49 protein-coding genes and 1 pseudogene (2 of these 50 only partly in view) are annotated in these 57,671 nt (G+C 41.4%); 10 read left to right on the top strand and 40 right to left on the bottom strand.

The window, feature by feature from the left end:
• Nucleotides 1-711: the 5' portion of an aldo/keto reductase gene (locus ACDZ28_RS23760; protein WP_375102914.1), read on the bottom strand. The gene continues 270 nt to the left of window position 1, outside the view; 711 of the gene's 981 nt are visible here — the first part of the coding sequence; it begins with the start codon at nt 709-711; its stop codon lies off the left edge, out of view.
• Nucleotides 712-931: 220 nt separating this feature from the next.
• On the opposite strand from ACDZ28_RS23760, the gene ACDZ28_RS23755 reads away from it, so the two are divergent.
• From ACDZ28_RS23755 to ACDZ28_RS23745, 3 genes are all read left to right on the top strand, one after another.
• On the top strand, nt 932-2,068 hold the full coding sequence (locus ACDZ28_RS23755) for a DUF563 domain-containing protein (protein ID WP_375102913.1): 1,137 nt from the start codon (nt 932-934) through the stop codon (nt 2,066-2,068).
• Between the two features lie 340 nt (nt 2,069-2,408).
• A complete protein-coding gene (locus ACDZ28_RS23750) occupies nt 2,409-2,954 on the top strand; it encodes a hypothetical protein (protein ID WP_375102912.1) in 546 nt (181 codons plus the stop codon).
• A 597-nt stretch (nt 2,955-3,551) separates the two neighbouring features.
• Complete coding sequence (locus ACDZ28_RS23745) at nt 3,552-4,097, top strand: TetR/AcrR family transcriptional regulator (protein ID WP_076118610.1); 546 nt, start codon at nt 3,552-3,554, stop codon at nt 4,095-4,097.
• A 79-nt stretch (nt 4,098-4,176) separates the two neighbouring features.
• On the opposite strand, the gene ACDZ28_RS23740 is transcribed toward ACDZ28_RS23745, so the two are convergent.
• From ACDZ28_RS23740 to ACDZ28_RS23720, 5 genes are all read right to left on the bottom strand, one after another.
• Nucleotides 4,177-6,030, bottom strand: a complete 1,854-nt coding sequence (locus ACDZ28_RS23740; RefSeq protein ID WP_375102911.1) for an ABC transporter ATP-binding protein — start codon at nt 6,028-6,030, stop codon at nt 4,177-4,179.
• Nucleotides 6,017-7,756 carry an ABC transporter ATP-binding protein gene (locus ACDZ28_RS23735; RefSeq protein WP_076118608.1) on the bottom strand — a complete coding sequence of 580 codons (1,740 nt, stop codon included), beginning with the start codon at nt 7,754-7,756 and terminating at the stop codon, nt 6,017-6,019. The genes ACDZ28_RS23740 and ACDZ28_RS23735 overlap by 14 nt, the downstream gene beginning before the upstream one ends.
• 11 nt (nt 7,757-7,767) lie before the next feature.
• A complete protein-coding gene (locus ACDZ28_RS23730) occupies nt 7,768-8,253 on the bottom strand; it encodes a nitroreductase family protein (RefSeq protein WP_375102910.1) in 486 nt (161 codons plus the stop codon).
• On the bottom strand, nt 8,240-8,623 hold the full coding sequence (locus tag ACDZ28_RS23725; protein WP_052414601.1) for a hypothetical protein: 384 nt from the start codon (nt 8,621-8,623) through the stop codon (nt 8,240-8,242). Before ACDZ28_RS23725 ends, ACDZ28_RS23730 begins: the two co-directional genes overlap by 14 nt.
• Nucleotides 8,624-9,258: 635 nt before the next feature.
• The gene (locus tag ACDZ28_RS23720; RefSeq protein ID WP_375105401.1) at nt 9,259-9,903 is read right to left on the bottom strand and encodes a formylglycine-generating enzyme family protein; all 645 of its coding nucleotides are present in this window, start codon (nt 9,901-9,903) and stop codon (nt 9,259-9,261) included.
• A gap of 224 nt (nt 9,904-10,127) precedes the next feature.
• Between ACDZ28_RS23720 and ACDZ28_RS23715 the strand changes: the two genes are divergently transcribed.
• A complete protein-coding gene (locus ACDZ28_RS23715; RefSeq protein ID WP_076118600.1) occupies nt 10,128-10,574 on the top strand; it encodes an OsmC family protein in 447 nt (148 codons plus the stop codon).
• 126 nt (nt 10,575-10,700) lie between these two features.
• On the top strand, nt 10,701-12,617 hold the full coding sequence (gene shc / locus ACDZ28_RS23710) for a squalene--hopene cyclase (RefSeq protein WP_375102909.1): 1,917 nt from the start codon (nt 10,701-10,703) through the stop codon (nt 12,615-12,617).
• Here shc and ACDZ28_RS23705 read toward each other — a convergent pair.
• From ACDZ28_RS23705 to ACDZ28_RS23655, 11 genes are all read right to left on the bottom strand, one after another.
• Nucleotides 12,604-12,819, bottom strand: a complete 216-nt coding sequence (locus ACDZ28_RS23705; RefSeq protein WP_375105400.1) for an aldo/keto reductase — start codon at nt 12,817-12,819, stop codon at nt 12,604-12,606. The two genes, shc and ACDZ28_RS23705, sit on opposite strands and share 14 nt — an antisense overlap.
• A 238-nt stretch (nt 12,820-13,057) precedes the next feature.
• Entirely contained in the window at nt 13,058-14,239 is a 1,182-nt protein-coding gene (locus ACDZ28_RS23700; protein WP_375102427.1) for an IS256 family transposase, read from the bottom strand.
• Nucleotides 14,240-14,622: 383 nt separating this feature from the next.
• Nucleotides 14,623-16,179, bottom strand: coding sequence for a stage V sporulation protein B (gene spoVB / locus ACDZ28_RS23695; protein ID WP_042127646.1), 1,557 nt, complete (start codon nt 16,177-16,179; stop codon nt 14,623-14,625).
• A gap of 284 nt (nt 16,180-16,463) precedes the next feature.
• Nucleotides 16,464-19,253, bottom strand: coding sequence for a glycoside hydrolase family 3 C-terminal domain-containing protein (locus ACDZ28_RS23690; RefSeq protein WP_375102908.1), 2,790 nt, complete (start codon nt 19,251-19,253; stop codon nt 16,464-16,466).
• A 337-nt stretch (nt 19,254-19,590) separates the two neighbouring features.
• Complete coding sequence (locus tag ACDZ28_RS23685) at nt 19,591-19,944, bottom strand: hypothetical protein (RefSeq protein WP_375102907.1); 354 nt, start codon at nt 19,942-19,944, stop codon at nt 19,591-19,593.
• Between the two features lie 211 nt (nt 19,945-20,155).
• Nucleotides 20,156-21,634: an Lsa family ABC-F type ribosomal protection protein gene (locus tag ACDZ28_RS23680; RefSeq protein WP_375102906.1), complete on the bottom strand. Its 1,479-nt coding sequence runs from the start codon at nt 21,632-21,634 to the stop codon at nt 20,156-20,158.
• Nucleotides 21,635-21,984: 350 nt separating this feature from the next.
• Nucleotides 21,985-22,485 carry a DinB family protein gene (locus ACDZ28_RS23675; protein ID WP_076118592.1) on the bottom strand — a complete coding sequence of 167 codons (501 nt, stop codon included), beginning with the start codon at nt 22,483-22,485 and terminating at the stop codon, nt 21,985-21,987.
• A gap of 299 nt (nt 22,486-22,784) precedes the next feature.
• Nucleotides 22,785-23,333, bottom strand: coding sequence for a CueP family metal-binding protein (locus ACDZ28_RS23670; protein ID WP_375102905.1), 549 nt, complete (start codon nt 23,331-23,333; stop codon nt 22,785-22,787).
• Nucleotides 23,334-23,588: 255 nt separating this feature from the next.
• Nucleotides 23,589-24,455, bottom strand: coding sequence for an SDR family oxidoreductase (locus ACDZ28_RS23665; protein WP_375102904.1), 867 nt, complete (start codon nt 24,453-24,455; stop codon nt 23,589-23,591).
• A 185-nt stretch (nt 24,456-24,640) separates the two neighbouring features.
• Nucleotides 24,641-26,392, bottom strand: a complete 1,752-nt coding sequence (locus ACDZ28_RS23660; protein WP_042127631.1) for a sensor histidine kinase KdpD — start codon at nt 26,390-26,392, stop codon at nt 24,641-24,643.
• Nucleotides 26,389-27,144: a response regulator transcription factor gene (locus ACDZ28_RS23655; protein ID WP_375105399.1), complete on the bottom strand. Its 756-nt coding sequence runs from the start codon at nt 27,142-27,144 to the stop codon at nt 26,389-26,391. Before ACDZ28_RS23655 ends, ACDZ28_RS23660 begins: the two co-directional genes overlap by 4 nt.
• A 194-nt stretch (nt 27,145-27,338) precedes the next feature.
• Between ACDZ28_RS23655 and ACDZ28_RS23650 the strand changes: the two genes are divergently transcribed.
• Nucleotides 27,339-28,337 (top strand): M23 family metallopeptidase, encoded by a 999-nt coding sequence (locus ACDZ28_RS23650; RefSeq protein WP_375102903.1) that lies wholly within the window; start codon nt 27,339-27,341, stop codon nt 28,335-28,337.
• Nucleotides 28,338-28,500: 163 nt separating this feature from the next.
• Nucleotides 28,501-29,375: pseudogene (locus tag ACDZ28_RS23645) on the top strand (deoxyribonuclease IV).
• 39 nt (nt 29,376-29,414) lie between these two features.
• Here the strand turns inward: ACDZ28_RS23645 and ACDZ28_RS23640 are convergent.
• The 13 genes from ACDZ28_RS23640 to ACDZ28_RS23580 all read right to left on the bottom strand — a co-directional run bounded on the left by ACDZ28_RS23640 (nt 29,415) and on the right by ACDZ28_RS23580 (nt 43,291).
• A complete protein-coding gene (locus ACDZ28_RS23640; RefSeq protein WP_076118584.1) occupies nt 29,415-29,738 on the bottom strand; it encodes a hypothetical protein in 324 nt (107 codons plus the stop codon).
• A 100-nt stretch (nt 29,739-29,838) separates the two neighbouring features.
• The gene (eis, locus tag ACDZ28_RS23635; RefSeq protein ID WP_042127623.1) at nt 29,839-31,059 is read right to left on the bottom strand and encodes an enhanced intracellular survival protein Eis; all 1,221 of its coding nucleotides are present in this window, start codon (nt 31,057-31,059) and stop codon (nt 29,839-29,841) included.
• 113 nt (nt 31,060-31,172) lie between these two features.
• Nucleotides 31,173-32,561, bottom strand: a complete 1,389-nt coding sequence (gene nhaC, locus ACDZ28_RS23630; RefSeq protein ID WP_375102902.1) for a Na+/H+ antiporter NhaC — start codon at nt 32,559-32,561, stop codon at nt 31,173-31,175.
• Between the two features lie 255 nt (nt 32,562-32,816).
• On the bottom strand, nt 32,817-34,943 hold the full coding sequence (locus tag ACDZ28_RS23625) for a hypothetical protein (protein ID WP_375102901.1): 2,127 nt from the start codon (nt 34,941-34,943) through the stop codon (nt 32,817-32,819).
• A gap of 19 nt (nt 34,944-34,962) precedes the next feature.
• Nucleotides 34,963-35,322, bottom strand: coding sequence for a hypothetical protein (locus tag ACDZ28_RS23620; RefSeq protein WP_375102900.1), 360 nt, complete (start codon nt 35,320-35,322; stop codon nt 34,963-34,965).
• A gap of 37 nt (nt 35,323-35,359) precedes the next feature.
• Nucleotides 35,360-35,767: a hypothetical protein gene (locus ACDZ28_RS23615; protein ID WP_375102899.1), complete on the bottom strand. Its 408-nt coding sequence runs from the start codon at nt 35,765-35,767 to the stop codon at nt 35,360-35,362.
• On the bottom strand, nt 35,764-36,699 hold the full coding sequence (locus tag ACDZ28_RS23610) for an ABC transporter substrate-binding protein (RefSeq protein WP_375102898.1): 936 nt from the start codon (nt 36,697-36,699) through the stop codon (nt 35,764-35,766). The genes ACDZ28_RS23615 and ACDZ28_RS23610 overlap by 4 nt, the downstream gene beginning before the upstream one ends.
• 35 nt (nt 36,700-36,734) lie before the next feature.
• Nucleotides 36,735-37,895, bottom strand: coding sequence for an efflux RND transporter periplasmic adaptor subunit (locus ACDZ28_RS23605; RefSeq protein WP_375102897.1), 1,161 nt, complete (start codon nt 37,893-37,895; stop codon nt 36,735-36,737).
• 20 nt (nt 37,896-37,915) lie between these two features.
• A complete protein-coding gene (locus ACDZ28_RS23600; RefSeq protein WP_375105398.1) occupies nt 37,916-38,749 on the bottom strand; it encodes a carbohydrate ABC transporter permease in 834 nt (277 codons plus the stop codon).
• Nucleotides 38,750-38,807: 58 nt separating this feature from the next.
• A complete protein-coding gene (locus ACDZ28_RS23595; RefSeq protein WP_341055650.1) occupies nt 38,808-39,674 on the bottom strand; it encodes a sugar ABC transporter permease in 867 nt (288 codons plus the stop codon).
• Nucleotides 39,675-39,878: 204 nt separating this feature from the next.
• Entirely contained in the window at nt 39,879-41,354 is a 1,476-nt protein-coding gene (locus tag ACDZ28_RS23590; RefSeq protein WP_375102896.1) for a DUF4179 domain-containing protein, read from the bottom strand.
• 20 nt (nt 41,355-41,374) lie between these two features.
• Nucleotides 41,375-41,869, bottom strand: a complete 495-nt coding sequence (locus ACDZ28_RS23585; RefSeq protein WP_042132176.1) for an RNA polymerase sigma factor — start codon at nt 41,867-41,869, stop codon at nt 41,375-41,377.
• 240 nt (nt 41,870-42,109) lie between these two features.
• Nucleotides 42,110-43,291 (bottom strand): IS256 family transposase, encoded by a 1,182-nt coding sequence (locus ACDZ28_RS23580; protein ID WP_375102427.1) that lies wholly within the window; start codon nt 43,289-43,291, stop codon nt 42,110-42,112.
• A gap of 183 nt (nt 43,292-43,474) precedes the next feature.
• On the opposite strand from ACDZ28_RS23580, the gene ACDZ28_RS23575 reads away from it, so the two are divergent.
• A complete protein-coding gene (locus ACDZ28_RS23575) occupies nt 43,475-44,230 on the top strand; it encodes a DeoR/GlpR family DNA-binding transcription regulator (protein WP_375102895.1) in 756 nt (251 codons plus the stop codon).
• 50 nt (nt 44,231-44,280) lie between these two features.
• Here ACDZ28_RS23575 and ACDZ28_RS23570 read toward each other — a convergent pair whose 3' ends face one another.
• The 5 genes from ACDZ28_RS23570 to ACDZ28_RS23550 all read right to left on the bottom strand — a co-directional run bounded on the left by ACDZ28_RS23570 (nt 44,281) and on the right by ACDZ28_RS23550 (nt 50,800).
• Nucleotides 44,281-45,087, bottom strand: coding sequence for an alpha/beta fold hydrolase (locus ACDZ28_RS23570; protein WP_375102894.1), 807 nt, complete (start codon nt 45,085-45,087; stop codon nt 44,281-44,283).
• 13 nt (nt 45,088-45,100) lie between these two features.
• Nucleotides 45,101-46,174: a Gfo/Idh/MocA family protein gene (locus tag ACDZ28_RS23565; protein WP_375102893.1), complete on the bottom strand. Its 1,074-nt coding sequence runs from the start codon at nt 46,172-46,174 to the stop codon at nt 45,101-45,103.
• A 17-nt stretch (nt 46,175-46,191) separates the two neighbouring features.
• On the bottom strand, nt 46,192-47,007 hold the full coding sequence (locus tag ACDZ28_RS23560; protein ID WP_375102892.1) for a sugar phosphate isomerase/epimerase family protein: 816 nt from the start codon (nt 47,005-47,007) through the stop codon (nt 46,192-46,194).
• 139 nt (nt 47,008-47,146) lie between these two features.
• Nucleotides 47,147-49,531: a polyprenyl synthetase family protein gene (locus tag ACDZ28_RS23555; protein WP_375102891.1), complete on the bottom strand. Its 2,385-nt coding sequence runs from the start codon at nt 49,529-49,531 to the stop codon at nt 47,147-47,149.
• Nucleotides 49,532-49,696: 165 nt separating this feature from the next.
• Nucleotides 49,697-50,800 carry a saccharopine dehydrogenase family protein gene (locus ACDZ28_RS23550; RefSeq protein WP_375102890.1) on the bottom strand — a complete coding sequence of 368 codons (1,104 nt, stop codon included), beginning with the start codon at nt 50,798-50,800 and terminating at the stop codon, nt 49,697-49,699.
• 129 nt (nt 50,801-50,929) lie between these two features.
• Between ACDZ28_RS23550 and ACDZ28_RS23545 the strand changes: the two genes are divergently transcribed.
• A complete protein-coding gene (locus ACDZ28_RS23545; RefSeq protein ID WP_375102889.1) occupies nt 50,930-52,015 on the top strand; it encodes a helix-turn-helix transcriptional regulator in 1,086 nt (361 codons plus the stop codon).
• 86 nt (nt 52,016-52,101) lie between these two features.
• Here ACDZ28_RS23545 and ACDZ28_RS23540 read toward each other — a convergent pair whose 3' ends face one another.
• Complete coding sequence (locus ACDZ28_RS23540) at nt 52,102-53,637, bottom strand: MDR family MFS transporter (protein WP_375102888.1); 1,536 nt, start codon at nt 53,635-53,637, stop codon at nt 52,102-52,104.
• 274 nt (nt 53,638-53,911) lie between these two features.
• On the opposite strand from ACDZ28_RS23540, the gene ACDZ28_RS23535 reads away from it, so the two are divergent.
• Nucleotides 53,912-54,346 carry a MarR family winged helix-turn-helix transcriptional regulator gene (locus ACDZ28_RS23535; RefSeq protein WP_139328499.1) on the top strand — a complete coding sequence of 145 codons (435 nt, stop codon included), beginning with the start codon at nt 53,912-53,914 and terminating at the stop codon, nt 54,344-54,346.
• Between the two features lie 85 nt (nt 54,347-54,431).
• Here the strand turns inward: ACDZ28_RS23535 and ACDZ28_RS23530 are convergent, their stop codons facing one another.
• From ACDZ28_RS23530 to ACDZ28_RS23515, 4 genes are all read right to left on the bottom strand, one after another.
• Nucleotides 54,432-54,968, bottom strand: a complete 537-nt coding sequence (locus ACDZ28_RS23530; protein ID WP_375102887.1) for a hypothetical protein — start codon at nt 54,966-54,968, stop codon at nt 54,432-54,434.
• Nucleotides 54,969-55,121: 153 nt separating this feature from the next.
• A complete protein-coding gene (locus ACDZ28_RS23525) occupies nt 55,122-55,463 on the bottom strand; it encodes a DUF1801 domain-containing protein (RefSeq protein WP_042127593.1) in 342 nt (113 codons plus the stop codon).
• A 94-nt stretch (nt 55,464-55,557) separates the two neighbouring features.
• Complete coding sequence (locus tag ACDZ28_RS23520) at nt 55,558-55,953, bottom strand: hypothetical protein (RefSeq protein WP_375102886.1); 396 nt, start codon at nt 55,951-55,953, stop codon at nt 55,558-55,560.
• 171 nt (nt 55,954-56,124) lie between these two features.
• Nucleotides 56,125-57,671, bottom strand: partial view of a discoidin domain-containing protein gene (locus tag ACDZ28_RS23515; protein ID WP_375102885.1) — the 3' portion only. Its footprint extends 2,371 nt past the window's final position; 1,547 of the gene's 3,918 nt are visible here — the last part of the coding sequence; its start codon lies beyond the right edge, outside the window; the stop codon is at nt 56,125-56,127.

Raw genomic sequence — 57,671 nt, 5'->3', positions numbered from 1 at the left:
TATTTGATCGGTCTCTGAACGATGTGTCGTTACTGCCCAGTCGCGAGTTAATCTTCCGGAAGCCAGCGGACTGTAAGGAATAACACCGATTTTTTCTTCCTTACAAAGTGGCAACATCTCGCGCTCTTCTTCACGGTAGATAAGGTTGAGGTGATTCTGCATCGATACAAACCGAGTCCAACCATTCTTTTCCGCTACATATAAAGCTTTCTGAAATTGCCAAGCATACATAGCTGAAGCACCAATGTATCTCGCTTTACCCGCCTTAACAATATCATGAAGAGCCTCCATCGTTTCCTCGATAGGTGTGTGATAATCCCAGCGATGAATCTGGTACAAATCCACATAATCAGTTCCTAATCTTTTAAGACTCTTGTCAATCTCACTCATGATTGCTTTTCTGGAGAGACCCGCACCATTCGGTCCTTCGTGCATACGATTGTAGACCTTAGTCGCTAGGACAATTTCATCTCGGTTAGCATAATCCCTAATAGCTCGTCCGAGAATCTCTTCACTTGTTCCGTCCGAATACACATTAGCCGTATCAAAAAAATTAATTCCGAGCTCAAGGGCTTTTTTTATGATCAGCCGGCTCTGCTCCTCATCAAGCACCCATTTATGAATCCAACGTTCGGCTACCCCGAAGCTCATACAGCCTAGACATAGCCTTGATACATCTAGGCCGGTATTACCAAGTTTCACATAGTCCATTTAATGATTCCTCTCTTTCGCTAGATAATAAAGTTCATTTGCTGATATCTGCTATTATTTCACTTGGAGTTCACTCCAAGTCAAGCCCTTTATGAAACTAACTGCCTTAAGCCCCGTTCACTCGCCCTTTTCAGAAAGAATGGTGTCCTAAAGTTTTTTTGTGCCATAGAATAGCTTAATGATGTTTTTGGAGTTCTACTTGGTCAAAAGAGGTGAGCCGATGAGTTTTTCTATGAACGGGGAAACGCCCCATGGATATTACCGAAATATCTTGGAACTTACAACAGAATGGGAACAAAGAGGAATGGTCCATGAAGCTGGACATGTTATTCCGTTTGATTTCGGTCAGGCGACCGATTTCACTGCTCCTAAAAGTATTGAAACAAACATCCATCCTGTTCTAACGCCCTATTCCTTACAGCCTTTTGGCGGCTATGTAGCTGCCATCTCTAGTGGGAGGGTGTGGGGTGAATCTGGTGCTGTTCTATCTTCGGAAGGAAAGCTAATCTTTGATCTGTCACAGGAATATGATGCTGTGCAAAATAGAATGCTAGAAGCAGAGGAACACCCTGTGTTCCACCAGTGGAATAATCCGAAGCTTCAACATATAAAAGGGACCTCGGCCGTGTTGACGTTTTGTGGAAGCCATAACTATTTCCACTGGATGTATGATGTGCTCCCTCGGCTGGCGATGCTCAAAACAATTGGAATTCCTTATACCTCTATCATCATGAATCCAAACCCTTACGGGCCATTTGTAGGTCAAACTTGGGCAATGTTAGGCATATCAGAGTCGTTAGTAATCCGGACAAATCCAGAAGCCTATTATGAAGCTGATCAGCTGCTTGTCCCTTCTTTAATGATGAATTCCCACTACCCCACATGGGCTACGGATACACTACGTAAATTTTTCCTGCCACATAGGGATATAACGCTCGCCACTCCTGAGCGTATTTATATTTCACGAAACAAAGCCAGCACTAGGCGCTTGATCAATGAAATGGAAGTTACTCGTTGCCTTGAGGAATACAGTATTCAAACCATTTATCTAGAGGATTGGACGGTTGCACAGCAAATCCAGTTATTCGCTTCGGCAAAAGTAATCTTGGGTGCACATGGGGCTGGACTGGCAAATTTGGCTTTTTGTCAAAGCGGAACTCAAGTAATTGAAATTTTTCATGATCGGCATGTCGTTCCAACGTATTGGATGATCAGCAACCATAACACTCTCGATTATTACATGATGTATGGTCAAGGCTGGCCAGATCCTGCTATTCGTTTTCCGGGATTTGAAGATATTTATGTGGATATAGATCGTCTGAAACAGACTTTACATTTAGCAGGGTTGAAGGCTTAAGACTATGTAATTTCTTATTTACTAGCTATGTTTAATCAAATTAACGACCAAATATGTGTATTAGTTATCCGAGACCGTCAGAAGACGATTTACTCTGGCGTTCTTAGACATGGGCGAATTCTAACATCTCTATGACGGACACGAACACCAAGCTTCATTGTTCAGCATTTTCTCATTGAACTAAGAAGGAGTTTAGTGCAACAAATTCCCTTTCACAGCGTATATTCAATTATTCCATATTACGGATATTCAGAGGATTGAGAGGAATGTAACTGAAGTATATCTACGGACTATTAAAATTGCCCATTAGTATTTAATTCAAATCATTAGAGGTGATTTCATGAACAAATTTGGATATATATTTTTTATTGCTGCAATTATATTTTTAATATCAGGATGTCAAAAGGATGGTTCCAATGATGAATTAGCTAAAGCACAGGCGCAAGTTAGTGCTTTAGCATCATCATTTAGTATCCCTACACTAGACGGATATGAAGTTAGTTATATACAGCATAAATTTCCTCCAAAAGACAAAGAAGGCAACTTCATTGGAGATAATCAAGAAGTTTTAGTCACATATACAAAAAACAAAGGGAAGCTGGAGATGTTAACAAAGGAACAAAAAGCGTCCAATGAAAGAGAAATCATCTACGGACCTTTTCAAGGAGAAACACTCATTGAAATAGCCTATACCAATACTCAAGTGGATTTAAACGATGCTGATATTATTGATGTTAGCGGAAATCAGGTACAAAAAATAAAAAATAGTAATTATACGTTTTTAGCATTCAATGCTTCAAAAGGTTCAATCACTTTAAAATATAACAGTTTGGATGAGGAAACGATCCTTAGCATTGCTCAACAAGTAGTTAATGAAAATAAATAGGAAGACCAGGCTCAATTCATCAATTAAGTCTTCATTCAGAAAGGAGCCATTTAAGAACACCCCAACGCTCTAGCAATAACTCATCAATTAAAAATAATTGTTTCAGCTTTTCTACCACTACAGCAAAATCCAATTTTTTAATCCTCCAAAAATATAAGATATTCCTAATTTCCTTCAGATGAGCTAGATAAGCGTCAGATACCTGCTCCGTAAGCACTTCAACGAACTGTTACTTCCCTCTGAAATATAATTTTGGGTCCATCCTAATTCTCCAAAAGAATCCACGGCAACTGCATACTTAGCATATGGGAAATAATATAGGGTCTATCCATAAAGATTCCTTTTTATCCTACTTGAATGGTTGGACGTATAATCATTTCATTGATCGCTACACCGTAATTACAACTTTATCTCGGATTTTGGACATGATATGAAAACACCCTTTCGATAATGTATGTTGATTCATTAATGAACTATAGTCTATTATTATAAACAGTTATAGATGACATTCAATTGTACGATGTGCACGTTCTGTTCAATACTGAACAGGTTCTATAGAAATGTTCATTAATTATAGAAAGTAAGGTGAAAATTCACGTGCCTAAAGTGGATAGAAGGATTCTCAAATCACAAGAAGCACTTAAGAGGGCTGTTATAGAACTGATGTCCGAGAAGAATTTTGACGAGATTACCATACAGGAACTCTCTGACAAGGCTAATGTAAGCCGAGGAACCATTTATCTTCATTATCTGGATAAATATGATTTGTTAGATAAGCTTATCGAGGAACATATAGAAGTTCTTAGAGTACTTTGCGAATCTGCAGCGGAATTAGATTTTATCGAAGCTACGTTGAAATGGACGGAATACTTCGATCATCATTATTCTTTTTTCTCTATGATGCTGGCGAGTAAAGGCGCCCCTTATTTCCGGAATCGGTTCTTAACTTTTCTTCAAAATGAGTTTCGACATGAAGTAAATGTAACGGAAGGGATAAATCAGGGATTAAATGAGGAGATTATTATTAATTTTGTTGCATCGGCTTATGCAGGTGTAGTGGAATGGTGGTTCAAGAATGAGAAGCCAGTGACACATCAAGTCTTGGCTGAACAGCTTGGAACATTGTTAGAGCGGAATTTATAGCTTTGACAGTACGGTACAGTTATAAAAAAGAGCAGCGATTCTCCATAAATGAATGAATCGTTGCTCTTTATATATTCCTTTAAATCACTCGCTTGAACTGGGTATTGTATAACTCGTAATAGGCACCTTGCATCGCAAGAAGCTCCTCATGATTTCCTTGTTCAGCAATTCCTCCATCCTGGATAACGAGAATACGATCAGCATCCTGGATCGTACTAAGCCTGTGGGCGATCACAAAACTGGTTCGTCCCTTCATCAAATTCTTCATCGCCTGTTGAATATGCATTTCCGTTCGTGTATCCACACTACTGGTTGCTTCGTCTAGGATTAGAATAGCTGGATCAGCTAGAATTGCGCGAGCGATCGTTAACAATTGACGCTGTCCATGGCTCAGATTACTGCCTTCCGCATTGAGGAGTGTCTCATAGCCATGCGGCAATCTTTTGATAAATGCATCCGCATTGGCTAGCCGCGCCGCTTGTTCAATTTCTTGATCAGTTGCATCGAGCCGACCAAACCGAATGTTTTCCCTAATCGTTCCAGAGAATACATGCGCATCTTGCAACACCATCCCAAGTTGACTACGAAGTGCATTTTTATCAAGCTCACGGATGTCGCGATCATCAATCCGTATGGAGCCGCCACTCAAATCATAGAAACGGATCAGCAGGTTAACAATGGTTGTTTTACCTGCTCCTGTTGGGCCAACGAGCGCAATTTTCTCTCCAGGTTTTGCTTCAAACGTAACTCCAGACAGAATCGGGGAATCCGGTTTATAAGCAAAAGAAACGTCCCGGAACACAACCTCCCCTTTTAACCGTGGAAGATCTTCACTCTGCTCATCTTCATATTCGGATGGCATCTCCAAAACCTCAAATACACGCTCCGCACCGGCGATTGCAGATTGAATTAAATTGTACTGATTAGCAAGATCAGAAATGGGTCGACCGAACTGTTTGGAATAGGTCAGGAAGCTAACGATTATGCCTACTGTAGCCATGTTATGGAATGCCATCCATCCACCAACCCCGGCAATGATCGCAAATCCAAGGTTGTTTATCATGTTCATCACAGGCCCAACTAAACCAGATACGATTTGTGCCTTGATACTAACCTTATTCAGCTCTCCGCTGATTTTACGGAATCGTTTAACTTCTGCCTCTTCCCTGCTATATTGTTTAACCACCTTTTGTCCGCTGATGGTTTCTTCGATAAACCCGCCCAGTTCACCTAAATGCCGCTGCTGATTTCTAAAATAAGTTCGGCTTAACCCTATGATTTTACGACTAGCCAATAAAACGAGCGGGATCGTAATTAATGAAACTACGGTTAACGGAACGTTCAACATTAACATAATAACGAGTGAACCGCTTAGCGTTATCAAACTGTTTAACAATTGAGTTACACTCTGATTGAGTGTGCTGGATACGCTCTCTATATCGTTCGTTGCTCGGCTCATCAATTCTCCGTTAGCCCGTGTATCAAAAAATTTAATGGGTAACTGCTGATACTTACTGAACAGATCACGACGCAGCTCAAATACGGTATTTTGCGAAACTGATGTCATGACGTATGCTTGCACCCATGCAACTACACTACTTAGACCATAAATACCAATAAGGAGTACACAAAACCGAATAAGGCCCTGATAATCATGTGGAATAACCGCAGTATCAATTGCCTTACCAATGAGATAGGGTCCTATCAATGAAAGTAGTGCATTTAATATCGTAAATACATATACAATAATTAACCCAAACCGCTGACGATTCAAGTAAGTCCAGATACGTTTAAGTGTGCTGGCTTGATTTTTGGCACGCACAATTGGTACAGCAGCGCCGCGTCCGGGGCCAGACCCTGGTCCTATTCCTGGACCAAATCCGCCTGATCTATGGATCGGAGGAGTGTTCATGCCGTTATCATGCTTTGACATAAGGAACCTCCTCACCCTTCATCTGTGATTTCCAGATGTCTCGGTAAATTTCACTATTGCTCAGAAGTCCATCATGTGTACCTTGTACTGCGATTCGACCGTTTTCTAGAATCAAAATGCGATCCGCATCAATCACAGATGTGACACGCTGAGCAATCAAAATATTCGTACTATTGCTCAGTCGTTTTTTTAACATTTGCCGAATCCGCGACTCTGTCGCCGCATCGAGCGCGCTCGTACTGTCATCCATGATGAGAATTGTAGGCTGAATTAATAGTGCTCTTGCAATCGAAAGCCGCTGCTTCTGCCCTCCAGACAAGTTGATGCCTCGTTGGCCAAGCACTGTATCATAACCCTCTGGAAGTTCTAATATAAAATGGTGAGCTTCTGCAGCTATTGCTGCTTGTTCCACTTCTTCATCTGTAGCCTCTGGTCTTCCATATCGGATATTATCCCGGATTGTTCCACTGAACAGAATAGCCTGCTGCATAACATAACCGATCTTGCGGCGTAAATGCTTTAAAGAAATCTGCCGCGTGTCAGAACCATCAATTGTAATAGAGCCCGAGGACACTTCGTAAAGTCTTGGAATAAGACTGACCAAGGTCGATTTACCAGCACCAGTGGCTCCAAGTATGGCTACGGTTTCACCTGGCTCGGCAGAAAAATTAATGCCGTCTAATACAAGATTCTCATCCGTAGTATCATAGGCAAATGAAACATTATCAAATACAATTCGACCGTTAGTTATGGTATCTTTTTTAGCTTCGGAAGCTTCTGTAATCTCACTAATGGTGGAAAACACTTCATTCTCACGATCTGCTGAGACCTTTGCACGTGAGAAGAAGGTGAGCATATTGCTCAACATCAGCATAGACATCAACAATTGGGTGATATAGTTAATGAAGGCGATCAACTGACCGACTGGCAGCGATCCGTTCCAGCTCTGCAGCCCACCAAACCAAAGAACAGCTACAATACTGGCATTGAGCACAAGCATCATAAGCGGCATATTCAACGACATTAGTCGTACCGCTTTTATCGCTGTTTCTGTGTAATCCTTGTTGGCTGTATTAAACCTTTTCTGTTCATGCTTAGCACGGACGAAGGCCTTAACTACACGAATACCCGATAAGTTTTCCTGCAATACTGTGTTGACGCCGTCTAATTTGACCTGCATTTTCTCAAACAGAGGAAAAGAAAGCCGAATTAACCCATACAATATTACAACCAACAGGGGTACGGCAACGACAAGGATGAGAGTCAACGAAGGACTAATCCGGATGGCCATCACTAAGCTGCCGATTAATAGCAATGGTGATCGAATATTCCGCAAAATCATCTGAACAAAGGTTTGTAGTTGCACCACATCGTTTGTTAAGCGAGTAATCAACGATCCCGTCTTCAATTGGTCCAGATTCTTGTTTGAGAATTTCTGAATATGTTCAAACAGGTTAATCCGTAAATCATTCCCGAAATTTTGTGAGGCGATGCTCGAAAAAATGGTGCAGCCCACCCCACCAATTAGACCGACAAATGCCACTCCAAGCATGGTCAATCCCGTCGAATAAATATGTGATAAATCTTTCGTCATAATCCCATGATCCACAATACTCGCCATTAGTGTAGGCTGAAGCAAATCCATAAACACTTCGAGCATCATCATAAGTGGTGCTAACACAGACCACACCCAATATGGCCTTAAGTAACTCTTAAGTTTCCACATTCCATCACCTTTTAAGATAAATATGTGATTTTTGATTTCATCGGTGTTCTTGGCTTAGCATTTGGAACTTCCTCCGGATATCCAATACCAAATACTCCAATCACATCGTAATCTTGCGGGACACCTAGAATTTCACGATTATGAGGCAAAGCACCTAAAGAAGCCCAATATGCTCCAACCCCCACTTCATGTGCAGCTAATAAGAAGTTCTGTGCGAAACATGCGGCAGCCATAACATTCTCGTCACGTTCAAACGCGGTTGCACCAGGTTTAGATAAGATAGCAAGAACGACAGGAGCGCTTCCAAAATTCGTCTTATGCTTTAATTTAGCTCTAGTATCAGGCCCGATAAATAGGAGTTCCCAAGGTTCGTTCATCCGATGGTTTGGAGCATAACTAGCTGCTTCCAGCCAATTCAATAAATCATCCTCATGAATCGAATCCGCCTTAAATTGCTTAATACTTCTACGGGTTTTAATAAGATCAATGGTTTTCATTTTTTTGATCATTCTCCTCTTTTTTAATTTCGCCAACAGTCTTATCTTCCGGCGTTACTTCATGAATCTGAAAAATATGGATAAACTCTTCAATGATCGCTTCCGTTGCTTTTAATTCACCGCTAATGACTTGTTTAATCGAATCCAGCTCCGGTGTTTGCAGCTGCCGCTGTAAAGTGGCTCGATTCACATTAAGCTTTTCCAAAAATGCTAAAGCTCTGCCGCGACGAAAAGTTTGAGCACTTTTTGGGGGACCGTCCATAGAATCCATCCCATGTCTGCTCATATGCTCGCGATCTCTATGCTCTCCGTGGTCTTTGTGTTCCCCATGTTCTCTATGACCGCGTTTTCCGAAATGTCCATCACGCATATTTACTCCTCCTTTTGTTTGTATACATATGTATACGTTACGGTTATGTATACAAATGTATACGCAAGAATAAGATCTGTCAAGTTATCAATTCCATTGGATAGATCCACAAAGAAAAAACCGCACAGTGTGCGGTTAACTTAACGAAATGCCAGTTATTTTTCTGATCAAGGTAAATTTGCTATATATCAACTAATGATTAACCTTCTTTAATCTTTGCGGCTCCTTAGGATCTAGTTGTTTCCAATCTGATGCATCTCTGTCTGTGAAAATATAATCTGTATCTGGATCGTTAGCAAATCTAACATAAACTGGGAACTTTGGCATAGAGCTCAGTTTAGCTTTTACACTTAGTAAATCAGATTCAGAATACCCTTCTACTGTTATCAAATATTCTCTCAAGTTATTCTCAAGCGTATTATATTTATACTGAAGTGCTGCGTACATTCCAATAACGAGAAGAGTAATAATTACTGCGGAGATAGCTACAAACCTTCTAATTCTAGAAGCACCTCCTTAAGAAAGTCTAATTTAGAGACAATCATTTTCTGTGTTGGTTACAGTTACTAAAATAAAATCTTTGATATCAACCTGTTCAGCATAAAGTACTAGAATTCATGTGGAAACGAATTGTTCTATAAAGATCGAGCAAGACGAAATCCAAGATCATCCACACTAAATGTAGGGTGGCTGCGACGACGACAGGTAGCTCCGCAACCTCTGGCCTCTTCAGCCCAACTGCCTCCTCGAAAAATACGATAGGAGCCATATACTTGTTCATCATATAAATCCCAGCACCACTCCCAAACATTCCCTAACATATCATAAAGCCCCCATGCGTTCGGTTCTTTCGTCCCTACTGTATGCAGTTCGCCATCTGAATTTTCATTATACCAAGCAATCTTATCTAGCTCACCGTATTGATAGCCGGTAGTCCCTGCTTTACATGCATATTGCCACTCCGCCTCAGAAGGGAGTCGAAAACCATCTGCATCCCCATCAAAAATAATGTGTTCACTATCTTCACTTATAGAATAGACTTCTTTCAATCCAGACTTCTGGGATAGCAGATTACAAAAGGAAATAGCATCATGCCAAGAAATACCCACCATGGGCTTGAGATTTTCCTCTGGTGATTTAGATTCTTTATTAGTTATAGCATTGTAGAGATCCACTGTGACAGGGAATCGAGCAAGAAGAAACGGATTTAATTCAACTTTCCATTTGCTTTTCTTTCTATCGTCTCTTAATTCTATTTCTCCTGCCGGAATTTTTACCATAGGATAGTCCAAATAGTGCTCAAGTTCATTTGACACTTTATCCACCTCCCTGTTATTTAAAGATCTCAACCTATTGGAATGCAAAAATCCAAATTATACTAATCAAGTATTGACAGAGGATCAGGAATAGAATTATAATCTATACAATTCCTAGAAAATTACTATGAATTAATCAAATTATATTCACATCATACTTAGTTGTCCAGGAGAAGGAGTGCAAACACATGCCCAACGTTCAAACTTTCAAAGCTACTGCCCATTTACAAGATGGAGTTAAGGTTATTACTAAAGCAAGACAATTCGAGCTGATCATCGACGAACCACAAAGCCTTGGGGGTACGGATACAGGAATGAATCCTGTAGAAGCTTTGCTTGCTTCTTTGGGCGCTTGCCAATCTATTGTTGCTCGAGTGTATGCCTCTAAATTTGAGGTAGAGCTTGAAGATTTTAGAGTAGATGTTGAGGGTGATCTGGACCTCGATGGATTTTTCAATCGTTCAGAAGTCCGTCCCGGTTATTCCGATATTCGTTATACTTTCTACATAAAGACCCCATCACCTGCTGAGAAGGTCGAAGCTTTTGTACAATTTTTAGAAAGCAAATGCCCTGTGGGTGACACGATTGCTGCCCCAGTGAATCTTAAGCTGAATCGAATTATTATCGAGAACTAAATAATTATATATTTTTAGCATCAAGGACTGTAAGGTTGCATAAAGCAACTTTTCAGTCCTTTTTCATTTCACTCTCCATTCCATCATATAATACTAAAAATGAAGGACTTCGGAGGTACCTAAGGAATGAATTCTATACTAAGCACAGTAGATAATGAGATCGAACGTTTAGCAGCATTCCTGATTGATCAACAGAAACAAGACGGATCGTGGCATTTTTGTTTTGAGAATGGAATCGTTATCGATGCGTATGTCATCATCCTCTTTCGGATATTGAACGTACAGAATGAAGCCCTCATACGAGCGCTACATGATCGCATTCTTGCTGAGCAGCAGCCCGCTGGATTCTGGCAATTGTATAGAGATGAAGAAGCCGGAAACTTATCTACCTCAGTTGAAGCCTACTACGCCCTTCTCTACTCTGGGTATAGTAAGGTGACAGATGAGCCGATACAGCGGGCTAAGCGTTATATCCTATCCAAAGGTGGAATTGGAAAAGTCACCAGTATATTGACTAAAGTCATTCTTGCCGTGACTGGTCAGAGCAAATGGCCTTTAGCGATTTCTTCGATCCCATTAGAGGTGCTATTATTCCCGTCCTACTTTCCTATTAACTACTTTGAGTTCTCTGGCTACTCAAGAGTGCATCTCACGCCTATGCTCATTATGGCTGATCAACGTTTCTCGATCCCAACAGCTAATGGTCCGGATCTATCTGATCTCATAGACACACGTATTGAAATAAATGAATCTACTTCCCGTGGATATCAAGAACTGCAAAGGGTTATGCAATCTGGCCTAGACAGAATTCTTGGAAGTCCTCGTTACATTCATGAAGTTGCCCGAACCAAAGCAGAACAGTTTATGCTCCAGCGAATTGAATCCGACGGAACCCTGTACAGCTACGGAACCAGTACAATTCTTATGATTTTTACACTGCTGGCTCTAGATTATGATCAGCAGCATCCTATAATTACGAAAGCCATTGATGGGCTTACTGCGATGCAATGCCGTTCTGAAAGTAAAACAACCATTCAAAACTCACCGTCTACGATATGGGATACGGCTCTAATCACCTATGCTTTGCAGGAGGCACAAGTTCCCGATCATCATCTTGCGATTAAACGGGCTACTTCGTATCTGCTGACCAGACAGCAGAATAAAACGGCTGATTGGAGTATTCATAATCCGGATACGGCTCCTGGGGGATGGGGATTCTCAGAAACTAATACAATTAATCCGGATGTGGATGATACGACTGCTGCTTTACGGGCCATTCGAAGTTTATCGACAAGTCAGCGCTCCTATCTAGAGTCATGGAATCGCGGACTGAATTGGGTCTTATCGATGCAGAATAAAGACGGCGGCTGGCCGGCATTCGAAAAAAACACCAATAAAGAAATGCTCACATGGCTTGCTATCGATGGTGCCAAATCTGCTGCCATAGATCCCTCGGAGGCAGATTTAACCGGGCGTACCTTGGAGTATCTCGGGAACTTTGCCGGACTTGATACTCGGAACGATTTCATCGAGCGAGGGATGAAATGGCTAATCCAACATCAGGAGAAAGATGGTTCATGGTATGGAAGATGGGGAGTTTGTTACATTTATGGAACCTGGGCTGCATTAACAGGACTGCAAGCAGTTGGCCTGCCTCTTGAACATGATACTATGCAAAAAGGAGTGAAGTGGCTCCTAAGTATCCAGAACTCCGATGGAGGCTGGGGCGAATCATGTCAAAGTGATCGGTTGTTGCGATACGTACCATTGGGTGAGAGTACACCTTCTCAAACCGCATGGGCGCTTGATGCCCTTATCGCTGTTCATCCGGAACCAACCTCTGAGATGGAAAAAGGAATGCTACGGCTTATCACTTCTATTAACCAAGTCGATTGGAAGAGTTCGTATCCGACAGGTGCAGGTCTCCCCGGCAATTTTTATTCTAATTATCATAGCTATCAGTATATCTGGCCGTTACTCACATTGAGTCATTATAGAAAGAAATATGATAAAGCCTTTAAGGGATTTATTAATGGGCTATGACTCCATTTTTAAAATGGATCTCAGGGAAACTTCCACCAGCAATCGCATGTTCTGATATTGCTTCTTCAATACTTTTAATATCATGATCACTTAGCTTAACCTCCAGCGATTTCATGGATTCTTGAAGCTGAGTTACCCGTCTAGCCACAACCAAAGGCATGATATCTTCTCCTTTAGATAACATCCAAGCCAAAGCAAGCAGTGATACAGTAACTACCGATATCTCTACTTCGTATATTTTTAGCGTAGGATTTTAGTTGAAGCTGTGAAGTAACTGCATTCTGTACAACTATTTCATATAGCTAGAGGATAAATCGGCAGCGTCAAGAAGTTTGTGTAAGAGAGTAGAAGGTAACTTCTCGGGTGTTCGTTAGTTAGTGCAGATGTTCCTTGGGGCGGGGGCCCCGCCCCAAGGGAAAAGGGAATTCGAGCTACTTGTTTTACTCTGCCTGCGGTGGATATCGTGCTTCAAACATCTCATTTAGTTTCTTCTTTACTTCTAGATCGCCGAAACCGCGAATGACCCGTTCGCTAAAGCGTTCGTTGTAGTCCATCACGTCGAGGTAAACAATTTTCTCTGCTGCATCCATATTCGTGAGGCTATTCATGGGTTTCAGACGCTTTCGGATTTCCTTGTTCATTCGTTCAATTGGATTGGACGTGTAGATGGCTTCCTTTATGAGCGCAGGATACTTGTAAAAGGTCAGCAGCGTTGGCAACTGTTCTTCCCAAGACCGCATTTCTTTCGGGTAGAGCTTGCCCCATTTGGCCTTCACCGTGTCAAACGCAGCCCGAGCCAGATCGTGGTCTGCAGCCGTGTAGATCGTCTTCAGATCTTCAATGACTTCCGTTTTGTGCTGAATCCGAATTTTCGGGAAGGTCGAACGCACTTTGTGGACGATACAATGCTGCACATCCGCCTTCGGATAAGTTTCACGGAACGCTGCATCGAGTCCCGGAAGCCCATCAAACACGCCCAGCAAGACTTCCTGGACACCACGGTCGTAGAGGTCTTTGAGCACCTCGCGCCAGCCGTTTGCGCTCTCCTGGCCGCCTACGTAAAAGCCAAGGATCTGGCGGTGACCGTCTTCGTCGATCCCCATGGCGAAATAAACGACTTCTCCGCTAACGGTGCTGCGCTTGAGTTTCACATATAGGCCATCCAGGTAGATAACGGAGTAGCGTTTGTTTAACGGGCGCTTCTGCCACTGATGAATGTCGTCAAGTACCGTAGCTGTAATGTTGCTAACGGTCGTGGGTGAATAGTGGCTGCCGAACATACTTTCAATGAACCGGGCCACATCTCGCGTTCCCATACCACTTTTGTACATCTGGATGACAGCCTCCTCTAGCCATCCATCTCGCCGCTGGTAGGGCTCGAACAACTGCGTTTGGAAGGCTCCTTGACGGTCCCTAGGAACGGCCAGATCCTCTACATTTCCGTATTTCGTGTGTAGATCCCGGGTGTAGTATCCGTTGCGGCTGTTGTGGTTCCCGGCTTCTTCACTGGTCATGAATTGCTGGATTTCCGCTTTCATAATGGACTCTAGATTATCTTTTACAAATTGGGTGACAAGATTTTCAAATAGATTATTTAACATGTTTTCGGGTAGAATAGTCATCGAGTAGGGTTCCTTTCTTAGTGGACTTCGACAATCCCGAGAATACCCTACTTTTTTGTTGCCTGACTAGGCTCCAAATCTTGGTACACAACTTACTTTACGCCATCGATAAATCGAACTTTAACTGTACTCTATACAATTAAATCGAGAGAAATCACTTTATGGACAGTAACTCATGAGAATAGATGCATGAAATACAGCTATTTTCAATGCGCAACGGGTTTGAACATTTACTACTGTACAAAATACAGTAAAACACCTCACTATCCACCACTACCTTCATCCGGCGGATATGGTCATCTTTAATAATCACTGGTGTACCAATTACTCTAACGTCTTAACTAGCAGCATTGCTCGATTTACAAAAATTGAAAAGGTTCCATTCAAGAAACAGGTGTAATCTTTGGCGGTTTCGGAGCCCTTTCCCAAGCATGGGTTACCTGCAATGTTGCTGCGTAGGTGATCAACGAAACGAGCAACGCTCCGGACAGCTCAATGATCTGCCCCAGGTCCAATCGTTCCAGAATTCCGTGAGCCGTCATCCCGCAAATCGTCATGACAATTCCTCCCGCGCCCACCTTGAATACAATGCGAAAGTCAAAATAAAATCCGATCGATCCCGCTACAGATAAAAAATTCAATAAAGTCAGCAGTAACAACCCTAGTCCGAACCCCATAGCAACCCCTTCGATGCCAATATTAGAACCGAGAATAAAGATCGTAATCACTTCAAATATATTGGTAAGAATATGATTCCACATAACGGTTGAAGCCTTCCCTAAACCAAGCAGAATTGCTTGCAATGGTGCTCCAAAATAATAAAGAAAAAATATGGGTGCAATCAGCCTTAACAGCTCGCCTGCTTCTGGAGAATGATAGATCATAGTAGTTAATGGTACAGCCCATAAGTACAAAATGATTGTACATGGGAGTCCTACAATAAGTGCTGAGCGCATAGCGATATCCATCCGATTATGCAAAAGCTTGCTATTATTACTCACACTTGCTTCGCTGATCGCCGGAATTAGTGCAGTTGACAAGGATTGTGTGAAGAAGCTGGGAAGAAACAACATGGGGAGCGCATAACCCGCCAGAAGACCAAATTGCTTGGTCGCCATCTCAACACTCACACCAAACAGTACTAGGCTTTTCGTAATCAGCAGTGGGAGAAATGCATGATAGAGGGAATGAATAAAACCGCTACCTGTCATCGGCAAACCGATGCGCAGCAAATCTCTCAACGTACTATCTCCTTTGAGTGAAATACTTGACGTAGGAGGTGGAGAAGTTTTGATCTTTCCTCGATTTGCCCATTTGAAAAGAGCAAACAAGTAGAGTAAACCAAATCCTTCGCCAATAACGGATGCCGCCATAGCACCCGCAGCTGCATAGGCAATACCATAAGGCAACAAAACGTTAACAACACCGATAATGACAATGATTTGCGCCAAATTCTCAATGATATCGGAAAAGGCAAGCGGATTCATGTTCTGTTTTCCACGAAAATAACCTTTCAATACAGCTGACATCGCAATAATTGGAATGATTGGCGTAATAGCGACCATAGCATAATACGCCCGCTGATCAGCCAAAAAAACTGAAGCGATCCACTTGGAGCCAAATAGAGCTACTAAAGTTAATATAATACTCAACGTCCCCGTAATACTTAAGGATACTTTGAGAATTCGCTTTACACGCGCTTCATCCTGCTTAACCTCGGCTTCCGACACAAGCTTTGAAATCGCAACTGGAAGCCCCAGTTCTGTGAGTGTAATAAATAAAGGAAGCAGCGGATGAGCAATCATAAGCAGCCCTACTCCCTCTGCTCCCAAAAAACGTGCCAGTAAGACTCCGTTCAAAAATCCAAGCCCTTTTGTAAAAAATGACGACACAGTTAAAATGAACGTGCCACGAACAAAGCTTTGTTTACGCATCCCCATTTATATGCATCTCCACCTATGGTTTGTCCTGTCCTACCTTCTAACTTATTCGAACAAACTCAAGCACATGCAGACAAGTATTGTAAAGTATTTTAAAAGTAAACCACCAAGCATATCATTGTCGATGTACCGAGCAATTTTCTTAAATGTTAGAATCCGAGGACTTTAATGGGGATGCGTTGGTTACTATGGTTTCCCTGCACAATAAGTACAACAAAAAAACCGCGAAAAATTTCGCGGTTTTTAGAAAGGATAAACGATCTATTCAACATTTACACATACATTTAATCGATTTTATTAAATTCGATCCAGTCGATCTGTAAACCTGGTTTGATGAATTCCAATTTCATATCATATAGACCGGCTTCGAGTTCAACTTTCACGAGCTTTTGTTTAATCCATTGACCTTCGGTTCCATTCGTTTGAATGGTTGTCATCAATTGATCATTCACAGTCACATTACAAGCACTTTGAGCCAATTCAGGTTCTGTTGACATGATATGCACCAGGATACGGTATTGACCAGCCTGTTCCACTTTAAAGCTAGTCGATCCTTCTACGACAGGTTTAACCTGTGGATTCTGTGATAAGGATTGAGCTTGTTCTACAGTAAGAGAAGGATTAGCTTTGAAGGACTCTACTGTTTCTACAATTTCCTGTTTTCTCGAGAATACAGGTGCATTCATAATAAACTCACAGATGTTTATGGCAGAGCGTTGGAGCTCTCCACGTGTTAACGTACCATTTTCCAAGGATTCAATGGTATTGTCATTCCATCCGTTAATTTCCGCACCATAGTTAGCAACAACCATGTAGAGGTCATTTTGTGCACGAACCATCCAGTTTGTAAATTTCCGGTCTGCTGGTCCGCCATTAACGACATCATTCATGATCGCCCACCAGTCAGTCATTACAATCCCTTTAAAGCCCCATTCCCCGCGAAGAATCGTGGTGTTCAAATCATAATTTGAAGCCGCCCAATGTCCGTTAACTGGATTATAAGAGGTCATAATAGAATTCGAACCGCCTTGCTTCACCGCGATTTCAAAGCCTTTCAAGTAAATTTCACGAAGCGCACGTTCAGACACCACTGCGTTAACTTTGCTACGATGCTTCTCCTGATTATTACAAGCAAAGTGTTTCATCGTAGCGGTTGATCCGCCTTTCAAAATACCGCGAGTACATGCAGCGGCAAACACGCCAGAGATCAACGGATCTTCTGAAAAATACTCAAAGTTACGCCCATTAAGTGGACTGCGGCGGATATTAAGACCAGGTCCAAGCAAGGAATCCACGTTGTTTCTTAACAATTCTTGACCTTCCATGACATAAAGCTCTTCTACCAATTCCGCATTCCAAGTAGCTGCAAGAAGTGTTCCGATAGCAACCTGAGTTGCCTTAGCTCCGCTATCCATACGGATCCCTGAAGGACCATCCGCCGTACATGCAACTGGAATTCCTAGATTGAATAAACTGTCACTCACGCCTCCAAATGCAGAAGCTGTGCCCGGTGTAACTAAAGGACTGCTCATGCCTTCGCCCCGTACAATGGCTGCCAAGTCCTCATCACTGAGCTGGGCAATAAAGGCTTCCATACTAACTTTTTGTTCATATACGTCTCTTAATTTGTATCCTAAATTACCTGTTTGTGAAATCGTCTCTGGAAGATTAGTTTCAATTCGCTCAGCCATCGAAATCTTACGTTTAGGAACTTCAACATAAACAATCTCGTACGAGCCGTCCGCCTTCTGAGCGCCTGGCATCATTCTCGTAAAGCTTTCTGTAGGCGCGAGAGCTTCTTGCAATTGCTCCACAACTTGAAGAGCTTCAACGACATAGCCGTCGTTACCCTCAACACCAATTGCCACTACTTGTTTAACACTAGTTCCCACATATAAGCGGTACATACCTTCTTCAAGCACATAAGCAGAGGCATGTCCTGTCACGCCTGCATCATCATAAGAAGCCATCGATTGTACAGAGAAACTCACGGTAAGGCGCTGTGCTTCACCCGGTTCAAGAACTTTTGTCTTACCGAATGACACCAGAGCTTTCGCTGGTTTACCGAGCTTACCTTGCGGAGCTTCATAATAAACCTGAACAACCTCTTTACCAGCAAAGGTAGTTCCTGTATTGGTAACGGTTACGCCGATTTCAATGTAAGTCTCGCCTTCTTTGGTAATCAATGTAGCTTCTTCCGGCTCGATACTAAAAGTTGTATAAGATAACCCGTAACCAAATTCAAATTGAACCTTTTCTGGGCAAAATGTCTCAAAATAACGATATCCTACATAGATATCTTCTTGATACAAGTTCGTAAATTCATTCCCATAATTCTGTGTAGATGGGTAATCATTGATGGAATAAGCGATTGTATCCGTCAGTTTACCGCTTGGAGTTACCTCACCAGACAGTACATCTGCAATTGCATTTCCGCCTTCCATACCACCCTGCCAGGAATAGATGACAGTCGAAATGGGATATTTATAGCTTTCATCGTTCATCCAGTTCATATCAATAATGTTTGAGACATTCAGGACAACGATGGTTTGTTCAAAATATGTAGTTACCTGCTTCAGCATTGCCTTTTCATCATTCGTTAATTGGTAACTTCCCGGTGCATCAGCATTATCCTGATCTTCTCCAGCCGTGCGACCGATTACAAGGATGGCCTTGTTCGATTTGCTTCTAGCCTCGGAAACCAATTCATCGCTCAGAATCATTTCCTTCTGATGCCAAGGCTCTGCAGCCCATGCGCCTCCACCATTATCAAACGGATTCTGTTCAATCCACTTCTCATAGACAGCTGCCAGTTCTTCATTAACTGTAAGGTTCTTCTTACTACGAAGGCCATCCAATAAATTAGTCGTATAAGTAACATGGACACTACCGCCGGAACCTGTACCACTGCGATAATAATTCACTTGGGATCTGCCGAAAATCGCAACATTATCGCTTTCGCCAAGCGGAAGCACCTGATTATCGTTCTTGATCAGCACCGCACCTTCAGCGGCTACTGTCCGGCTAAATTCTGCAAAACCTTCTAATGGAATTCCCACATTCTGTGTGCTCAACTTATTTCCTCCTGTTGTTCAATTCTATAGGTTGTTTCTTGAAATCTTCATTTCTCTAATAACATCCTAACAATTCATCTTTATCATTATAGTACATTGGAAAACTGGAATATATATAATAATTAACTTTATTAATATAATTATATTGGTCTGGAGGAAGTCTTCATTGTAACAAAACAAAAAAACCGCGCATAGCGCGGATATCATAGTATAGCCAACCTTAATTGTTTACTATTCAGAAAGGTTTATTACACAGCTTGCAGTTATCCATTTTAGTCCAAAACTGGACTCACAGTTATTTTTTCTAAACTGATCTCTCCATGACCGCCCGAGATTTTTAGGTATTGATAGCACCTGGCAATAAATAGACTTTAGTATTCGTCCGTCCACTGAATACTTGAGATTCACCTGTAGAGAGAGCATTAAGGAGTGAGTAATCCTTATCATTGACGCATAAATTTACTTTTGCCAGTCGTTCACTCGTACCATAATGAAGTTCAATGGAAGCTCTACCACCCTCTCCTCCATCCACATGATTGAATAAACAGTTACAGCAGGAAGTAGAAACTATGGTAGATCTCCGGCAGCGGAAGTCGGTCCGATCGCAACAGCTTGTCCCTTCCCAATGAAAGCGATTCCGCAAACCTTCACGAATCTCATATTCATCATCCACAATAAGAACACTAAGCATCTGTTCTACCTCCTGATCCACATGAAATCACATCTGTATCTATGCAACATTATTCTTTAGTTTCATAGTACTCGACACCGATTAGGATTGCACGGAGGTAATCCATAACTTTTATGAGTGGATATTAAATTGCACTTTAAAAATACACAGAGAGAACAAAAAAAGCCGACAGATTAGCTCTGCCGACTTCTTATTCATTTCTTCACTTGTATTAAAGCTCAACGATCTTCGTTGCAACATTATTGCAAAATTCCCGATCATGCTCCACAAAAACAAGAGTCGGCGTGTATTCAAGCAACAGCTCTTCAATTTGCATCCGGGAAATAACATCAATAAAATTAAGCGGTTCATCCCACACATACAAATGGGCTTTCTCGCTTAGACTCTTAGCAATTAGAACTTTCTTTTTTTGGCCGCCGCTGTACATAGATATATCTTTTTCAAATTGGACTCTAGAGAAATCTAGTTTTCTCAAAATTGATTTAAACAGACTTTCGTCAATTCCATTATCTCTAGCATAGTCAGATAAATTACCCTGTAAATCAGAAGTATCTTGTGATACGTAGGAAATGAAAAGTTGGGCATCTTTTTTTAAGGCGCCTGTATACTCCATATCCTCACCACAGATCAGTTTGATGATACTCGATTTTCCTGATCCGTTTTTACCCGACAGCGCAATTCGTTCCCCCTGCTCAATAGTAAAGCTTATGTCCGAGCAAACCATCTTCTCACCATAAAAGACTGATATACTGTCTAATTCAGCGAGATGTTGTTTATGATAATCAAGCTGCTTAATTTCAAGATTCTCAGAATTTTCAATGTTTTTTAGAAGCTTTGACTTTTCGTTGATGGCAGAATGTTGTCTTTGCTCAATGGCTTTAGAGCGTTTCATCATTTTTGCAGCTTTGTGACCAATGTATCCTTTATCCACCTTAGAGCCGGAATTTCTCGTCCCGTTTTTGGTTTTTTCCACTTCATGAGACCAGTTACCAGTCCGTTTAGAAGAGGCGGATAAGCGTTTAATATCTCTTCTAAGTTTCTCGTCCTCTGCTAGCTCAAAGTTATCTTGTCTAGTTTTATTCTCCCACCAGCTGGAGAAATTGCCTTTTTGAATTTCTATATTGGTCTTATTGATGGACAAAATATGGTCTACACAATTATCTAGAAAGGATCTGTCGTGAGAGACCAGAATATATCCACTTTTCGTATTGAGATAATCACTGACTAGCTTTCTTGCCGTCATGTCTAGATGATTGGTAGGTTCATCGATTAACAGGAAACTATTTTCCTTAATGAATAATGTGGCTAACAGCACTTTCGTTTGCTCTCCGTTAGACAATGAATCAAAGGGCCGATATAACACATCCTCAGATACCTTTAACAGTGAGAGCTCACGCATTAATTTCCAATGAATATAATCGGGAAAAATCTCGCTGATCACATCAATGGTATTAAGCGCCTTGTTATCCACCTGAAAAGGGAAATATTCAAAGCTGACATGCGCAGAAATATTTCCGCTGTACTCATATTTTCCAAGCAATAAACTCAGAAATGTGGTCTTCCCTCTACCATTTCTTCCAGTAAATCCTAATTTCCAATCCGTATCGATTTGAAAGTTTACATTCTCAAAGATGTTATCGTAACTGCCTTCATAGGCAAAGGTTAGATTGGTAACATTTATTAATGACATATAAATATCCTCCTGTATTAAAAAATAAAAGCCACAAGAAAGTTACTTTCTTGTGACTCAAATAAATACAGCAAACCTAGCCCCAAATGGAGTTAGATAAGGATATATTGTTCGAGTGAAAAGAAGTAGTAACTTTCTTGCATACAAAAAATAAAACAAACGAAATAAACCGTTTTGTTGTTTTATTCATCATAGGTCGCAAGAGTAGTTACTACACTATACTTTTCAACTCCGATCATTAATTTGTATTCATGTTATCATGCCGATTCGTTTTTTTCAACTTTCTTCCCTTAATCCGTCAAAATACGATTTCATTTATTTTCCAATACATAAGGTTATAAGCTTATTCCTTATGCTAATTCTAACTCATCAGCCGAAGGGCCATAAAGACCCGGCACTGGTATATTTAGAAGTCGGAAGTATACCCCAAGCTGTGCCCGATGGTGAATCATGTGATTTAATCCAATGGTACGAAGCGCGGCTGCCCGTGACTGACGGCGAATGATCTCTGCTCCATTACGCAGCGTCCACTCTGCACCAAGCGTCTCCACATTGCTTTCGGAAATTAATTGTTCAATCTTGCGAGCACTCATGTCGAACTCTTGCAGAACCGCGGCAGGGCTCTCCAGCGCTTCTCGTCGATATGGCACAGATGCCAAATCAAACTCTGAGTGAAGAAGAATAGCTGATTGCCAGTTTAGCAGATTAACGAGGTGTGTTGACAGTCCACCAAGACTCATTGACTTTTCGTGCGGTTTCCATGTCATATGCTCCTGCGTCAGCTTTTCCAGCATACGGCGAGTACCAGCTAACTCCTGCAAAACATCCCCGATGATCAGATCTTTATCCATTCTTCTATCTCCTCTCGAAAATGGAGTACCAGCTAAAGTTATTCGAAGTGAATCACACTTGAGTTTTTCGACGATACCTTCTTCTAGGATTTCTTTTAGTCCTTGAAAGGGTCTTCAAAACTCACCGACGGTTCGGACTGAGTTGACCTTATTTCGATGATTTATAGCTTTTCACCGTCCTATCGGACTCAGTAGCAGTTATCTCCTTAAAAACACCGATTCTGTGCTGTTACAGTGTAATAAGAGCTAAGTGGTCCGATACGGGATATTTAAAGTAAAAAGCGAATTTGTTATAGTATTTAGATACTCTCCACTAACTGCATAGTCGTAACACATGTGTTATCACTTTTAAACGTGGATAGCTCAGCTTTCGCTTTTACACCATCCTGTTCTATAGTTACGCTATATTTCTTATCCCGAGGTAACCAAAGATCAATGAAGCCATTGGATTGGGATTTCATGGTTTGATCCACAATCACATTGCCATCAGTATCTTCGATATAAACACTAAACTCTTGTTCCGTTAATTCCCCTTGGCATCCAGTCAAGCTGTGGGTTGCACAGGGGTGTGTATCCTTAACGTACGGCGCGATGGAAACAAAAAACTCATCTTTGGGTAAGTCATATTTTGTCGATTTATTGTTGCTGTCGGTCACAATGAGCTGCTCTGAAGTGATAGAAGCAGATAGGTTTTTCATGCCCCTTGAACTATATTCCTGTACTAATTGCTTAACATTAGAGGTATCACTTGCCGCAGGTGTCTCTTTATCGTTCCCTCCCACAACCAAATATGCCCCTAAAGCAACTACAACAACAGCTCCAGAAGCTATCCAGGTTTTTTTCCTCATGATATTCATCCCCTTCTCTTTGTTAACTGATCCCAAGGCTTTGATATCGTACTCTTCGATTCAATTATTCTCATTACACCAACAGTTCACATATGTTTTCTATTATATCATTATTACATTATCATATGTTCGGACAATTGCCCCGTCAAACTAGTGAATATTCACGAAATCTTTATCATTGTTGTTAATAGAGCAATAAAAAAAGGCTTCTCTCGGTTATTCACCGAGAAGAAGCCTTACATCTTGTTACATAGTTTAAGCTTGCAAACTATTTACTAGATCACGAACGACTTCGGCTAGCGGAGTGGCAGGACGATTCAGTACTTTCTCCAGATCGCCACTTTCAATATCCAGCCATCCTTCGCGAATACCACGTTGAATCGCCACAACGAATGGCAGAGCAGCTTCTGGTACACCGACTTCAGCCATAATATTCGCATAAGCTTCGTCGTCAACCTGCAGCACTTTGATTTCTTTACCAATTACTCCACTTACAATTTCAGTCAGTTCTTCTTGTGTTAAAGGTTTGCCAGACAATTCATAAATGGTATTCTCATGTCCATCCCCTGTTAGAACATTAGCAGCAGCTTCTGCATAATCTCCTCGTGCTGCCCAGCCAACTTTACCGCTACCGGCAGAAGTTACCCATGGGGCACCTGCTATTGCTCCTTGAATAGATCCAACCTCATTCTCCATATACCAATTGTTGCGAAGGAAGCTGTAAGGAATTCCGGTTGCTCGAATGGCCTCTTCTGTTACACGGTGTACTTCAGCAAGGAACAGCTCACTCTTCTCTGCATGTCCTACGCTTGTATAAGCAATGAATCCAACACCTGCTTTGGCGGCAGCATCAATAGCTGCTTTATGTTGGCGAATCCGAGTCTCGTTATCTCCATCTGAAGATACAATTAGCAGTCGATCCACACCGGCAAAGGCTACATCCAGTGTCTCCGGTTTATCAAAGTCCCCTTGGCGGACTTCCACTCCACGCGCTTTCAGAGCACTTGCTTTATCTGGATTCCGAACACTAACTACAAGATCCCCTGCGGACACACTTTTAAGTAGTGATTCTATAACTAATGATCCGAAATGACCTGTTGCACCTGTAATAGCTATTTTCATGTTGATTGCCTCCTCAAATTAGGATTGTAATAATCCATTTAATAATAATTGTTAACCTGTAACTATTGTAGTTACATTTAAAAAGAATGTCAACTCCTTTATATTTCTAGCCTTCTTAAACCTAATAAATACAAATAACCCTCACTGTTTCCGGTTGGAATACAGCGAGGGCTTGAATGAATATCTCAGCTCCATATTAACTTAATAATTGTCCCTTTACCTGCTTGACTCTCAACAACAATCTGACCACCCATGCATTCGATCAATCCTTTAGAGATCGCCATGCCAAGGCCAGAACCGTTGGAGGTAGTTGCTGTATCCGTACCACGATAATATCGCTCAAATAACCGAATCATTGTTTCTTCATCCATTCCATCACCGTCGTCAGCAAATTGAATGATAAATCCGCTGTTCTTACCTTTAAGAATTAGCGAGACAGTTAGCTTGGTATCCGGTGGGTTATGGAGCAGCGCATTCGCAGTTAAATTGTTGACAACCCTATCTAACCAAGGCGTATACAATTGAGCTCTAACTTCGGTATGTGCAGGGTGAAATACAATTCGCTGCTTCCCATAAGCAGGATTAGCAGCAGCCTGATCGAGAGCCTGTTTCAGCCAAGTGTTTAATTCAACTTCCATCAATTCAGGCGGTTTAATTCCTGACTTTAGACGATAGGTCATCGCAAGATCACTGATCAGCATGTCCATATGAGCCGATTTATCTAGCATCGTTGTCGTAAACTTACGGACTTCCTCATTCGACCAATCATATGAGGGCTCCGCCAGTAAATGGGCATATCCTGTGATAGAGGATAATGGGGTTTTCAAATCATGAGTAACACCGGCAATCCATTCCTCACGTAAGCTCTCCGTCTCCTCCCGCATCACTTGATCTCTCTTCAAGGTTGCCGATAATTTCTCAATCGAGACCATCACATCAGCAAAAACACGGAATCTTCGTCTCCATTTCCCGGCGGGTGTTCGACTGCGGCGATGTCCTTTACGATCCGTAGGTTCTGTATAAATGGCATTTCCGATGGAATCGAGCCATACGAGCATATGTAGCATAGGTGCACCAAAACGATGCGCTTGCCATAAGGAGAGCAACACGAACGCGATCAATAAAGCGATAAGCATGACAGATGAGCCTATGATTACTACTTTAACCTCTTCAGGTACCCAAACAGTTTTTCCTGGATCTGTTCCTTTGATATTAGGTTCTCCAATGATCCAGGTACGACCTGACTCCTTATCAAAAGAAGATAGCACATGGTAGCCATATCGATCACTGTACATTGTGCGAAGTGCTAGCTCTGGGACGGAATACTCGGTGGGGATCATATTTGGTCTGTTATACGAGAGCATTTCCTTACCTGACGAATCTATAAGTTGAACAAAAGCCTGTGCCGATTTAATCTCTTTTTCAAGATCCTCTGGAAGTAACGACTCCCCATTTACATCTGTGAATGAAGCTTCTTTCACTTTCTTTAGTAGAGGATCTAATACATTAGGTGCACCATATACCAGTGTGAACTGCTTACCATTCTTTTCTTGAATCCAAAGGGCCAGTTGATAAGGAAACGGCTGAGCACCCATCCAATAGGCAACTACTTCTCCAGGACCATAATGATTAGGTACATCTTTAGGTGTATTATAGGCACTTTCAACTTGCCCATCTTCATTAAGACTTTGTAGCCAGCCTTTATTTTTCTTCACTTGTTCCAGTAAACTTGGGGCAAAATGTATCCCATCCTCATCAATCTTAGATGATTCCACCAATTGCTCAAGACCAACATTGGCAAAATCACGCGTGAGGCTGATATCAAGAAACCGCAGTAGGATCCAAGTCAGCGTTACAGCAGATATAGAGAGAACTACTACACCTGTAATTGCAAGCTGCAGTACAAACTTTAACGTTAGCCGTCGCTTGATATTCATGGCATAAACAACCCTTGGCGTTCTACTTTAACCAGCTTGTAACCAAGACCTCTAACGTTAACGATAAATTTCGGATCAGATGGGTCAGCTTCAATCCGTTCTCTAATACGGTGAATGTGTACCATGACCGTGTTATCGTCACTTAACGATTCTTCACCCCAAACTCTTTCATATAATTCGCTTTTGCTGAAGATTTGATTGGGATGTTTGCATAAGAACAAGAGCAACTGGAATACAAGGGCCGGACAAGAGACCGGCTCTCCCTCAACCAGCAGCTCCCCTGCTGCTTCATCTAGTTTAAATCTCCCGTAATCGTAAACGTTCGAAGATTTACTAAGAACGGGCCCCGCTTTCTTTTCAGCACTGTTATAGTTCGGCGAACTCAAGTACCTCCGCAGCTGCGCTCTTATACGAGCAACCACTTCGAGTGGATTAAAGGGCTTGGTGATATAATCATCTCCCCCTATAGCAAATCCAGTCAGCTTATCAAAATCAGAGGTTCGAGCTGTAAGAAATAAGATAGGTGCGTCCGTCGTCTGCCGAATAAAAGGACAGATCTCAATACCACTGCGTCCCGGCAGCATTACATCCAATACAATCAAATCGTATTTTTTGGCTTCACAGGCACTAATAGCTTCTTCACCCGTTACCACAGTATCAATATTTATATAACCTTCCTTACGCAGCACTGTTTCCATAATCTCCAAAAGCGATTGTTCATCATCCACAAGCAAAATCGAAGCTTCATTCATTGTGAAATTCCCTTTCCGAATAACCGATGTATTTATCATCATAGCATGATTTTTTACGGGATCAATCGCACGTTCCTTAACGGAAGCTTAATTCGTATTCGTCTACTCCTCAAAAAGTTAAGAGCGTATTAATACTGCGTTTCAGAAGAGCTAAGACTCATTTGCTACAATTTAACTATTGGGAGGTGATATTCTTGAAAAACAGCTCGAAGAAAATTATCAATAAACCGGGAATGTCAGCAAAAACAGCTTTGGCAATTGGATTTCTTACCTTGCTATTAACAGCTTGTGGAGGAGGAAAAGCGGAAATGAATGATAGAGAATCAAAAGAATCAGTGTTCCTGCCAGATAATCTGCCAAAATTTCTACTTAAAGGGAACTATAAAGAAATGTATTCCCACTTCAGTCAGCCTTTGAAGGATGAGGTGAGTGAAGCTGAATTAGCTGAGACCGCTAAGGAATTCACTAAGGATATACAAACACTGAACAAGGCTTCCGCTATGCAGCTTAATGGATTTGATCGACGTACATGGGTTAGTGATGCGGATAATAAAGGGCTTATCGGAATGTTTGATCCGGATGGAACCATTTCATTAATTCAGATTCAAGAACTGACAGCTTCCCCTGAAACCGACATGAAGCTTAGTAAGCATGAATATGCATTGCCGTTCCAAGGCGACTGGTTTGTATTTTGGGGCGGAGCGAATGTACTTGTGAATTATCACTATGAAGTAGAAATTCAGCGTTACGCTTATGATTTCATCCAAGCCAAGAATAACTACTCTTATAAAGGTGATCCGCTGAAAAACAAAAGCTATTATGCCTTTGGGACAAATATTCTCGCCCCTGCGGATGGCACAATCGTATCGGTCGTGAATGATATTAAAGATAATGAACCCGTCGGTGTCATGAATCCAAACCAAGCAACCGGCAATAACGTGGTCATTGATCACGGAGGTGAATACAGTCATCTAGCTCATCTCAAAAAAGGTTCAATCACAGTTAAGCCGGGCGATAAAGTTAAAAAAGGCGATATCATTGGGCTGACAGGTAACTCAGGCAACACTAGCGAGCCCCATTTACATTTCCAGATCTCAGACGGCGTAGATTTGTTCAACTCTCGTTCTATCCCTGTTAGATGGGAGAAAGGATTGAAGCCAATCCAAGGCGAGATGATTAGTGCTGCTGAATAGCGATCATTGTTGATGGTAAAGGTTGTCTCCCCAGAAGATAGTTGGTCGAGACAACCTTTACCTACGCTGGTATACATATAATCCGATCCTTTTACAAATATTAATAGACCTATAATGACGATAAATGGAGCTCTTTCAATGAAGAATGGATGTGTTAAATCAGATGTCTTTACTCCTAGAGTCACATGTATCCATGACTGGGCCAAAGATGCTCCTTCGAGCTAGTGAAGAGGCAGCATCTTATGGAGCAAATACTTTCCTAATTTATACCGGTGCCCCTCATAATACACGTCGCAAACCCATTGATGCTTTGAATATTGAAGCTGGACAAGCTCACATGAAAGTTAACGGCATTTCTAATATTGTTGTGCATGCTCCGTTTATTATTAATTTAGGAAATACGTTATCTTCACAGGTCTTTGAGCACAGTATTGCGTTTCTTCAATCAGAAATTATAAGAACCGAAGCTTTAGGCTCTACACAGATTGTCCTCCATCCCGGTTCCCATGTTGGTGCTGGCCCACAGGCCGGAATCTCTCGGATCTTGGAAGGCTTGAACGAAGTACTGTCAGATAAACGGAATGTTCAGGTTTCTTTAGAAACCATGGCGGGAAAAGGCAGTGAGTGTGGTGTCACTTTTGAGGAACTTGCGGCTATTATTGATGGAGTGACGTACAATGAGCGGTTGTCGATTTGTTTGGATACATGCCATATTCATGATGCTGGTTATAATGTAAGAGAAGATTTTGATGGCATATTGGATCAATTCGATCGCGTAATTGGAATAGAGCGCCTAAAGGTCATTCACATAAATGATTCAAAGAATATCATGGGCTCACGAAAAGACCGGCACGAAAATATCGGACATGGATATATTGGGCTTCAGGCACTGCGATATGTAGTCCACCATCCTCAACTATCGACCATTCCCAAACTCCTAGAGACCCCCTCCATCGGTGAAAAAAATATGTCAATGCACCTTATAAGCATGAGATATCCTTGTTAAGAGGAGAAACTGATGAGCCTATAAAAAAATAAAAAACCGCAAAAAAATGCGGCCTCTATCAATATAATCACTTATTCTTTAGTAGGATTTTTCGGAGCAGATGCGGTTTCATTCGCTTGGATCTTTTTTAGAGCATTTTTCTTCGCGGTTAATTCTTTTGAGAGATCAGATTGCAAACGATTTAAGGTCTTTACCTCATCATTTAGCTTTTTGATACGGGTCATTTTACTACTTAAATCCGTGTGCGACTTGCTAAATTTCATATCCTGTTCTAATTGATTAATTTTGAATTTGGATTTTTCTTTTTTGTTCTGCGTGTTCTTGATTTTGTTTTCAAGCTCAGTAATTTCTTGTTGAAATTTATTGATCATTGGTTTAGTAAAATTAATTGCCATTCTTACACCTCATATCATATTGTGTTGCTGAGAGATTATTCTACTATAAAAAGACCAAAAAAGCACACTCATATGAGTATGCTTTACAGGTTCGTACCTTTTAAAAATAATCAGAGAAATAAGGATGCTCTGGTCTAATCAATCCTTCAAGTAAAAGAATCGTGGCTTCATTCGTCTGAATACGGCCGATTCGAGCCAAGTAGGTTGGCCGCTTATAGCCCATTAACATCGTAGTTAAGGTAGGAATATCAATCGTAAGTGAAGGATTTACGCCCCCTTGTTGTAAGGTCCCCTTCCCTTCTTTATCTACGGTTAACGTAAAGGTACCTCGGTTCCATTCCAGCATTGGATCGCTCAAGTTAAAAATAAGCGTACAATCCTTATCCTGACGTTTAAACGGATACTGATCAATAAATAATTGAACATCCACAATCCGAGCCATAAAATATGGAGCTATCGTTTCCTTGATGTCCCCATCATCTAATATAAATGACAACGGTTCCCCTTTATAAATATCCCCTTTGACCAGCTTAATCATTGAAAAATGCGCACTTATAAAATTCCATAACCCCGTTCGAGCTTCTTCGTTAATGTATACCATTTCTTTAATATAGAAGATCTCCTCGGCAATCCAATATAACAAATATCCCATGGGTAAATCATCGTGATTATAATAAATCCCCACTGTCATATCATCTAAATCCCACCGCAAATATTCTTCCCACGCTAACTCATTACGAATCATCGCGCCATGATGCTGCACTGCAAACTGATCATAGATCACTTTGATGTCCGGATGTTCAATGTTTACTCGTTCTACGTTTCCTGGAACATTTCTTTGTTTGGGAAGCTGGGTATCCGGTACTTCAAATGATATTTTGTCGGTGATGATTTCCCAGCCTTTTCTTCTATAATAAGGGATTGAATACGGATAAAGATAAGATATCGATTGTTTACGATCCCGCATTTTAGTTAAAGCGTGAAGCATCAGTTTATTCATTAAACCCAAATTGGCGTATTCGGGATAGGTTCCAACACCCGTTAGTCCACCCATCTCATAAATATGACCAAAAATATTAACCTGAAATGGGTATACAGCTAATTGAGAGATGAGCTTGTCTCCATCAAACCAACCTACAACATCTGCGTACTTAAGAACTGGCAACTTGGCCTGAGTGATTTCACGATTCTCCCAGCCAAAGATCTGCAGATCGCGGTTGGTCACTTGAAATACATAACGTAGTAGATTATTAAATTGCTCTGCGTGCTTAGTTTCGACATTGGCTAATCTGATTCGATCCTGTAACTTACTGCGACTCACTGTTATTACCTCCGATAAATGGTCCACTTTTTCAGCTTAGAATACTAGCTTGTTCACATTGACTCAACGCATAGTATTCTTTATATACGTTGAATCAATGCATAAGGTGTCCATTATCTTGAGATTTCTTTATCTTTACCCAGTGAGTTTCTTTGCAATCTAGGGATTAACGCATATGCAAATGTGATAAATGGACTTAGCCATAAGAAGGTCGCATAAGGTGCATATTCTATAACGGGTACACCCAGAGTTACCGCGAAGAAGGCCCCGCTAACGCCCCATGGAATCAATGGATTAACTAGCGTACCGCAATCTTCTAATGTACGGGATAATATCTTCGCTGGAATGCCTCGTCGATTATATTCATCTTTGAACATTTGCCCTGGCAAAAGGATCGACAAATACTGTTCGCCAGTCATACCATTTACAGCAATGGATGAAGCACCGCTCATCAGAACGATACTACTCTTACGCTTGAGTGGTTGAATGAGTTTACGGAAAAAGGCCTCGATGACGCCACAATGCTGAATCAAACCACCTAAAGATAATGCAATTAAGATTAAAGATACCGACCACATCATCGATTGCATCCCGCCGCGATTCACGATAGAAGCAACCATTTCATTCGCGATATTACTGTTATATCCGCTCTGCATTACACTAAACCAGACTACGATTTCTGTCTGCTGTTGAATCAAAGCCGTCACAAGGAGACCACTGATAATACCGACAATTAGCGTAGGCAGGATCGGAATCCGCTTGATCGAGCAAGCAATGACAGCTAGCGGAGATAGCAGCGTTAACCAGTGAATATGAAATCCATCTTGTAAGGCAAGCTTAATATCTTTAATCGAGGATAAGTCGATCGAATTTCCCTTTGGTGCAAACAAGAAAAAGACAGTGGTGATCACAAGCGCTGGGAATGTAGTGTAAACCATATTGCGAATATGTGTGAATATGGGGATACCAGCCACTGCAGGTGCAAAATTCGTCGTATCGGACAGCGGCGACATTTTATCACCAAAGCAAGCCCCACTGATAATCGCTCCAGCAGCCAGCGTTGGGGAAATCCCCGTAGTTAAAGCAATTCCCATTAAAGCAACGCCGATCGTGCTTACTGTTGTGAATGAGCTCCCAGTGAACATCGAGACGATGATCGTGACATATAGTGCGCTCACCGCAAAATAATTCGGATTAATATAATCCATACCATAATATAATAGCGACGGCACCGTACCGCTCATCATCCATACCGCGATCAGAATTCCGATCAGCATGAGGATTAGAATCGGCATGATGGCCGTTTGTATCCCTTGAATAATGGCAGATTCGATCTTTTTCCAAGAGAAACCAAACATCCCTAGTAAGGCGGCCGTGCCTATTGTTGTTACGAGAAGCGGTATATGCGGCTCCGCTTTCAATAGAAAGATAGATACAAACAGAAGTGCTAGAATAAAAATGATAATAATGAAACTCTTTGTAAAACTAAGCTGACGTTCCATGACGATAATGCTCCTTAACATTGTATTAGGTATACTTTTCAAAGACTGTATATGCTTCCGCACTTTTAAGCTTTTTTGCTTTTAGGCATTGAAGCGCAGAGGTAATCTTAACGAAAAGACTGAGAACAGTCAATGTAAAGAACATACATTGAAGGAATTTCCATAAAAAGTTCATAAGTATATGCGAGAAATAAAAAAAGTGCTGGCAATTTTGCCAACACTTTTGACTTGGTTCTTAACCCACTCACTACAAGTTTAATTGTCAGTGTTTTTAGTTGTTCTCGGTTCAGATTCAACGTAATTTAACCGGTAAGATTGACTCCCTAACAACATCCTATGACCCTGAAATTCATCATATAGATTTATACGAATGCTTCCTCCCCTTAATATTTTGTGGAAGTTACTATTAAATGAGATTGAGTATGATTTATTTTTACCCATTGGCAAATCAGACCCCAGTTGCAAAGTCTTCTCCATGGATTGTCCGAAAGGGTCAATAATTTCTAAAACTAGCTTATGCTCATAGGAACCTGCTTCAAAAGCGTCATTTTCAAATAAGCTATAATTCATAACTATATCTAATGTACCTTTCTCTTCAGTAATCGTACCCACTGCATTTGCAACCGAAAGGTTGTATGGGAATAGATCGACACTTGTTAGATTATTCTGTGAGTTTACTGTCATAGGGGTAAGTGCTACTTTAACACTATTGATAAATCCAGTGGATGTTCCCCCTAAATCTGTAAGCTTACCGTCAGCAACCCCTTCCCCAATATAAAGCACAAGCTCAGACGTATTCACCCCTTGCGGAAGTTTACTCCAGATTGTAACCAGGTTTTTACCATTTGGGCTAGTTGGAGTTATCGATTGGCTAACCATCGCCTTAAAAAATTGGTTGTCAGGTGTTCTATAATAAGCCACAAGCTGTGCCTGTTTCGACTGGCGTGGTTCTTCGTTAATCATTTCCAGTTCCGTATAGATCAAGCTAGAACTGTTTTCATTATAAGTAGTTGTCCAACGCTCGCGAACTTTTGCTTTTCTGCCTAACGAGTTCATTTGGTAATATTCACCTGCAGCAATCGTATTGATCACATTATTTAGCGAATTTGTATTCATAGAGAGAAACTTCGTGACTTCATCTCCGGAGGTGTCTTGCAACACTATCTTTAGCTGATTGAAACTATAAGTATATGGAACTCTCGCTATCACATAGATCTCTGTCGCTTCATTAGGAGCAAGCATCGATTGCGTATTTGTGGTCACGATCTGGGCTGTACTGCTAAGATCACTCATTCCTGCTTTAACTATAGCTTTTAAAGAAGGTAGCTGTACTGAGGATAAGCCGGTGTTACGGATGCTGATAGTAGTTACGATTTGATCACCATCATCCCAAGGCAAACGCTGATAGGATCCAAGTTTCACCATGAATTTCCCGTACCTATTCTCGACCGAATACCCTTGTCCTATCAGATTATTGCTTTCTAGAGCATAAGGTATGTTATACAGCGCAGTTGGGAAAATAACCTTATCATCAACAGCAGGTTCCGTCCACTCTAACTTTAAGGTACCTTGATTAAGTATTAATGGTACATCCGCCCTGAGACTGACGATCTTCTCTTCGAGCGGTTTCAAGGTTACATTCGCAAGTGCTTTTGAATCTACTGGAATACTAAATCCTTCAGCAGCTTTAACCGTAAGCTCGTATGCAGGTAGAGTGATAGGTTTATTCCCAAGATTCTTAAGACGGAATTGAAGATTCCATTTCGCGGAGTCATTCTCTGAATATACGGAAGCACTCTTCAATTGCGTTTCAACCGTATTATTCTTAACAGAAATCTTCTTAACAGCATAATTAGCCACAGCAAAGTCGACAGTTGTTAATGCAGGAAGCTTAAACGATTTAACAGGAAGCGTTATTTTCAAAGCTTCATCTTCTTGTGCAAATTGCAATATCATATGTTCAGTCTTCATATAGGAAGGAACTTCTGTTAAATAGTAAACCGTCTTCTTCTCTTGAGACTGTACATCGATACTGCTTCTGGCATCCTCCTGCTTAAGTTCGAACACCGAGCCACCGACTGATTTCAGGTAAGCAATATAAGTGGAGCCGCTTAGCACTTTTTTATCCAAATTCGTGAAACTAACGCCAACTCTCATATATACTTTTCCATTTCTTTTAAGCCTTTGAAGACTTTCCGCTTTGATGTTTACTAGCAGATTATCCATCGTGAGCTTCTTGCTCTGGCCTTGTGGAACGACAACGGAATAACTTGCCGGAATGGCGAATTCGCCTAGCTTTTTCTGATAATCCTGGCTACTGAAATCCCACTTCAATAGGGTCACTTTAGTGCCGTTCAATTTAGTAGACTGTCCAATATTCACAAAGTAAGTTACAATTTGGCTACTCTTTGGAGGGATGTTTTTTTTGGTGACATCTCTCGTGACAGGTTTGCCTTGAATGAGAGCCCCCAGTTGTAGTAACCCTTGAGAAATAATCAACGTGAGCTACACTATTGCTGCTACCATTACTATAACTGAGTGTGTATATAAGTATATTGCCGCTCGGTTGCTCAATAATATCCATATCTATTAGCTTCACGTTGACATTGTTTTTTAAAGCGATCGTACCAAGTTTGTTCAGCGTGAATACCGCTGTAGCTGAAGCACTTGTCGATGCTGCATATATGCTGTTTGCAAAAGGTTGGCTTAATAGCATTGCGCTGAGCAGAACTACAGCATATGTCTTTAGTGATTTGTGCATGAGTCCCCCTCCTTATACAAAATCCTGTTTAATACATCTATTCGTTTAGAACGATTGTTACTCGATTCTGGATCAACTTTGCAACAGCTTCCGCAGATTTTTGTCCACTGAAGAATGATAAGGACTCCTCTCCAATAATAGAAAGCACTTTAGTATTCAGTTCCGCATATTGATCTACTGTATGAATGATTTCTTTAAACTTAGTAAATTCTTCATCAGAAACCTTAGCCGCTTTTCCGGTTGGTAGCTTATATGCTCCACTTTTCACCTTTTCCTGAATATCGTTTAAATTCTTATCGTTCACGGATTGGAGCAGAGAGAATCCTTCTCTATCTTGCAATGACTGTGCTTCTTCAGATAACAAGAAGGTCATAAACTTATAAGCTTCTTCCTTCACCGGAGTATTGGCTTGTATGGCGAGCGAAGATGAAGGAATGATTCTCATACCACCAGTCTGACCTGCATGTGGCTTTGAATGTACACCGGATTTTCAAAGTAAGAATATGGACCATCGATAAAGTCTGTTGGTGACCCTATAACGATGGAGTTAAATAGCTGATTACCTATCTCCGCTGGCTCCGCAGTCAAAACTTGTTCTTTATACATTTTCTTGACTTGTTCCAACAGCTCCACAAAATCAGGCGAGTCGAACTTCGCTTGTTTCGCTTCACTATCAACAAACAAATTATAATTATCAATAGCCATTTCTTGGAGTGTCATTTCCGCTGGGTAATCCGTTAAGGCATACAGTTTGTTTTTACCATCCTTCCCAGCCTGTTGTATAATTTCCTTCGATAGCTCTCCAAACTCTTTCCAATTCCACTTCTTATCGTCAATCTTCACATTTGAGTTCTTAATCATATTTCCATCACCTATGAACGCTCTAAAAGCGAACCCGGTAGGAATGAAGTATAAACCGTCGTTCACCTTCATTGCGTCCAAAACATTCATTTCTAAATCACTCTTATTTAACGTTTTATCGTGTTCAAATATATCATTCATGTTCACAAGCAACTTTTTACTCACATAATCATTGATTGAAAAGGCGCTTACATCAAAAATATCTGCACCTTTTCCAGAGAGTAGGGCTGTATTCGTTGTTTTTTTATATTCTACATAACCATTCTCCCCCCACTCATTTCCCACTTCTTTATATGCCTTAATTTGTAAGTCGATATCCGGGTATTTCGCTTCAAACTTTTTCTCTAGCGCCGTATAGAATGCACTCGATTCTGCTAGAGATAGAGTCAAGATTGTCTTCCCCTCTTCAGTTGTCGTCTCCCCCTTACCTTCCACTTTCTCATTACCTCCGGAATTACATGCCGTTGTCATTATCAACGCACCCATTAATAGCACAAAAATAGACCTTTTGATCATTTAATTTCCTCCTATTTTCTCGTTTATATGATTTCTTATTGCAGTCGAACTCGATTCCCGTCTTCAAGAGGTTCACTACTTTCCAGAATAATTGAATCCTCCTCATAGAGAATATCTGATTGAATCATCGTTTCTTTCTCGTTTTTTTCACTGGAGTGAATACGAACTTTTTGAGCGACAAAGACATTGCCTAATGCCCCCCGCTGCTCATCAACTTTATAGACAAACAAACCTTCACGATCCTCATGAATAGCTTCATTGGATAGGAGTAGTCCCTCTTGGAGTGAATGTTTTTCGATTTTGATCCGAGCCTGTTCACCTCCTTTAAGTTCTGGATCAACGACTTTTATTCTCAAATTCTTTTGAGGAATGGTTTGAGTTTTCCCGGACTCATTACTAGAGGGGCTATCAGTACGTGACTCTGAATTCACAACTTCTTCAATTAAGCCGCTTAGGGTCCGGGTTTCTTGTCCATGATTCATATCAACCTCAACCTCTATCTTTTCTCCAGCAGAAATCCCTAAATTGGACAAATGCACGGAATCCATAACAATATCCAATCTGTAACCCCGACTACTGTTGGATACAATTACATCCGGTTCTCCCATTGAAATTAATCCTTCGACGGCACTTAATTTTGAAATCAATCCATCGAACGGAGAGAGTAGTTGTTTCTCGGTTGTTAGACGATTTTTAAGTCCGCTAATCTTATTTTCCTGGGCTAAGATATCTAATTTACCTTTTTCGATATCACGTCTTGCATTTCTGATTTTGAATTCATCCTCCTCCAGCGCGGATTGGATGTACTGATCTTGCCTATTCTGTTGATCAATTTTCTGCTTTTCTAAATTTGTTATTTCATCTTTCAATTCTTGCTCAGCCGTTTTGCTCTCATAGATAATAAGCTTTTGTCCCTTTTTTACACGTTCTCCTTCTTTCACTAGAATTTGTTCGACCTTTAGTCCGGAAGTATTCGAAAGTTTAACTTCAGCAAGTGGCTCCAAGATCCCACTACCTTCAATCGTAAATAAAAGATTTCCCTTTGTTGGTTTTTCGGTTCTAACTTTCGGCAAGGTCAAAGATTGTATTGTGTTACTGAACAATGTAAAAAACAACAATAATCCCATAAAAACCATGAAGACGACTTGAATATTTCGTTTACGCCTACGATCAGTCGACTCTATACCTAACTCCATATCCCGTCATTCTCCTCCAATCAACCTTTGATACCAGACAATTGAACGCCTTCAATAAAATACGATTCCGCATACAGAAACAGCATCACCATCGGAGCCATATAAAGTATGGATGCAGCAAAAGCAATTCCTCTCTCGCCTTCATTGATCCTCGATAAAAAGACTGACAATGGCTGCTTAAACGGATCATTTAGAAAAATAAGGGGCTGCTCTACCATATTCCAATAATCCACAAACAATAATATGACGAGTGCTGCCAGACCAGGTTTAATCATCGGAATAATAATCTTGTAGAAGATCAGAAAATGTCCAGCACCATCCATTTTGCTTGCTTCGATATACGCATACGGTATATCTAGCATGAACTGTCTGAGCATAAACACACCAAAAGCTGCGAAAATTCCAGGCAATATAATTGCATATGAACTATCTAATATTCCTAGCTTATCCGCCATAATATAGTTCGGTACTAGCGTCACTTGGAAAGGCATAAGCATCGTTAGGACATAAATAAGAAACAAAGGATCTCGTCCCCGGAATTTCAGCTTCGAGAAAGCATAGGCAGCGAGTGCTGCAACCAATGTTTGCCCTGCAATGATGGGCACAACCATGAATACTGAGTTCCAGAACATCGTCAGATATTTAGGGTTGTCTAGGAGAACCTTAGTATACTGATCCAAGGACACTTGATCCGGCAGCAATTTTAAATTTACAAAAGGATCTTCTCTCCCTTCAATCACCTCATTCATCTGCCCGATAGGTCCATAATTGATCTCAATTTCTTTCTCTGTCATAAGAGAATTTGTGAATGTGATCACAATTGGGAATAATAACAAGACTGCAATAATAGCCATGACGAATGTTAATGTCCCTTTTCGCAACACTTTGACAACTGGCACAACCTTTTCACCCCTATTCCATGAATTGTCTATGCCTCCGTTCAAATGCAAACAATCCCAACACGATCAATAAAATACAACCAAACATTAAGGTCGCCGCAGCAGTCAGCTTCTGAACATCGAGCGACATGAACATATTGTTCATATAATGCTGCAGCATGTAGATACTGTCATGCGGATACTCGCCTGCGATCAAGTACGTTTCTCGAAACACTTTGAATGAATTAATGATCGACATAATGACCACAAAAAACATCGAAGAGGTTAGATAGACAAGCGTAATACTGCGAAACTGCCGTAATCGTCCAGCACCTTCAATTTGAGCCGTTTCATAATAATCCTTTGGAATTTGCTGCAATCCCGCCAAGAATAAAATCACGTTATAACCGATGTTCTTCCATAAATAAACAACAATGATTACATTTCTAGCTGCATCCGTCTTCATCCAATCCACACGATCGATACCGAAGTTGTTCAGCCAGGCGTTAAGCGATCCATTCCAATCGAAGAGCATCTGCCAGATCAGAATGATGGAGGCGACAGGTACGACAAGCGGCAACACGTATCCAGTCCTCAGCCAATTCCGAAGATATGTATTTTTATTCAATAACATCGCTAATCCTAACGAGAGCACAAGCATTAGTGGAACACTTATCACGCTAAAATAAAATGTATTAGATGCTGCTTTACGGAAAGAATCGCTATCTAGCAGCTCTCGGTAATTATCAAACCCTACAAAGTGGCCCTCTATCGTGCTGTCCATAAAAGAATAGAATACTCCCATAACAAACGGTATAAGGTAAAACATCGCGAATCCGATACCGCTTGGTGCCAGGAACATTATTGCCGCTGAGCCATCCTTTCGGAGCCATTTCTTCATAATTGGGTTTATCATTCTTTCAGTAACCTCCTTCATGTACTTAGAATAAGTAAAACTTTTTAAAAAGAAGTACGGTATATATTAAGTATTTCTTAAATTTCAAAGAATGAAGATGTGGGGTCACAGAAAAACCGTTGATAGAATTATCAACGGCTAAAAGAGTTAATATAAAATTCAATCTTTTGTTTAATCATTCATTGCTTTCTAATTCTTCGAGTACAACTCCACAGCCTGCGTATCCATAATTGGATTTGTATATTTCTCTAACGTTATCGTTAATGGCTGAGGATAGTTCTTCGCTTCCGCACCAAAATTATATCCAAACTCGTTCACGGCTGACCCATCCTTAGAAGTCGTATAGCTGCTGAAGCTGCTTGTGGAAGTTGCTCTATTATGTACCTTCCCTTTTGCGTCAGTAAAAGTCTCAGCAAGTCTAGTAGAGCCTTCTAAATATTGAGCATTCTCAAGATTACGTCTTAGGAGGATTTCTCCTTCCTCTACATTATTCTCTTGTTTTGGCGTGACTAACTCAAGTCCAGTTCCGGGCGCTTCAATAAGCTGATATTTGTTAAGATCCACGACAATTTTCATTTGATCCTTTTCGACTGCCGAAATTCCGAATGCTTTCAACGAGACGCTGTCTGGCTTGCTCTTTACAATCTTTTCACTGTTTCTGAACACTAACGTTGCCTTGGAATTATCCGAGTAGACTTCAGAGTTATCAGCAGTGATAAGTGTGGGATAATAATACTTCTCCTCGACACCTTCATATTTACTGATCAAAACTGGGTTAATTAATTGGAAAATTTGTTTATCATTGTTCTCGTCATACGCAAGATCGACATAGGTGCTTAGCGGAGTATATTGGACCTCGGTTACTTTAATTTTTTGTCCATCTATGGTTAGTGTTCCGTCTGTATCCAGCATACGTTCCTGTGCTTTGAGCATGTCAGGATCAAGCTCGAAAGCAACATCTAGGCTTGTTCGGTACTTATTGCTGCTGGATAGGAGCGCTTTATCTGAAGTTTCAGTAAGAATAATATTATAGTTTACTTTCTTTGGATATTGAATCGTTGGCGAAAGATTGGTGGAGTATATAAAATCCATAGACTGCCCGGGTTGAATTCGACTCTCGCTAGCTAGCATACTTAATGATGCGCCTTTGTGAAGAGGAGACTCTTTTATTCCTTCAAATTGAAGCTCAAAATCCGCGTGTATAACTACTTCGTCCGTATTGTTCTGAACACTGTATAAAACATAAACCTTCCGTCCATCCGTAACGGCACCTGTAACATCTATCCGGTATCCCTTGTTTTCCGCACTTTCACCGACCGGCACAACGAGATTCTGCTCAAGGGCACTGGCTAATGCAGGCTCTAACCTTGAGAACGAGCGATATGCTTTGAAATTGTCCGTATTTTTAGTGCTGGCCGACTGTACTGAAGGTTGTACCGCTCCCTTATTCGGTAATCCAATTGTTGAATATGTAACTATTAACGCAACCGCTGCAGCTGCTACCACGCCCATACCGGTAGTATAGATACGTCGCTTTTCCCGGTTCTTCCCCTCTACAATTCCTCTTTTCATAGCGTTGTAGATTTTCATTTCTTGCATTGTTTCAACGTTCTGTTGAACCTCATCGATGTTCTTGCGTAGAATACGTTCTTCTTGATCTGTCATTCCATTCACCTCCAATTTCGCTATAGATAACTTCGAAGCTGTTTAAGCCCTTCGCGCAGCCAAGTCTTAATAGTACCTTCTGGTCTTTTTAGAACTTTTGCAATTTCGATAGTGGTCATATCATGGTAGTATTTAAGCGTTACGACATGCCGATACCTAGGCTTTATCCGATTCATCGCACGCTCCAGATCAATTCGATCGTTGCTCTTCATTTCCCGCGCCGCTTCCTCCACCATTTTTTCCGTAGGTACCACACGTTTTTTGCGCCTTAACTCATCCATGCAGCAATTAATTGTTATTCGAATCAGCCAGGGTGTGAAGGACTGTTCGTCCTTTAGTTTTTTACGTTTCATCCATGCCCTGCATGACGCTTCTTGGATCACTTCCAGCGTGTCTGCTTCTGTTCTCAGATAACTGTAGGCAATGGCGTACATTTTTCGATGCTCCACATACAAACGACTAAAAAAAGCTTCTTCATCCATCTGAGCAAAATCTACCATTCTTACCTCATCCATTGTATTTTCCACCTTCTACCACCCCCTCTGTCTTCGATCAGGAAAATGCATTCATCTCATATACCTATAAGTAAGACGGAGTTGAACGTAAAATCGATTGATTTTTTTCAAATTCAGGCAGCGTCAAGAAGTTTGTGTAAGAGAGTAGAAGGTAACTTCTCGGGTGTTCGTTAGTTAGTGCAGATGTTCCTTGGGGCGGGGGCCCCGCCCCAAGGGAAAAGGGAATTCGAGCTACTTGTTTTACTCTGCCTGCGGTGGATATCGTGCTTCAAACATCTCATTTAGTTTCTTCTTTACTTCTAGATCGCCGAAACCGCGAATGACCCGTTCGCTAAAGCGTTCGTTGTAGTCCATCACGTCGAGGTAAACAATTTTCTCTGCTGCATCCATATTCGTGAGGCTATTCATGGGTTTCAGACGCTTTCGGATTTCCTTGTTCATTCGTTCAATTGGATTGGACGTGTAGATGGCTTCCTTTATGAGCGCAGGATACTTGTAAAAGGTCAGCAGCGTTGGCAACTGTTCTTCCCAAGACCGCATTTCTTTCGGGTAGAGCTTGCCCCATTTGGCCTTCACCGTGTCAAACGCAGCCCGAGCCAGATCGTGGTCTGCAGCCGTGTAGATCGTCTTCAGATCTTCAATGACTTCCGTTTTGTGCTGAATCCGAATTTTCGGGAAGGTCGAACGCACTTTGTGGACGATACAATGCTGCACATCCGCCTTCGGATAAGTTTCACGGAACGCTGCATCGAGTCCCGGAAGCCCATCAAACACGCCCAGCAAGACTTCCTGGACACCACGGTCGTAGAGGTCTTTGAGCACCTCGCGCCAGCCGTTTGCGCTCTCCTGGCCGCCTACGTAAAAGCCAAGGATCTGGCGGTGACCGTCTTCGTCGATCCCCATGGCGAAATAAACGACTTCTCCGCTAACGGTGCTGCGCTTGAGTTTCACATATAGGCCATCCAGGTAGATAACGGAGTAGCGTTTGTTTAACGGGCGCTTCTGCCACTGATGAATGTCGTCAAGTACCGTAGCTGTAATGTTGCTAACGGTCGTGGGTGAATAGTGGCTGCCGAACATACTTTCAATGAACCGGGCCACATCTCGCGTTCCCATACCACTTTTGTACATCTGGATGACAGCCTCCTCTAGCCATCCATCTCGCCGCTGGTAGGGCTCGAACAACTGCGTTTGGAAGGCTCCTTGACGGTCCCTAGGAACGGCCAGATCCTCTACATTTCCGTATTTCGTGTGTAGATCCCGGGTGTAGTATCCGTTGCGGCTGTTGTGGTTCCCGGCTTCTTCACTGGTCATGAATTGCTGGATTTCCGCTTTCATAATGGACTCTAGATTATCTTTTACAAATTGGGTGACAAGATTTTCAAATAGATTATTTAACATGTTTTCGGGTAGAATAGTCATCGAGTAGGGTTCCTTTCTTAGTGGACTTCGACAATCCCGAGAATACCCTACTTTTTTGTTGCCTGACTAGGCTCCAAATCTTGGTACACAACTTACTTTACGCCATCCAAATTCATTTCATATGTTGTAAAATAGTAACGTTAAGTACGTCCTTTAGAGCATTTTGTGAAAAGAGGTGGATCGGTGCTAAAAGCTGACAGACAGGCGTACATCCTAAAAAAAGTTGAGACCGAAGGCCGTGTTGTTGTTCAAGAATTAACACAGGAATTAAATGTAACCGAAGATACCATTCGAAAAGATTTACAAAGCTTATCGAAGCTGGGGCTTCTCAAACGTATCCATGGCGGAGCCCATAGTCTTATCAGTGACATGAAAGATTTCAATTCTCGCGTAGAATTTAATAGTCAGACCAAAGCTGACCTAGCTAAACGCGCTTGCACACTTATTGAGAATGCAAAAGTTATCTTTATTGACGGCGGCACGACAAATTTAAAAGTGGCTGAGAACATCCCTGAGCATTTTGATGGAAGAATTATTACTAATTCTCCTGCTATCGCGTTATCACTATGCCGATTGTCTAAAGCTAGTATAACCTTGTTGGGTGGCGACCTTGATAAAAAGAACCAAGTGTTATTCGGAGCTTCAACGCTTAGAGCAATACAACAAATCCATTTGGATCTAACTATCCTTGGTGTATCCACACTGGATTCAAAGGTCGGCATAACTGTTCCCTCTTATGAAGAATCCATAATTAAGAATCAGCTTTTTGAGCAATCTTCCATGGTTATTGCCATAGCTACCAAAGAGAAGCTGGAGAAAATATCTACTTTTTTTGTAGCCAAGGTTTCTGCGTTAGACTATTTAATCACTGAAAATACTGTAGACAATAAGATTATTAATACGTTTAACAAACTTGGTGTTAACGTGGTTACAGTATAGATACTTTCTAAATTTGTACAAAAAAAGATGAACACCTTTGAAGCTTGTGCTCATCTTTCGTTTAAAAAGTTCTCGATAGCCTTATAGGAATCATGATTATGTTGTTTACTATTAATCGTTTTGGGAGTTATCTCAATGAAATGGGTGTTTGGGATATAATCAGAAAGCAATCGTCCATAGGCGTATGGATGAATGGGGTCATGTTGACTAGCAAGGATCAATGTGGGCATCTTTAAGTTTTTCCAAGCCTCACGATCATCATTAGGACAATCCTGGGGCAGCTTCACAAACTTCATCGAGGTTTCTTTTACATAAGGATATTTAAACTGCCCTAAGAGAGACTCACCCGCATATGATGATACTGAATTTATGGATGTATAGACCTCTGAATTTTCGTATCTATTTTGGGCGGTCAGGGGATCTGTATCCTGCAGTACATCATGAATTTTAGCAAAAGCTTCACGAACCCATTTCTCTTGCGGTTTATCCTCCCATGCTGGACGAGACACAATAAGCTTACTAACGCTAGCCGGATACCTCAATGCCAAATGAAGAGACACCCCAGCACCTGTTGAAATCCCTCCAATATTAAATAATTTAAGATGAAGGTGTTCCGTTAAAGCTATCACATCCTCGGCGAATTGTTTAAAAGAAAAATCATCCGCATGACCAAACGACACCGTCTTTCCATGCCCTCGAAAATCTAGTGAGATCCTTCTTATGTTATCGGATTGCTTCATTACACCGAAGGTTTGATTGACGTCCCCGCCCAGACCATGAAGGAATATAAAAGGCTCTCCATCCCCTTCATCATCTTCATAATAAAAACGAATAAGATCATAGGTAAAGTAAGGCATATTTTCCCCTCCTTTATAAATGACCCGAAACGTCTCTTAGGTAAATTGTATTTCCAGTCTTAACCGATTCTTCTACAGCGAGCATCGCTCTCATGGTAGCCATCCCATCTTCAATCGTTGCACCTACACCTGTTTTGTTGTGCAGTACAGAATCTGCGAAACCCTCAATCTGTAATCTATAAACATGTCCATCGGCTCCAAGCGGTCTGTGGTAGCTGTTGTCACTAGCTTTGAAAATTTCTACATCGCTTGATTTTAATGTCCAAGGGTTGTAAGTCTTCCCTACTACCGTTCCGAATTCACCGTATATCTGGAATCCTTCATGCCAATCCATTCGAACCGCAATGGTCAGATCCAATTGGGCTACAAAGCCGTTTTCGAACTCCGCAGTAATAAACCAGCAATAGGCACCGAACTTTTGCGTATTCCACGCCTTAACACTTACAATATTTCCTCCCAGAAATCTTGCAGTATCGAGCAAATGACTTCCATGACCTAACATATAATAGCGTTCCTTATTCGCTTTTGGATCTCCAGCAGGTCTCTTTATATTTTTTCCGGATATAATTACTGGTTGAACATTCTCGGTGACGGTATATCGATAAGTCGAATCACAATACCAAGCTTTTAGACCTATAATCTCTCCCATTTCCTGATCCACGAACTCTTTGGCTGCTATTATACCAGGGTCATATCTCTTCATATTACCCACCTGCACTTTGAGATCGGTACGATCCACAAGCTCTTTTAGTTCTTCCACTTCTTCGATAGTTACACCTATAGGCTTTTCTACCAATACATGTTTACCCGCACGCACGGCTTGTTTTGCAGCCTCCACGTGAAATTGATCCGCAATGCCTATAACTACAGCATCGACATTCGGGTCTGACAGCATTTGATCATACTCCGTATATACCTTATCAGGTTCATAGATCGCATTCATTCTTTGGAGCAAGTATTCATCCACATCACAGATCGCATAAAGGTTAGCATTTCGTGATCTTCTAATCGAATCAAAGTGTGCCGCCTGAGAGATTTGACCGCAGCCCAGCACCCCGATGTTTAATAATTTACTTTCCTTGACCATATTCTTGCCCTCCTAATCTAGTTCAGGTAATTTATAGCATACGTTACATCAGCTTCATCTAATCCATGCATAATAATAGGACCTTCATAATTTTTATATAATTCATTTAGGTATTGCTTTAAAGGCAAATTCCCTTTACCCACAGGTTGAAAAATAATCTTCTCTTCGGTTACAAAAGCATCCTTACAATGTGCAATGGCAATGTAATCTTTCAACGCGGTTAGTGTTTTTGTGATTTTTCCAATAAGGTCTTTATGATCCTGCGGGGTCACAAGATTTGCTGCATCGTACAGAACCTTAAGGTGAGGGGAATCCATCTCTCTCAGTAGTCTTAAAGCATCCTCTGCCGTACTTACCACATTCGCTTGTTCAGGTTCAAATACTAAAGTCACTTGATTTGCTTCTGCAATTTCCAGCATCCATACCAGACTATGCTGCAATAGTGACCATGCCCTATCTGTATGATTGTCAGGATGAGGACTCCAAAAATCTTCTTGATTCAAACTGCCCGTAGAAATAGAAACATAAGGGACAGCTAATGCAGCAGCAGCCTTAACTACATTCTCAAAACAAAGCTGATTCTCAACTATCTTCTCCTCATTTAGCTCCAGCGTATTGAATGTCCCTGAGATCACAGCAATGTTAACCCCGCTGTTTATCGTTGCTTCTTTGATTTGATCGATGATATTCTGACTTATTTCTATAGGTAAGCTCGCCAACCCCACATTAGCAAAATTGAATTGAACGGCACTCATGCCATGCGCTTTGATTTTGTGTAAAGCGATCTCCATTTCATATTTAAAATATACCTTCGAGAAAATTCCTAGCTTCATAAGAAACACCTCCGTATCTATCTTCAATCATACGCTTAAAATCAATTACAAACAATAAATTTCAATTATCTTTTGAAAGGATAACTATTAGATCCATATAAAAAAAGTGCTGGCAATCCTGCCAACACTTCATGAACAATTATCGATTTCGATTAATCATATAATTCAATAAATGCTTAAGAAAAGCAATATTACGGGGTATTTCTCTTAACGCCTCCATGGCGAGACAGTAGTGCTCCCACATCTCTTTTCGCGCATCGTCTGCACCAAGGATAGCTACAAACGTTGAATTGTTATTCTCCACATCCTGACCAATGGGTTTACCTAGTAAATGATGATCCCCTTCCAAATCGAGTAAATCATCTTTAATCTGAAAGGCAATTCCTGCATGGTAGGCAAATTTTTTCAAAGCCAGAATTTCTGACTCGTTAACCTTAGCGAGAATAGCTGGCATTACTAGCGAAGCTTCAAATGCAATCCCCGTCTTGTAAAAACAAATCATATTTAATTGCTCTAACGTCAATGCCTTACCCTTAGAGTTCAAATCCATCGCCTGACCCATACAGGTATCTTCTGCCTTTTGGGCTGAATATTGCATTAAGGCAAGCACAGCTTTTGCATCAAAGGAATGAAGTGACGCTTGTTCCTCGATTGACTTCTGAATCAGAAACAGTCCGGTTAGTTCCGCCGTGGCGCTATTATACACTTCGTGCAGAGTCACACGGCCTCTCCGGGTTGAAGCATTATCCTGCGAGGGAAGATCATCGAAGATTAGAGAAGCAGTATGCATATACTCCAACGATCTCAGAAGCGGTACAATGTCCGTTTCATCTAGACCATATTCGTTAACACCCATAACCCATGTTAATATAGGCCTTATCCGCTTTCCGTCCCCTTCAAGGCTATAATTAGCTGCATCTATCAGCATCTCTTTCATGACTGGCGTCTCGGCTGGCTTGGCTATCAGCAATTGTTTGTTGATTTGATCGCGGACCTTTTGAATCGTATCTCGAAATTCCGCTTTTTCCCTTTTGCTGTTTTTCAGATTCAAAAGCAACTGATCCCGAAGCAGCTTATCGAAAAAATCCACATCATCCGCTTTCTGCACCATCTGCTGCACAACATGATTAAATTCTGGTTGTCCGGAAGCAAAGATCTCCATGATCTCATTATATTTTTCAATCCCCACACGTGCTTTACAACGCTTGAGTCCATTGATGGCTCGATCTAATATCACCTCACGGGTTTTAGGATCGGAGCGATACACGGTGTGTATTAAATGGGAAATGACCGTCCAGTATAATTCAAAAGGGTTGATCAGATCGGTACGTTGACCACGGTATTGCAAATAATAGGTATAAGGCGTTACAGCGCCCGCTTCCAAATCGTCAAACATATCAGCAAAATCATCAGCTAACTGATTGTATAGTCCATAGAAGAAGGTACGTTGATCAAATCCGTCATCCGTGGGAGCACTAATTACGGATCGGACTATTAAACGGGAAGATGAGGATTTTAAAATGATGGGTATAAAAAGCTCTTCATTACTGTATTCCATGTTAGATAGATCCTTCATTCGATCTAACTCCTGGGAATGAAAAAACACAAAGGATTGCTCGAAAAATGCATCCTGCATGTCTTCCCGCTGATACCTCTTAATATACTCAAAAGCCTCCTTAAGCTCCGAATGTACAAATCGAATGAACGGCATGTTCTCCCCTGACCACTCTCCGATCTCCGGCACAATTCTATCAAGAATCGCAGTACGTATCATCTGAGAGTACTGTTCTTTCTCTTGTTCGGTTAAGACGCTAGAATCAAGGAGATCGTCAATGAATGGATAAGTAAGTCCATATGAATAACCAAGCCTAATCGCTTCACCAATTCTTTTGCTACGATCCACTGGCGTTACTTCATCGTCCATCTCTTCCATCACATGGAGAATCACCCCAATAATGATCTTGATCAATTTACGCTGCGCTTGCTCGGGATTCATTTCCTTCGGAAGATGGTCTGACACCTGTTTAAGTTTGTCTATCACCCAAATCGTGGCGGTTTCAACGCCTTCCTTCTGAGCCCAACGATAAATCCCAGTGAAACTCATAAAATCCGACTGATCTTCCGCCTTTGTCGAGCCTGGATGAATCATCTGATTTCTAATGTCGGCAACCATACGTTTAATTCTAATCTGTGTATTAGGTGAATCCAACGCTTGCCCCAGATCTCTCATATAAAGATAGGAAACACTTCGATCCAAATAATCATCCAATTTTCCGGTTTGATTCAGCCATCCTAGATATCTATGATAATCCTGAGAATCCGGTTTCCTTCTCCCTCTCGATAAAAAGGACAACCATGAACGGCGATGAATGTGATTCTTCTTCCACAACCGAAAATCTTCAGTTAAGGTAGACACGTAAGTTTTTTCTTTGAACTGTTCCCGAAGAGCTGCAAAATACTGAGCCGCTTTCTGCTCAGCGATCGGATATCCTGTATCGTCGCTATCTGTAAATTTTTCATTCATAGGTGATGACCTCAACTTCTCTTTTTGTTAACATGACCCATTAGGAAAGAACAGAATTACTTCCTGAATGAAATGTTCATCAGTTAATACGGTCAAAACGCTTTTGGGTTACGAAAAAGAAGCCTGACGAATCAAGCTTCTTATAATCACTATACACAAATTATTCTATTTTGATTTATCTGCATTATGCTCCTTTACTTGGATCTCCATGCTTAGGGTCGACCCTAATTCTTTTTGAATATATGCTAGACCTGTGATCTCCTCAATATGATATACGCCGCCTGGAAATGGTGAATCATAAAGGAGCTTTGATACTGCTGCTGTCACTTTTGCTGTGACGACGGATTGATTCTTTCCTTGCAATATTAAATCAGCACGCGTGGGCTTCCCCTCTCGATTTCTTCCTCGAGCCTCAACCTTGATAGCGAACTGGTCACTCCCTAAATGCAGCCGCTCCATAGCACGAACAATCCCTCTGTTCACCCAGCCTATCTTCAACAATCGAACGATTCCTGTTTTTTTGGCTATGGCCAATATTTTAGTTACAAAGACTGAATCCAGACAAAACCGTGTGGAAATAGTCGATGCTTTGAGCGTTCGGGCAAGCGTCTGTTGATCTGAAAAGGGGAAACGATAAGCATTGCGACTCCCTAAATCGTCACCAAAGTGATACAGCTTTCTATCGGTGAAGCTGTCCACCTCTACCTGTCGATTCTTTTGCTTGATTTCAAACTTTTCTCCTAAACTATTCACTGTCCATTCGATCGCTGCTTTCCCATGAGAATCACCAAGTCCGAGCATTATCGCTATTTCGATTTCTTCCGTCTGTTCTAGCTGTCTTTCTGCTTCACTAGCCATTAGATTCGTTATACCGGGTGCAAGCCCTACACTAAGAACGGCTTTAGACCCGTGTCGTGCTGCCTCTTCACTATACGCCTCCATTTGAGATAAAAACGGACCGCTCGCTGATACATCCACATAATGCGTACCACTGTGAAAGCAGGCTTTTACAAAATCCATACGGGTTTGATCCAAACACATGATGACTAGCTTCACTTGTTTAAGTAAATGTGAAGGGACAGGCTTACTGATATCCAACTGTAACGGCTTGACTTTGCCGTGTGTAGATTGACTGAACCGCTCTGCTTTTTCAAGACTTCTCCCTGCTGCAAATACTTTACCTGGATACTTCTTCTCTAATATTTCACATATAGTACGCCCTACATGTCCATAACCACCAACAACAACAATATCTTCTTTTTCCTGCATTTTTATCACCGCATCCTATATAATAGAGTTGATTAAGAATCATTCTCAATTATACGGATTTCACTTCCGTTCACTATCCCACAAATGTGGGGGTTCATTATAATCCATTAAGGACTAGAGGGCTACTCAATGAATACCAATAAACAATTCATTCAAATAAAGAAACAAATCAATAAGCTAGGTATGGTTACTGATTCATCTCACAATTACCGTACTTCTTTGCTCTCTCTCTTACGTGAAGCTGTTCCCTTTGATGCTGCCTGCTGTACTCATGTGGATCCACAGACACTGCTTTCTACCGGTGCAGTTACTGAAGACAATGTAGAGCGAATTCATCCCTACTTGTTCCAGATCGAATACGGGGAGGATGATGTTAACAGCTATGAGCAAATGGTCCATAACAAACGCCTCGTTGCTACAATATACGAAGCAACCGAGCAGCAACCAGAGCGGAGTGCGCGATATCGAAAGGTTTTGACTCCAGCAGGTTTTGGGGATGAACTAAGGGCAGTGCTTATTCTAGGAGAATCTTGTTGGGGCTATTTGACGCTGTACAGAAATGCGGATCAATCGGAATTCTTACAAGAGGAATGTGATTGGATCACCTCGCTCATCCCTCTGATTGCAGCCAGAATGCGTGCGTTCAGTCTTGAGCTTCCAGAGAGAGAGGAGACTTGGGATGATGATCTTTATGGTTCCGGTATTGCAGTTCTATCTGATCATTTGGCTCTTCTGTCCTCCAATCCCGCAGCAGATCGCTGGTTAGAAAAGCTTAGATCATTGGAAATGATCGATGCACATGTCTTACCACGGCCAATCCGTGCAGTAAGCACGCAAGCGTTCAACAGCCCCTCCGAATCTGCCGGAATTGCTAAGGTATGCATTCGTATGAATGAGGGGCCTTATTTACTCGTCCGAGCAAGTCGTCTTCGCTCTTCTGACAGCCAGATTCAGGTAGCTATTTCTTTCGAGCCCGCACGTCCAGCGGACATGCTTCCCATCATTGCTGAAGCGTATGGTTTAACAGAGCGTGAACAGCAGATATTACACGGTGTAATTCGAGGATTATCCACTAAAGAGTTGGCTTCTTCTCTACATATTTCTGCTTACACCGTTCAGGATCATTTAAAGTCCATTTTTAGTAAGTCAGGTGTCAGCAGCCGCAGAGAGCTTATTTGGTATTTACATTCACGCTACAATATTATAGAGATATAAGCTGAACGCGATCCCTTACTTAACAATAATAAAAACAGGCTGAATCCCATTTTATAGAGAATTCAGTCTGTTTAAACATTACATCCTTAATGCGAAGCCGTATACTCTCCCAATTCAGAAGCCGGATCAAACTTCTCCTTACTCATCACAAATGCTGCCAATAGAGCTATAACAGACGGAATAATTGCCCAAGCAAAAGTATGAACAAGCGATGAGGACAATCCCTCTGTAATCTTATCAAGAACTTCAGTAGGGATTTTTTCACGAGTATCCGGGGTCAAAATAGTACTTGGATCGCTTAAATTCACCCCTATAGGTGCCGCACCACCGCTACTGAACATGGATGCTAATTTATTCGAAAACACATGACTTTGGATAATACCGAATACTGTTATGCCGAGTGTCATTCCCAGCTCCCTTGTAAAACTAAGTGTCGAACTTGCGGAACCACGCTGCCTTGCTGTAAATCCATGAATGGCTGCGTTACTTAGAACAGAGAATGAAGAACCTATTCCAAGACCTACTAGAAACATAAATATGGTGACCATGAACCGTGAAGAATCTGGTGTTAATGTGGTTAGCAAAGCGATACCTACAACAAGAAGTACTAACGTGGAAATCATGATGGTGCGATAATTGAACTTCGAGAGCAGGAATCCGCCCCCTGCTGCAGTGATAACGGAGCCGAGCATCATAGGAAGTAGAACAAGCCCCGAATTCGTTGCTGAGCCGCCAAGCACCCCTTGAATGTAGATTGGAATGTACACCGAGGCTGTAATAAATGCTGCTCCGCTAAATATAGCCATAATATTACTCGTAGAATAAAGACGATTCTTGAACATGCCGAAGGTAATGATGGGTTCTTCTGCACGACGTTCGATAAAAATAAATCCCACGATAAACAGTACAAAAGCTAAGAACAATCCCACAATCATAGCAGAGTCCCAAGCATATTTTTTTCCACCAAGCTCAATCGCAAACATGAGACACAGGATGGAAGCTACAAGTGTAAACGCACCAAGGTAATCGATCTTTTCCTTGGAATGCTCAACAGACTCTTTATAGAAGAAAGTTATTAAAAAGAATGCGACAACACCTATAGGTAAGTTGATGTAAAAGACCCAAGACCAATGGATATAATCCGCTATATAAGCGCCAATAAGAGGTCCGAAAATACTTGATATCCCATAAGCTGCTCCAAATAATCCGCCGATCTTCCCCCGTTTTTCCGGAGCTACCACATCGAACATGATAGTGAATGCGATCGGAACAAGTGCCCCTCCACCAATACCTTGAATCGCACGATAAATACTCAGCTGAACTATAGAGTTTGCGGTACCACATAAAGCAGATCCGATCATAAATACAATAATTCCGAAAATAAAGAAACGCTTGCGACCATACATATCCGATAATTTTCCGAAAATCGGCATGCCCGCCATCTCAGCTATCATATAAGCAGAAGTCACCCACATCAGTTTGTCAAAACCACCAAGATCCCCTACGATTGTTCCCATTGCAGTTGCTAATATAGTGTTATCCATGGATGCCATAAGTGTGGCCAGCAATAGAGCAGCTATAATAATGCCTATATTATTTTTCTTTTCCAATTTCTTAACCATTCTCTTTTGTTCCCTCCGCTTTTCCTTAATTTCGATTTTAATCTTATCGTTATAGATCGCACACCAGCCTCTCTCTAAACTTCTTGATGCATTACCTTTTGCAAAACTTTAATAATTCCGATAAAATGAATTCAATTAATCGCACGTTCATCGAGTATCTTTATTGTCAGATATCTCGATAATCGAGATATTAATATTTTAAAAGGAGGGCTTTCTTTTGTCAAGAGATCTACACAATCAAGCGAAAAATCAGCAGGAAGACTTCACCTTGCGTATGCGGGGCCTAGGAAGTCGAACGATACTATATCAGCAAAATGTGGCAGCCTCACTTGGGTTATATAATAATGATTTTCTATCCATAGATATTCTCCACGAAAGAGGTCCCATCACCGCTGGTGAACTGTCCAAACTAACCGGACTGGCTACAGGTAGTGTTACGGCATTAGTTGATCGCCTTGAAAATAACGGTTTTGTTCGCAGACAAAATGACCCCTGTGACCGTCGAAAGGTCATTATTGTCCCTTTATATGAAAATAATGAGGTCGGAAATGCTTACCTTCCACTGCATGCTGAGATGCTTAAACTAGCTTCCACCTACTCGGATGAAGAGCTTGAACTTATTACACAATTTTTAGGAAAAGCAAGTACGATCCTGGAAGAGCAGATTCATCGTCTCAGCTCCACGACAAACAATAATCCGTCTACTTAATCCTTAATTAATCATCAAAAAAGGACGATACCCATAGTCTAATCACAATGGGTATCGTCCTTTTTTGTCTAAAATTATTCGACTGTTACTTCGTATCTATGGAAATAGTCAGCTTTCCATTGGATTCAACTAAAGAAATTTTGGCGTTATCCGTCTGCCATACCCTACGAAAGTTCGTACCTTCGCCTTCTTTTTCTATATCTGCTGTGCTACCTTCACTTTTAGTCGTAAGCTCTCCAAGCTGTTGCTTTATCTCTTGCGTTAATTTTTCCTTGGTAGCTTCTTCAAAATGAATCGTCTCTCCAATCACTTTTCCAGTGTGATCATAGGAGACCTGAAGATTTGCTTTGTGATTCACAATCTTCTCGTTATATTCGCGGGATAAAAGAGTAGAATTCGTACCTTCATTACGATTAGGTGCGCCTTTGCCGAGAGCTTGGACAACTTGAGCATCCTCTTTTCCAATCAAAGTGGCAAGTTCCTCAAGGCTAAATCTTTCCTCAGCTCCACTTGGCACAACCGTTGGAGGTGGTAGCTGGGATTTATCTGCTACTGGTCTTGAGCATGCACTTAGTGCAAAGATCGTAAGCAGTAACAAACAAGTTATCTTTAATTTCTTCATGGATTTCATTCCCTTCATTGCTAGCACTTGATTTATTTTTCACAATTTATTGAATGATTATGTATCGACATAGCCAAATTCGCCCATAAAAAAGACGATATATCATGAAGTCAAATGACTTTAAGATACCGCCCTGTATTCTGAATCTAGCAATTAAAGTGAAGCTGAGGCTTGGCTGACCCAAGTCACTAATTGAGCCACATCAACTGTATTCCCTTTACGCAGTTTTAGTGTTTTTCTCTCCGGAGGGCCCTCAAACATCCCTTCCGGTAACTCAAGCTCGCTCGTATTAAAAATAACAAAACTTACCGCATCTTTTGATGTTGAGATGGCTGCGGCGTATTTCCCATTTTTCAAAAAATGTGGCTTCTTGTACTGAATTCGTTCCTGCACATCTGGGATCGCCTGGTGTACAACTTCACGAAGAGTATTGGATAATTCCACCTGCCATGGTTCTTTTAACGTTTCAATAAAATCAATTACTTCCTGATTCATTCTTCATCGCTCCTTTTAGTAATTAACTATTAAAATTCTGTAGCATGCTTGAATATTAACGCCTACACAAAACCAAAATTTATAATAACAAAGATCAAGCCTTCCAATATAAGTGCCCCTCCGGAACGAAATAAGAAGCATTTACTTTGTTTTCGCCTTCATTGGCTACGATGGCACAAATCGTTTCCTCTTCCTCATATTTAACTAGGTCTCCTATTTTCAAGGTCGACAATTTGGGGTCAGTAATAGCCACGTCTATATACTCTTCCGTCCAAGTTTGTCCTTGATCTCGGCTAATGGTACACCGCAGAACATGAGGCTGATTTCGATACTCTTCTAGCGCACATAACGTAGCCTCAACTAATTCCGTGAGATCACTTTCGGTCGTGTAGAGCCCATACCCTAAATTGAAAATCCGTTCCTTAGTGGCAGCCCTTCGTTTCAGCCTCCGAGCTTTCCGTTTATCTATTTTATCAGTTTTCATCTCCATCTCAATTCCTTCACATGATTATGAAAAAATCAGAATATAAACTAAAAAAAGTTGATCACCCCATTTATTTCTTGTTCTCCAAGCCAATATCCTCCTCCGCATCTTTAATTTTTTTTACCACTCACCAAATAAAAAGAAGAGTTCCGAAGAACTCCTCCCTCACACTATCGCTTAATGAATCGTCAGATTAAAACCGCTCTGAATATAATTCAGGTTGGGGTTAGCGATATTCGTAGTCGTCAGGTTGTTAAACGTTGCTGAACCATTGCCTGTGTAGGTATAGATTGCCGAACCCTGATGTGGCCCTGAGAACCTTGAAGTAGTAATACCATCTAGTCCTGTGCCATTAATGTTAATGTTGTTGAATACGATATTCTCAAATCCGCCACCATAACCAAACTGGATTGCATCGCGTTGTGTATTGATGATATCGATGTTGGTAAAGGTCACATTCTTAATGGCATCATTCGATGCCTCCAAGTCGATGGCTCCGCGTTCTCCACCGTATAGGTCTTTACTGGTGCCACTTGTAATAATCGTTGTATCCGAAAAAACAATTCCGGTATTATTTTGGAAATGGTATCCCGGGAACACAGTATTCATTCTAATACCGGAACCGCCTACAGTGTCGATGATGTAGTTGTGATCAGCTTTATGACCACCGCCTCCAAAGAATGCTATGGCTGCTGCACGCCAGTTATTCTCAATAGTGTTGTACGAGAATGTGTTATTTACACCCGCCGGAGCACCATTGGTATTACTAGTCCATACAGCAAGACCATCGTCACCGTTATTACGTACATTTGTGTTTCGAACAATTGAATTGCTAGTTCCTTGGGAGTAGTTGATGCCGTCAGCAAGATTGTTCCGAATCCGGCTGTTCTCAACAACAAGCCCACTGGCATAAATAGCAGGCGTATGCGCATAGTCACCTACCCACATACCACATTCAAAATGTTCTACCCAGACATCATGGATGATTGAATTGGTTCCGAAGTTATCCATAAATCCTTTATAAATTGCATTTTGTCCATAACGGGATCGCAAATTCGAATTCATATAAACATTGCTAAAATCCAGCTTGCCGCTAATACGGAGTGAAATCCCGCCACCCGCTGCATTAGGATTAGTAAATTGGAGGTTGGTATGCCAGATCCCAGCACCCGTAACCGTAAAGTTGTTAATCATATTGCTGGCTGAACCAATTTCCCACATGCTGCTAAGATTAAACGTTCCGGCAGGAATATACATACTCTTACCGCCTGCAACAGCTGCATTCACCGTCGCTTTAAAGGCTGCAAGGTCATCCTGACCGTCATTTGCTACAGCACCATAATCTGTCACTGACACGGAGTTCGCCGGACGAGAGACTGCAGTAGGAACGGGTTCGATTTCGAGGAAATCAACTCCATATTCCAGGCTATCTCCATTGTTCTTCTGAATCCGGATGGTGTCTCCAGGCTGGAGAGGGGTGTCTAATTTCCAGTGTACTTCATCAAATCGGAAGAGCGGACGCCCAGCACTAGGAGTATCACCAGGCATATCACCCGAGAAATACTGCCAGCTGTAATAGGAGGTTAACGATACGGTTTTGACTTTTACTCCATTCACATACACGTCAAGTGAGCCATTAAGTCCCATACCATCCGAAGAGTCAGGCATAGTAAATCTCATCGTCACACCCGCGCCACCTTGCCCCTGTCTTACTGTCCATCCTA

It is taken from the genome of Paenibacillus sp. RS8, assembly GCF_041956825.1.
Taxonomy (GTDB): Bacteria; Bacillota; Bacilli; order Paenibacillales; family Paenibacillaceae; genus Paenibacillus_AQ.
The sequence above is the reverse complement of the archived record's forward strand: the minus strand, read 5'-3'. Positions and strand labels throughout refer to the sequence as shown.

What these genes read in the sequence shown, in the direction of transcription:
- ACDZ28_RS23610 (WP_375102898.1), bottom strand. Translation starts at nt 36,699, where the DNA reads ATGATCAAAAGGTCTATTTTTGTGCTATTAATGGGTGCGTTGATAATG.
- ACDZ28_RS23605 (WP_375102897.1), bottom strand. Translation starts at nt 37,895, where the DNA reads ATGGAGTTAGGTATAGAGTCGACTGATCGTAGGCGTAAACGAAATATT.
- ACDZ28_RS23675 (WP_076118592.1), bottom strand. Translation starts at nt 22,485, where the DNA reads ATGGATAAAGATCTGATCATCGGGGATGTTTTGCAGGAGTTAGCTGGT.
- ACDZ28_RS23580 (WP_375102427.1), bottom strand. Translation starts at nt 43,291, where the DNA reads ATGACTATTCTACCCGAAAACATGTTAAATAATCTATTTGAAAATCTT.
- ACDZ28_RS23660 (WP_042127631.1), bottom strand. Translation starts at nt 26,392, where the DNA reads ATGAATATCAAGCGACGGCTAACGTTAAAGTTTGTACTGCAGCTTGCA.
- ACDZ28_RS23570 (WP_375102894.1), bottom strand. Translation starts at nt 45,087, where the DNA reads ATGCCTTACTTTACCTATGATCTTATTCGTTTTTATTATGAAGATGAT.
- ACDZ28_RS23655 (WP_375105399.1), bottom strand. Translation starts at nt 27,144, where the DNA reads ATGAATGAAGCTTCGATTTTGCTTGTGGATGATGAACAATCGCTTTTG.
- ACDZ28_RS23700 (WP_375102427.1), bottom strand. Translation starts at nt 14,239, where the DNA reads ATGACTATTCTACCCGAAAACATGTTAAATAATCTATTTGAAAATCTT.
- ACDZ28_RS23550 (WP_375102890.1), bottom strand. Translation starts at nt 50,800, where the DNA reads ATGCAGGAAAAAGAAGATATTGTTGTTGTTGGTGGTTATGGACATGTA.
- ACDZ28_RS23595 (WP_341055650.1), bottom strand. Translation starts at nt 39,674, where the DNA reads ATGAAGAAATGGCTCCGAAAGGATGGCTCAGCGGCAATAATGTTCCTG.
- ACDZ28_RS23615 (WP_375102899.1), bottom strand. Translation starts at nt 35,767, where the DNA reads ATGAGAATCATTCCTTCATCTTCGCTCGCCATACAAGCCAATACTCCG.
- spoVB (WP_042127646.1), bottom strand. Translation starts at nt 16,179, where the DNA reads ATGGGGATGCGTAAACAAAGCTTTGTTCGTGGCACGTTCATTTTAACT.
- ACDZ28_RS23725 (WP_052414601.1), bottom strand. Translation starts at nt 8,623, where the DNA reads ATGCGTGATGGACATTTCGGAAAACGCGGTCATAGAGAACATGGGGAA.
- ACDZ28_RS23535 (WP_139328499.1), top strand. Translation starts at nt 53,912, where the DNA reads ATGCGGGGCCTAGGAAGTCGAACGATACTATATCAGCAAAATGTGGCA.
- ACDZ28_RS23540 (WP_375102888.1), bottom strand. Translation starts at nt 53,637, where the DNA reads ATGGTTAAGAAATTGGAAAAGAAAAATAATATAGGCATTATTATAGCT.
- ACDZ28_RS23545 (WP_375102889.1), top strand. Translation starts at nt 50,930, where the DNA reads ATGAATACCAATAAACAATTCATTCAAATAAAGAAACAAATCAATAAG.
- ACDZ28_RS23730 (WP_375102910.1), bottom strand. Translation starts at nt 8,253, where the DNA reads ATGAAAACCATTGATCTTATTAAAACCCGTAGAAGTATTAAGCAATTT.
- ACDZ28_RS23520 (WP_375102886.1), bottom strand. Translation starts at nt 55,953, where the DNA reads ATGGAGATGAAAACTGATAAAATAGATAAACGGAAAGCTCGGAGGCTG.
- ACDZ28_RS23665 (WP_375102904.1), bottom strand. Translation starts at nt 24,455, where the DNA reads ATGAAAATAGCTATTACAGGTGCAACAGGTCATTTCGGATCATTAGTT.
- ACDZ28_RS23735 (WP_076118608.1), bottom strand. Translation starts at nt 7,756, where the DNA reads ATGTGGAAACTTAAGAGTTACTTAAGGCCATATTGGGTGTGGTCTGTG.
- ACDZ28_RS23600 (WP_375105398.1), bottom strand. Translation starts at nt 38,749, where the DNA reads ATGGCTATTATTGCAGTCTTGTTATTATTCCCAATTGTGATCACATTC.
- ACDZ28_RS23585 (WP_042132176.1), bottom strand. Translation starts at nt 41,869, where the DNA reads ATGGATGAGGTAAGAATGGTAGATTTTGCTCAGATGGATGAAGAAGCT.
- ACDZ28_RS23640 (WP_076118584.1), bottom strand. Translation starts at nt 29,738, where the DNA reads ATGGCAATTAATTTTACTAAACCAATGATCAATAAATTTCAACAAGAA.
- ACDZ28_RS23740 (WP_375102911.1), bottom strand. Translation starts at nt 6,030, where the DNA reads ATGTCAAAGCATGATAACGGCATGAACACTCCTCCGATCCATAGATCA.
- ACDZ28_RS23755 (WP_375102913.1), top strand. Translation starts at nt 932, where the DNA reads ATGAGTTTTTCTATGAACGGGGAAACGCCCCATGGATATTACCGAAAT.
- ACDZ28_RS23720 (WP_375105401.1), bottom strand. Translation starts at nt 9,903, where the DNA reads ATGGTAAAAATTCCGGCAGGAGAAATAGAATTAAGAGACGATAGAAAG.
- ACDZ28_RS23680 (WP_375102906.1), bottom strand. Translation starts at nt 21,634, where the DNA reads ATGTCATTAATAAATGTTACCAATCTAACCTTTGCCTATGAAGGCAGT.
- ACDZ28_RS23590 (WP_375102896.1), bottom strand. Translation starts at nt 41,354, where the DNA reads ATGACAGATCAAGAAGAACGTATTCTACGCAAGAACATCGATGAGGTT.
- ACDZ28_RS23685 (WP_375102907.1), bottom strand. Translation starts at nt 19,944, where the DNA reads ATGCTTAGTGTTCTTATTGTGGATGATGAATATGAGATTCGTGAAGGT.
- ACDZ28_RS23565 (WP_375102893.1), bottom strand. Translation starts at nt 46,174, where the DNA reads ATGGTCAAGGAAAGTAAATTATTAAACATCGGGGTGCTGGGCTGCGGT.
- nhaC (WP_375102902.1), bottom strand. Translation starts at nt 32,561, where the DNA reads ATGGAACGTCAGCTTAGTTTTACAAAGAGTTTCATTATTATCATTTTT.
- ACDZ28_RS23750 (WP_375102912.1), top strand. Translation starts at nt 2,409, where the DNA reads ATGAACAAATTTGGATATATATTTTTTATTGCTGCAATTATATTTTTA.
- ACDZ28_RS23620 (WP_375102900.1), bottom strand. Translation starts at nt 35,322, where the DNA reads ATGCACAAATCACTAAAGACATATGCTGTAGTTCTGCTCAGCGCAATG.
- ACDZ28_RS23560 (WP_375102892.1), bottom strand. Translation starts at nt 47,007, where the DNA reads ATGAAGCTAGGAATTTTCTCGAAGGTATATTTTAAATATGAAATGGAG.
- ACDZ28_RS23555 (WP_375102891.1), bottom strand. Translation starts at nt 49,531, where the DNA reads ATGAATGAAAAATTTACAGATAGCGACGATACAGGATATCCGATCGCT.
- ACDZ28_RS23525 (WP_042127593.1), bottom strand. Translation starts at nt 55,463, where the DNA reads ATGAATCAGGAAGTAATTGATTTTATTGAAACGTTAAAAGAACCATGG.
- shc (WP_375102909.1), top strand. Translation starts at nt 10,701, where the DNA reads ATGAATTCTATACTAAGCACAGTAGATAATGAGATCGAACGTTTAGCA.
- ACDZ28_RS23670 (WP_375102905.1), bottom strand. Translation starts at nt 23,333, where the DNA reads ATGAGGAAAAAAACCTGGATAGCTTCTGGAGCTGTTGTTGTAGTTGCT.
- ACDZ28_RS23530 (WP_375102887.1), bottom strand. Translation starts at nt 54,968, where the DNA reads ATGAAGAAATTAAAGATAACTTGTTTGTTACTGCTTACGATCTTTGCA.
- ACDZ28_RS23715 (WP_076118600.1), top strand. Translation starts at nt 10,128, where the DNA reads ATGCCCAACGTTCAAACTTTCAAAGCTACTGCCCATTTACAAGATGGA.